At 59.9% G+C, this 56049-nt stretch carries 54 protein-coding genes and 2 tRNA genes (2 of these 56 cut by a window edge); 27 read left to right on the top strand and 29 right to left on the bottom strand.

Annotated elements, in window-relative coordinates; translation table 11 throughout:
• Positions 1–1000 carry the 5' portion of a 3-oxoadipate enol-lactonase gene (gene pcaD, locus A3OQ_RS24950; RefSeq protein ID WP_020177271.1) on the bottom strand. 305 nt of this gene lie to the left of the window's left edge, so only the first 1000 of its 1305 coding nucleotides appear in the window; its start codon is at positions 998–1000; its stop codon lies off the left edge, out of view.
• A gap of 212 nt (positions 1001–1212) precedes the next feature.
• Between pcaD and A3OQ_RS0120235 the strand changes: the two genes are divergently transcribed.
• From A3OQ_RS0120235 to A3OQ_RS0120220, 4 genes are all read left to right on the top strand, one after another.
• Entirely contained in the window at positions 1213–1536 is a 324-nt protein-coding gene (locus A3OQ_RS0120235; RefSeq protein ID WP_020177270.1) for an XdhC family protein, read from the top strand.
• On the top strand, positions 1536–2243 hold the full coding sequence (locus tag A3OQ_RS0120230) for an XdhC family protein (protein WP_020177269.1): 708 nt from the start codon (positions 1536–1538) through the stop codon (positions 2241–2243). Before A3OQ_RS0120235 ends, A3OQ_RS0120230 begins: the two co-directional genes overlap by 1 nt.
• 18 nt (positions 2244–2261) lie before the next feature.
• Positions 2262–2873, top strand: a complete 612-nt coding sequence (locus tag A3OQ_RS0120225; RefSeq protein WP_020177268.1) for a nucleotidyltransferase family protein — start codon at positions 2262–2264, stop codon at positions 2871–2873.
• A gap of 188 nt (positions 2874–3061) precedes the next feature.
• Positions 3062–3355 carry an usg protein gene (locus tag A3OQ_RS0120220; RefSeq protein ID WP_020177267.1) on the top strand — a complete coding sequence of 98 codons (294 nt, stop codon included), beginning with the start codon at positions 3062–3064 and terminating at the stop codon, positions 3353–3355.
• A gap of 62 nt (positions 3356–3417) precedes the next feature.
• Here the strand turns inward: A3OQ_RS0120220 and A3OQ_RS23160 are convergent, their stop codons facing one another.
• The 3 genes from A3OQ_RS23160 to map form a co-directional block, all read right to left on the bottom strand.
• Positions 3418–4974 (bottom strand): putative bifunctional diguanylate cyclase/phosphodiesterase, encoded by a 1557-nt coding sequence (locus tag A3OQ_RS23160; protein WP_020177266.1) that lies wholly within the window; start codon positions 4972–4974, stop codon positions 3418–3420.
• 390 nt (positions 4975–5364) lie between these two features.
• Positions 5365–6075 carry a RadC family protein gene (radC, locus tag A3OQ_RS0120210; protein WP_020177265.1) on the bottom strand — a complete coding sequence of 237 codons (711 nt, stop codon included), beginning with the start codon at positions 6073–6075 and terminating at the stop codon, positions 5365–5367.
• Entirely contained in the window at positions 6072–6914 is an 843-nt protein-coding gene (map, locus tag A3OQ_RS0120205) for a type I methionyl aminopeptidase (protein WP_026596059.1), read from the bottom strand. The genes radC and map overlap by 4 nt, the downstream gene beginning before the upstream one ends.
• A gap of 299 nt (positions 6915–7213) precedes the next feature.
• Between map and A3OQ_RS0120200 the strand changes: the two genes are divergently transcribed.
• The 4 genes from A3OQ_RS0120200 (at position 7214) to A3OQ_RS0120185 (ending at position 12480) form a co-directional block, all read left to right on the top strand.
• Complete coding sequence (locus A3OQ_RS0120200; RefSeq protein ID WP_020177263.1) at positions 7214–8056, top strand: FkbM family methyltransferase; 843 nt, start codon at positions 7214–7216, stop codon at positions 8054–8056.
• Between the two features lie 133 nt (positions 8057–8189).
• Positions 8190–8492: an FAD assembly factor SdhE gene (locus A3OQ_RS24180; protein WP_244427207.1), complete on the top strand. Its 303-nt coding sequence runs from the start codon at positions 8190–8192 to the stop codon at positions 8490–8492.
• Positions 8493–8525: 33 nt separating this feature from the next.
• Positions 8526–12047, top strand: coding sequence for a transcription-repair coupling factor (mfd, locus tag A3OQ_RS0120190; protein ID WP_020177261.1), 3522 nt, complete (start codon positions 8526–8528; stop codon positions 12045–12047).
• Between the two features lie 121 nt (positions 12048–12168).
• Positions 12169–12480 (top strand): hypothetical protein, encoded by a 312-nt coding sequence (locus A3OQ_RS0120185; RefSeq protein ID WP_020177260.1) that lies wholly within the window; start codon positions 12169–12171, stop codon positions 12478–12480.
• 12 nt (positions 12481–12492) lie between these two features.
• Here the strand turns inward: A3OQ_RS0120185 and A3OQ_RS23155 are convergent, their stop codons facing one another.
• The 6 genes from A3OQ_RS23155 to A3OQ_RS0120150 form a co-directional block, all read right to left on the bottom strand.
• Entirely contained in the window at positions 12493–13254 is a 762-nt protein-coding gene (locus tag A3OQ_RS23155; RefSeq protein WP_280109815.1) for a class I SAM-dependent methyltransferase, read from the bottom strand.
• Positions 13255–13289: 35 nt separating this feature from the next.
• Positions 13290–13940 carry a DsbA family oxidoreductase gene (locus A3OQ_RS0120170; RefSeq protein WP_020177257.1) on the bottom strand — a complete coding sequence of 217 codons (651 nt, stop codon included), beginning with the start codon at positions 13938–13940 and terminating at the stop codon, positions 13290–13292.
• A 90-nt stretch (positions 13941–14030) separates the two neighbouring features.
• A complete protein-coding gene (locus A3OQ_RS0120165) occupies positions 14031–14705 on the bottom strand; it encodes a DsbA family oxidoreductase (RefSeq protein WP_020177256.1) in 675 nt (224 codons plus the stop codon).
• A 151-nt stretch (positions 14706–14856) separates the two neighbouring features.
• Entirely contained in the window at positions 14857–15606 is a 750-nt protein-coding gene (locus tag A3OQ_RS0120160; RefSeq protein WP_020177255.1) for an SPFH domain-containing protein, read from the bottom strand.
• Between the two features lie 81 nt (positions 15607–15687).
• On the bottom strand, positions 15688–16875 hold the full coding sequence (locus A3OQ_RS0120155; protein ID WP_152428546.1) for an AMP-binding protein: 1188 nt from the start codon (positions 16873–16875) through the stop codon (positions 15688–15690).
• Positions 16872–18683: an ABC transporter substrate-binding protein gene (locus tag A3OQ_RS0120150; RefSeq protein ID WP_020177253.1), complete on the bottom strand. Its 1812-nt coding sequence runs from the start codon at positions 18681–18683 to the stop codon at positions 16872–16874. Before A3OQ_RS0120150 ends, A3OQ_RS0120155 begins: the two co-directional genes overlap by 4 nt.
• A 319-nt stretch (positions 18684–19002) precedes the next feature.
• On the opposite strand from A3OQ_RS0120150, the gene A3OQ_RS0120145 reads away from it, so the two are divergent.
• Entirely contained in the window at positions 19003–19770 is a 768-nt protein-coding gene (locus tag A3OQ_RS0120145) for an invasion associated locus B family protein (protein WP_020177252.1), read from the top strand.
• Positions 19771–19900: 130 nt separating this feature from the next.
• Here the strand turns inward: A3OQ_RS0120145 and hspQ are convergent, their stop codons facing one another.
• Entirely contained in the window at positions 19901–20230 is a 330-nt protein-coding gene (gene hspQ / locus A3OQ_RS0120140) for a heat shock protein HspQ (RefSeq protein ID WP_020177251.1), read from the bottom strand.
• A 286-nt stretch (positions 20231–20516) separates the two neighbouring features.
• Between hspQ and A3OQ_RS0120135 the strand changes: the two genes are divergently transcribed.
• The 3 genes from A3OQ_RS0120135 to A3OQ_RS0120125 all read left to right on the top strand — a co-directional run bounded on the left by A3OQ_RS0120135 (position 20517) and on the right by A3OQ_RS0120125 (position 24140).
• A complete protein-coding gene (locus A3OQ_RS0120135; protein WP_020177250.1) occupies positions 20517–22079 on the top strand; it encodes a bifunctional ADP-dependent NAD(P)H-hydrate dehydratase/NAD(P)H-hydrate epimerase in 1563 nt (520 codons plus the stop codon).
• Between the two features lie 145 nt (positions 22080–22224).
• Complete coding sequence (locus A3OQ_RS0120130; protein WP_020177249.1) at positions 22225–23346, top strand: OpgC family protein; 1122 nt, start codon at positions 22225–22227, stop codon at positions 23344–23346.
• Complete coding sequence (locus A3OQ_RS0120125; RefSeq protein ID WP_020177248.1) at positions 23280–24140, top strand: SGNH/GDSL hydrolase family protein; 861 nt, start codon at positions 23280–23282, stop codon at positions 24138–24140. Before A3OQ_RS0120130 ends, A3OQ_RS0120125 begins: the two co-directional genes overlap by 67 nt.
• A 9-nt stretch (positions 24141–24149) precedes the next feature.
• On the opposite strand, the gene A3OQ_RS23150 is transcribed toward A3OQ_RS0120125, so the two are convergent.
• Entirely contained in the window at positions 24150–24725 is a 576-nt protein-coding gene (locus A3OQ_RS23150) for an HXXEE domain-containing protein (RefSeq protein WP_040581584.1), read from the bottom strand.
• A 129-nt stretch (positions 24726–24854) separates the two neighbouring features.
• On the opposite strand from A3OQ_RS23150, the gene A3OQ_RS23145 reads away from it, so the two are divergent.
• A complete protein-coding gene (locus A3OQ_RS23145) occupies positions 24855–25688 on the top strand; it encodes a substrate-binding domain-containing protein (RefSeq protein WP_020177246.1) in 834 nt (277 codons plus the stop codon).
• Positions 25689–25708: 20 nt separating this feature from the next.
• Here the strand turns inward: A3OQ_RS23145 and arsH are convergent, their stop codons facing one another.
• The 8 genes from arsH to A3OQ_RS0120075 all read right to left on the bottom strand — a co-directional run bounded on the left by arsH (position 25709) and on the right by A3OQ_RS0120075 (position 30604).
• A complete protein-coding gene (gene arsH / locus A3OQ_RS0120110) occupies positions 25709–26413 on the bottom strand; it encodes an arsenical resistance protein ArsH (RefSeq protein ID WP_020177245.1) in 705 nt (234 codons plus the stop codon).
• Positions 26406–26894: a CoA-binding protein gene (locus tag A3OQ_RS0120105; protein ID WP_051116058.1), complete on the bottom strand. Its 489-nt coding sequence runs from the start codon at positions 26892–26894 to the stop codon at positions 26406–26408. Before A3OQ_RS0120105 ends, arsH begins: the two co-directional genes overlap by 8 nt.
• Complete coding sequence (gene arsB, locus A3OQ_RS0120100; protein ID WP_020177243.1) at positions 26839–27903, bottom strand: ACR3 family arsenite efflux transporter; 1065 nt, start codon at positions 27901–27903, stop codon at positions 26839–26841. Before arsB ends, A3OQ_RS0120105 begins: the two co-directional genes overlap by 56 nt.
• Before the next feature lie 10 nt (positions 27904–27913).
• Positions 27914–28339 (bottom strand): arsenate reductase (glutaredoxin), encoded by a 426-nt coding sequence (gene arsC, locus A3OQ_RS0120095; protein ID WP_020177242.1) that lies wholly within the window; start codon positions 28337–28339, stop codon positions 27914–27916.
• Complete coding sequence (locus A3OQ_RS0120090; RefSeq protein WP_020177241.1) at positions 28339–28866, bottom strand: arsenate reductase ArsC; 528 nt, start codon at positions 28864–28866, stop codon at positions 28339–28341. Before A3OQ_RS0120090 ends, arsC begins: the two co-directional genes overlap by 1 nt.
• Positions 28859–29218: an ArsR/SmtB family transcription factor gene (locus tag A3OQ_RS0120085; protein ID WP_020177240.1), complete on the bottom strand. Its 360-nt coding sequence runs from the start codon at positions 29216–29218 to the stop codon at positions 28859–28861. Before A3OQ_RS0120085 ends, A3OQ_RS0120090 begins: the two co-directional genes overlap by 8 nt.
• A 92-nt stretch (positions 29219–29310) precedes the next feature.
• Complete coding sequence (locus A3OQ_RS24945) at positions 29311–30225, bottom strand: SRPBCC domain-containing protein (RefSeq protein WP_020177239.1); 915 nt, start codon at positions 30223–30225, stop codon at positions 29311–29313.
• A complete protein-coding gene (locus A3OQ_RS0120075) occupies positions 30212–30604 on the bottom strand; it encodes an ArsR/SmtB family transcription factor (RefSeq protein ID WP_020177238.1) in 393 nt (130 codons plus the stop codon). The genes A3OQ_RS24945 and A3OQ_RS0120075 overlap by 14 nt, the downstream gene beginning before the upstream one ends.
• A gap of 139 nt (positions 30605–30743) precedes the next feature.
• Between A3OQ_RS0120075 and A3OQ_RS0120070 the strand changes: the two genes are divergently transcribed.
• A complete protein-coding gene (locus tag A3OQ_RS0120070) occupies positions 30744–32288 on the top strand; it encodes a globin-coupled sensor protein (protein ID WP_020177237.1) in 1545 nt (514 codons plus the stop codon).
• A 4-nt stretch (positions 32289–32292) separates the two neighbouring features.
• Here A3OQ_RS0120070 and A3OQ_RS0120065 read toward each other — a convergent pair whose 3' ends face one another.
• The gene (locus A3OQ_RS0120065) at positions 32293–32760 is read right to left on the bottom strand and encodes a chlorite dismutase family protein (RefSeq protein WP_020177236.1); all 468 of its coding nucleotides are present in this window, start codon (positions 32758–32760) and stop codon (positions 32293–32295) included.
• Positions 32761–33190: 430 nt separating this feature from the next.
• On the opposite strand from A3OQ_RS0120065, the gene A3OQ_RS0120060 reads away from it, so the two are divergent.
• Both A3OQ_RS0120060 and A3OQ_RS0120055 read left to right on the top strand, forming a co-directional pair.
• Complete coding sequence (locus A3OQ_RS0120060) at positions 33191–33940, top strand: response regulator transcription factor (protein WP_020177235.1); 750 nt, start codon at positions 33191–33193, stop codon at positions 33938–33940.
• Between the two features lie 422 nt (positions 33941–34362).
• Positions 34363–35826 carry a porin gene (locus tag A3OQ_RS0120055; protein WP_020177234.1) on the top strand — a complete coding sequence of 488 codons (1464 nt, stop codon included), beginning with the start codon at positions 34363–34365 and terminating at the stop codon, positions 35824–35826.
• Positions 35827–35948: 122 nt separating this feature from the next.
• On the opposite strand, the gene A3OQ_RS0120050 is transcribed toward A3OQ_RS0120055, so the two are convergent.
• On the bottom strand, positions 35949–37454 hold the full coding sequence (locus A3OQ_RS0120050; protein ID WP_020177233.1) for a multicopper oxidase family protein: 1506 nt from the start codon (positions 37452–37454) through the stop codon (positions 35949–35951).
• Positions 37455–37749: 295 nt separating this feature from the next.
• Between A3OQ_RS0120050 and A3OQ_RS0120040 the strand changes: the two genes are divergently transcribed.
• From A3OQ_RS0120040 to A3OQ_RS0119995, 10 genes are all read left to right on the top strand, one after another.
• Positions 37750–37834, top strand: a tRNA-Leu gene (locus A3OQ_RS0120040).
• A 106-nt stretch (positions 37835–37940) separates the two neighbouring features.
• Positions 37941–39323: a trigger factor gene (tig, locus tag A3OQ_RS0120035; protein WP_020177232.1), complete on the top strand. Its 1383-nt coding sequence runs from the start codon at positions 37941–37943 to the stop codon at positions 39321–39323.
• A gap of 128 nt (positions 39324–39451) precedes the next feature.
• Positions 39452–40111: an ATP-dependent Clp protease proteolytic subunit gene (locus A3OQ_RS0120030; protein ID WP_020177231.1), complete on the top strand. Its 660-nt coding sequence runs from the start codon at positions 39452–39454 to the stop codon at positions 40109–40111.
• Between the two features lie 394 nt (positions 40112–40505).
• Positions 40506–41771 (top strand): ATP-dependent Clp protease ATP-binding subunit ClpX, encoded by a 1266-nt coding sequence (gene clpX / locus A3OQ_RS0120025; RefSeq protein WP_020177230.1) that lies wholly within the window; start codon positions 40506–40508, stop codon positions 41769–41771.
• 297 nt (positions 41772–42068) lie between these two features.
• Positions 42069–44492, top strand: coding sequence for an endopeptidase La (gene lon / locus A3OQ_RS0120020; protein ID WP_026596055.1), 2424 nt, complete (start codon positions 42069–42071; stop codon positions 44490–44492).
• A 320-nt stretch (positions 44493–44812) separates the two neighbouring features.
• Positions 44813–45091 (top strand): HU family DNA-binding protein, encoded by a 279-nt coding sequence (locus tag A3OQ_RS0120015; protein ID WP_020177228.1) that lies wholly within the window; start codon positions 44813–44815, stop codon positions 45089–45091.
• 121 nt (positions 45092–45212) lie between these two features.
• Positions 45213–45288: transfer RNA gene (locus A3OQ_RS0120010), tRNA-Val, on the top strand.
• 141 nt (positions 45289–45429) lie between these two features.
• Positions 45430–46113 (top strand): COG3904 family protein, encoded by a 684-nt coding sequence (locus A3OQ_RS0120005; RefSeq protein WP_020177227.1) that lies wholly within the window; start codon positions 45430–45432, stop codon positions 46111–46113.
• Between the two features lie 63 nt (positions 46114–46176).
• Positions 46177–47055: a 3-deoxy-8-phosphooctulonate synthase gene (kdsA, locus tag A3OQ_RS0120000; protein WP_020177226.1), complete on the top strand. Its 879-nt coding sequence runs from the start codon at positions 46177–46179 to the stop codon at positions 47053–47055.
• Positions 47056–47113: 58 nt separating this feature from the next.
• On the top strand, positions 47114–48133 hold the full coding sequence (locus A3OQ_RS0119995) for a KpsF/GutQ family sugar-phosphate isomerase (RefSeq protein WP_020177225.1): 1020 nt from the start codon (positions 47114–47116) through the stop codon (positions 48131–48133).
• 128 nt (positions 48134–48261) lie between these two features.
• Here the strand turns inward: A3OQ_RS0119995 and ppk2 are convergent, their stop codons facing one another.
• Positions 48262–49059, bottom strand: coding sequence for a polyphosphate kinase 2 (gene ppk2 / locus A3OQ_RS0119990; protein WP_020177224.1), 798 nt, complete (start codon positions 49057–49059; stop codon positions 48262–48264).
• A gap of 31 nt (positions 49060–49090) precedes the next feature.
• The gene (locus A3OQ_RS0119985; RefSeq protein WP_051116057.1) at positions 49091–49654 is read right to left on the bottom strand and encodes a gamma-glutamylcyclotransferase; all 564 of its coding nucleotides are present in this window, start codon (positions 49652–49654) and stop codon (positions 49091–49093) included.
• A gap of 48 nt (positions 49655–49702) precedes the next feature.
• On the opposite strand from A3OQ_RS0119985, the gene A3OQ_RS0119980 reads away from it, so the two are divergent.
• Positions 49703–50788 carry a DUF2125 domain-containing protein gene (locus A3OQ_RS0119980; RefSeq protein WP_020177222.1) on the top strand — a complete coding sequence of 362 codons (1086 nt, stop codon included), beginning with the start codon at positions 49703–49705 and terminating at the stop codon, positions 50786–50788.
• Here the strand turns inward: A3OQ_RS0119980 and A3OQ_RS0119975 are convergent.
• From A3OQ_RS0119975 to odhB, 5 genes are all read right to left on the bottom strand, one after another.
• The gene (locus A3OQ_RS0119975) at positions 50785–51750 is read right to left on the bottom strand and encodes a prephenate/arogenate dehydrogenase family protein (RefSeq protein WP_020177221.1); all 966 of its coding nucleotides are present in this window, start codon (positions 51748–51750) and stop codon (positions 50785–50787) included. The two genes, A3OQ_RS0119980 and A3OQ_RS0119975, sit on opposite strands and share 4 nt — an antisense overlap.
• Positions 51743–52864, bottom strand: a complete 1122-nt coding sequence (hisC, locus tag A3OQ_RS0119970) for a histidinol-phosphate transaminase (RefSeq protein WP_020177220.1) — start codon at positions 52862–52864, stop codon at positions 51743–51745. Before hisC ends, A3OQ_RS0119975 begins: the two co-directional genes overlap by 8 nt.
• A 51-nt stretch (positions 52865–52915) precedes the next feature.
• A complete protein-coding gene (locus A3OQ_RS0119965) occupies positions 52916–53794 on the bottom strand; it encodes a chorismate mutase (RefSeq protein WP_020177219.1) in 879 nt (292 codons plus the stop codon).
• Between the two features lie 107 nt (positions 53795–53901).
• A complete protein-coding gene (gene lpdA / locus A3OQ_RS0119960) occupies positions 53902–55299 on the bottom strand; it encodes a dihydrolipoyl dehydrogenase (RefSeq protein ID WP_020177218.1) in 1398 nt (465 codons plus the stop codon).
• 202 nt (positions 55300–55501) lie between these two features.
• A protein-coding gene (odhB, locus tag A3OQ_RS0119955) for a 2-oxoglutarate dehydrogenase complex dihydrolipoyllysine-residue succinyltransferase (RefSeq protein WP_026596052.1) crosses the window boundary here: on the bottom strand, positions 55502–56049 show its final stretch. The gene runs 667 nt beyond the window's last position; only the last 548 of its 1215 coding nucleotides appear in the window; its start codon lies off the right edge, out of view; it ends in the stop codon at positions 55502–55504.

Here is a 56049-nt window from a genome sequence, read left to right as displayed (position 1 = left end):
TCTTGACGGCGGCCTTTTTGGGCACCGCTTTCTTGGCGGCTGCCTTTTTCACCGGAGCCTTTTTGGCCGCGGCTTTCTTCTTGGTGCGGGTCGTAACGGCGACCGGTTCAGGCGCGACCACAATCTCCACGTCCGGCGCTTTCTTCACGCGCGGCTTGCGCGGCTTTTTCGGAGCTGGAGCTTCGGAAACCTCTTCAAGCTCAAGCTCGATGACCGGCTCTTCCGCCAGAAGAAATTCGAGCGCTTTCTCAATGAATTGCTCTGCATCTTCGATATTCGAGAGATGCGCCGCTTCGAGCGTGACAAGCTTGGCCTTGGGGATCGTGCTGCTCAGCAGCGCCGCTATGCCCTGCGGCGTGACGGTGTCGTGACGGCCGACCATGACGAGAACCGGCGCCTGAATCGAACGGACCGCCTCGCGCAAATCGGCATCCCGGATCGCCGCGCAGGTGGCCGCATATCCTTCGGGGGGCGTTCTCAGAATCATATCCTCGATCTCGCCGACCTCGTCAGGATGTGAATCGCGAAAATCCTTGGTGAACCAATGTTCGATCAGGCTCGATGCGACCGCGCCCATGCCGTCTTGCAGGACTGTTTGAATCCGGCTGTTCCAGAGATCCGGCGAGGCGATCTGAGCTGCCGTATCGGAGAGAATGGCCTTGCCGATTCGCTTCGGCGCATGGGTCAAAAGCCATTGACCCACCATGCCGCCGAGCGAGAGGCCGAGGAAATCGACTTTTTCCAAACCCAATGTATCGAGGATCTCAAGTGCGTCGCGGCCGAGATCGGCGATTGAATAGGGGCCTTCCGAGACGACGCTGTTGCCATGCCCGCGCGCATCATAGCGCAGCACGCGATAGTGTTTGAGCAGGGCCGGAATTTGCGCGTCCCACATGTGCAGATTTGCGCCCATCGCATTGGACAACATCAAAACGGGCGCGTCTTCGTCGCCCTCGATCTCGACGTGGAACGCTTCGCCACCGATGCTCAATTCGGCCATGGGTCACCCTCGTTTCAAAAAATCCTCTGCCGGCAGAAGCCGGCCAATCCACTGCCTTTTAGCCCAACAAAAAGATTCGTGCAGCTTCATTCAAACCATTGAACGATGAATAGCGATGGCGGCACGCGCCGAGGCCCCTGAAAAACCTCGGCCGTAGGCTATATGTTATAGGCTGTATAAAGAGGCTCAGGGTAAACCGGAGTGGTCGGATCATGCTGACATCGGAAGATGATATTCTGCTCACCGCCCAGGCGTGGAAGCAGGCTGGCCGGCAGGTCGCGCTAGCGACCGTGGTGGAGACCTGGGGATCGGCGCCGCGTCCGGTCGGGAGCCATCTCTTGATCGACGAGACCGGCGGCTTTCTCGGCTCCGTCTCCGGCGGTTGCGTCGAGGGTGAAGTCGTGACCGAGGCGCAGGACGTGATCGAAGACGGCAAGCCGCGCATGCTCGAATTTGGCGTCGCCGACGAGACGGCCTGGCGCGCCGGTCTCTCCTGTGGCGGCAGGATCAAGGTCTATGTCGAAAGGGTCGATTGATGCGGCTCGACCTTCTCGCGGCCCTCAATGCCGAACGCGCCGCGCGGCGCGCCTGCGTGCTCGTGACGGATCTCGCCGCGGGCACGCAAAGGCTTGTGCGCGCAAATGAAATTGCCGCCGATCCGCTGGCCGGTGCGCTTCAAGACCAAGTCGGCCTCGGAAAAAGCGGCCTCGTCCATCATGACGGACGCGACTGGTTCCTGAGCGTCCAGATCCCGCCGTCGCGACTGATCGCGATCGGCGCCGTGCATATTTCGCAGGCGCTTGCCCCGATCGCCAAATTAATCGATCTCGACATTGTGATCGTCGATCCGCGCACGGCCTTCGCCAGCCTTGAGCGTTTCCCGGATGTGCCGCTCATCGCCGAATGGCCGGAGGTGGCGCTGCCGCCACTTGGGCTCGACCGGTTCACCGCTGTGGTCGCACTCTGCCATGATCCCAGGATCGACGATCCGGCTTTGGCAGCAGCCTTGAAGTCCGAGTGCTTTTATATCGGCGCCCTAGGCTCGCGGAAAACCCATGCCAAGCGGTTGGAGCGCCTGCGGGGTCTGGGCTTCGGCGAGGCCGAGCTTGGCAAGATTCACGCGCCGATCGGCCTCGATATCGGCGCCATCAGTCCTGCCGAAATCGCCGTTTCCATTATCGGCGAACTCGTCTCGGCCCGCCGCCAAAAGCCCCTGCGGGCGGCAGCGGAGGTGGCGGCGTGAGAGCCTGCGCCGGCAGTCATGCGTGAGGTCGCAGCGATTCTGCTGGCGGCCGGGCAGGCCACCCGTTTCGGCGGCGGTCCGCAGGAGACGAAGCTTGCCGCCGATCTCGATGGCAAGCCTTTGATCCGTTATGCGGCGGAGGCGGCGCTCGCCTCCAAAGCCGTTTGCGTCGTTCTTGTCACTGGCCATGCCGCCGAAAAAGTCCAAGACAGCGTGGCGGGATTGGATCTCTTCGTGGTCCATAATCCCGCCTATACAGAGGGGCTTTCCGCCTCCCTGAAGGCCGGTGTCGCCGCCCTGCCGGACATGGTCCGGGGCGCGATCATCCTCCTGGCCGATATGCCCTTTGTGACGGCCGAGGTGATCGACCGGTTGATCGCTCGGTTCGAGGATGCACCAATCGAACCCGATGCGGTCGTGCCTCTCCGGAACGGGCGGCAAGGCAATCCTGTTTTGATCGGCCGGAAACTCTTTCCCGAGGTCGCCATGCTCGTAGGCGACCGGGGCGCCAAGGCGCTTCTGGGGGGCCAAGACCGTCTTATTCTCGACTGTCCGATCGACGACTCAGCGATCGAAATCGATGTCGACACGCGCGAGATTTTGGCCGGATTGAAACGGCCGGTTTCATAAAGCTCCGGCATGTGGCTTGCTGTCACTAGTCACGCCTGTCACACACCCGTAACATTTGCTTAACCTTAAGCATGCGCAATATGGGCGTGACGGCAGGTTCTCCGAGTCTTCGCGGCGCGTGAACCAGAACAGGGCCTGAAGCAACAAATATCTGCGCGCAGGCGTTGTGGCCGGCACGGAGGTCGAAGATGTCGAAGCAAGCGCAAAATGGCAGGGTATCGGACGATTTCTTGAAGCAGCTTTCCGGCTATGGTCTGACGACGGCCGAAATCCTGTACCGGATGCCGGATCACCCCGGTCTGCTCCAAAGCTTCATCTGGCAGGACTATGATATAGCACCGGACTTCCCGACCCTGATCCGGTTTTTGACCTTCTGGCGGGAGAAACTCGACGGCGCCTTGCATAGCGTCAGGGTGGGGCATTCGAAGCTCATCAAACCGGCGGAAATCAAGGCGTTCGACGCCGAATTCCGGTTTAACTAGAGCATGATCCCGAAAGGTCGCAGAGCTTTTGGAGAGGGTGAAGCGAAAGCCGCCGCTTTTCTTCATCCGGCTCTGGCGACGGCAAGCGGCATGTTTGGCACGAGGCCATAGCCGCCCGCGGCCGTCGCCGCGAAAGCCGCGACGTCATCGGCCGCAAGCGATGCGGAAAAGAGAAAGCCCTGCAATTCATCGCAGCCGAGCGCACGCAGGAATTCGACCTGGTCCGGCGTTTCGATTCCTTCCGCATTGACGGTGAGACCGAGTGCGCGTCCGAGCTGGACGATCGATTGGACGATGATCGCGCTCTCTCCCGATGGCTCCATATATTGCAGGAACGACCGGTCGATCTTGATCTTGTCGAAGGCAAAGCGGCGCAGATAGATCAGGCTCGAATAGCCGGTGCCGAAATCGTCGAGCACCATTCTTATGCCGAGCGCGCGCAATTCGATGATCGAGTTTTCCGCCTGATCGGCATCTTCGATCACGACGCCTTCGGTCAGCTCGAGTTCGAGCCGTTGCGGCTCCATCCCGGTTTCCTGCAGAATTTTGACGACCGAGCTTACGAATTCCTTATGCCGGAATTGGATCGGCGAGACATTCACGGCGACGCGCAGCTCCGGCCACCTCCGCGCATCCAGACAGGCGCGCCGCAAGACCCATTCCCCGAGGGGAACGATCAGGCCGCGCTCTTCCGCGAGGCTGATGAAGCTTTCCGGCGGGAGATTGCCTTGGGTCGGGTGATTCCAGCGCACGAGCGCTTCGAGGCCGACCATTGTCTGTCCATCGCCGGACATGACGGGCTGATATTCGACGCCGAGCCCGTCATTGGCGATCGCTTGGCGTAATTCATCCTCGATGGCTTTGCGCAAACGCAAATGTTCACCCATGCGCGCTTCGAAGAAGGTGTAGCGATTGCGGCCTTCGTGCTTTGCCCGATAGAGCGCAAGATCGGCGAGGCACATCAAGCCGCTGCGGTCGGTCGCGTCCTGCGGGCAGAGGGCGATTCCGATGGAAATACCGGCAAAGACCTGCCGTTCGCCGAGGTCGAAGGGAACCGACAGGGCATCGAGAATGCGCTGTGCCAGGGCGGCGCTGTCGCGCGGATCTTTCACATCCGTCTGCAGAATACCGAATTCGTCGCCGCCAAGCCGCGCCAGACGATCGTTTTGGCGAAGCACCCGCGTGATGCGCGTGGTGATCGAGATGATCAGCTGGTCTCCGGCATCATGCCCGAACGTGTCGTTGATTTCTTTGAAACGATCGAGGTCGAGATAAAAAAGCGCAAACGAGCTTCTATTGCGGGCGCAGCGGCCGATTTCGGAATCGACGAGGTCGTTGAACAGAAAGCGGTTGGGTAGACCCGAGAGAATGTCATGGCCGGCGACCTGCTTGGCCTTGGCTTCGCTTTCGGTCAAACGCTGAACCGTCCGGCGCGATTGCCAAACCACATAAACCGAGAAGACAAGCGCGCTCGCGATGAAGAACGTATCGATGGCCTGCTGGGTCGCCACGAAAGCGACGAAGGTCGCCAGGGCGACAAGAGCGATGCCTGCAAGAATGGCTGAACCCTGGAGCGTTCCCTGCCGGAAGTCGCGCAAATTCATAAGGTCCATTTTCATTTGCTTTTTTCCGGCCCGACCCATGCGAATATTAATGCAGTGCGTCGAGTGCGACGCTAATTGAATAAATCTTGTTATCGATCGGTTGAAAATACCCGTTTTGAAGTCGCAAGCCGTCAGGATGAAACCGCCGGCCCAATCGCGCTTAGGTCGAGACTAGCATGGCTCAGTTAACGGTAAGTTCTTTTACGTATGTTTTCTCTAAACGATTCTGACGGTTGGGAAGGCTTGTGGAAAAGCCCGGAAACCATAGACGATCCAGCCAAATAAGCCGGTCTGGATATGCCTTGGCGCGGTGGGCGTTCATATCGAATCGGTCGGGTGCCTGTAAGTCTTTTAAATCGCATCGGATTGGTCCGAAAACCGCTTCGCACTTTTCGGTCCGATGCTCTAGATGAGCTGCAGCCCCTTGAAGCTTGCGTGCCCGTGCCGGCCGATGATCAGATGATCGTGAACAAGGACGTTCAGCGGTTTTCCGACAGCGATGATCTGATGCGTCAGATGAATGTCGGCGGTCGAGGGCGTCGGATCGCCCGAGGGATGATTGTGCACGAGAATGAGCGCCGTGGCATTGAGTTCGAGCGCGCGTCGCATGATTTCGCGTGGGTAGACCGGCGTATGGTCAACCGTGCCGGTGCCTTGGACTTCGTCGGCGATGAGCTGGTTTTTCTTGTCGAGGAAGAGAATGCGGAATTGTTCCCGGTCGTTGAAGGCCATGGCGGTCCGGCAATAATCGACGACGGCGCTGAAACTTCCCATTGAGGGGCGCTTTTCGATGGCCGATTTCGTCAGGCGGCGGGCAGCGGCCTCGATCAGTTTCAATTCGGTGATGCTGGCGTCGCCTAGATTCGGAATTTCGGCGAGCCGCTCGGGCCGCGCCGCGACGACCTCGGCGAAAGATCCGAACCGGGCGATGAGGGCTTTGGCGATGGGCTTCACGTCGCGCCGGGGCATGGCGCGAAAAAGCACAAGTTCGAGCAATTCGTAATCGGCGAGCGCGGCGTCTCCGGCCTTGCGGAAACGCTCGCGCAACCTCTCGCGATGGCCGAGATAATGCGGCGCGCCGTCATCTTCTAGGGGAGAGGACGGCGCCTTGCTCATACGGCCGGGGCAGTGCCGGCATTATAGGGCGGGTGATGCAGGCCTTTCGGCGAGAGCGTAAAAATCTCGTACCCGGTTTCGGTGACGCCGATCGTATGTTCGAACTGCGCCGACATGGAACGGTCGCGGGTGACGGCGGTCCAGCCGTCGGCCAGGATTTTCACATGCGGACGGCCGAGGTTGATCATCGGTTCGATCGTGAAGAACATGCCGGGCTTCAGAGCGACGCCTTCGCCGCGCCGGCCATAGTGCAGTATGTTGGGCTCGTCGTGAAAGAGCCGGCCGAGTCCATGGCCGCAGAAATCCCGCACCACGGAGCAGCGCTCGCTTTCCGCGTAATCCTGAATGGCGGCGCCGATATCGCCCGTCGTCGCGCCGGGCTTGACGATCGCTATGCCGCGCATCATGGCCTCATAGGTGACCTCGACAAGCCGTTGCGCCCGCCGCGGAACTTCACCGACGAGATACATCCGGCTCGAATCGCCATGCCAGCCGTCGACGATCAAGGTGATGTCGCAATTGACGATATCGCCATCCTTGAGGGCCTTCCGATCCGGTATGCCGTGGCAGACGACATGATTGATCGAGGTGCAAATCGATTTCCGGTAGCCGCGATAATCGAGCGGTGCAGGATAGGCGCCATTCGCGAGGGCGAAATCGAAGACGAGGTCGTCGAGAAATTCGGTCGTGACGCCCGGCTTTACATGTTCGGTCAAAAGGTCGAGCGCTTCGGCCGTCAGGCGGCCGGCCTCGCGCATGGCTGCGAAGGCCTCCGGACCATGCAATTTGATATGACCGCTCTTGCGGCCCGTCACTTCCAAGGCGTCAACGAAGGTCATCTGGCTTCTGCTCTCTTGGCGCGGCGGGCCCGGTTCAATCGCCGCCATGTTTCAAATCGGCTTTAACGCATGATCTTGCCCGAAAAGTCGAGCCGGCATTTCCAAGATCATGCCCCGGCTCACCATGAATTTATGCTTTTGGCGGCGCGGCGCAAGATCGCCGGGGCTTCGAGGCTATTTCTTCGAGTCCCGCCCCTATGGTAGGACACCGCGCGGATAAAGATCAATTCTTGGCCGAGGCGATCGGACAAGTCCGATCAGCCAAATCCGATCGGCAAAGTCCCCAATCAGCGGCGCGAATGGCAAAAACGCTCACCAATGATCTTTCCGCCTTCGGCCGCTACACGCCGCAAGGCGCCATTGCGCGGCTTTTGGATCTGACGCGGGGCGCTTCGGAGAGCTGGGCCGGCAAGCGCCGGGCGTTTTTCCTGCGCGCCATGGCGATGAAAGCCATGAAGGGCCAGCCCCTCGATGTCGAGGCGCTCGGCGCGCGCATGCGGCTCTATCCTTACAATAACGTCTGCGAAAAGCGCATATTGTTCACGCCGCAATATTTCGACCTGCCGGAGCGCGAGTTCATGCAGGCGCGGATGACGCCGGATTTCACCTTTATCGATATAGGCGCCAATGTCGGCGGCTATAGTCTTTTCGCCGCGGCGGAGGCCGGACCACGCGCAAGGATCCTGGCGATCGAGCCGCAGCCCGAGATCTTCGAACGGCTGACCTATAATATCGGCCAGAATCCCTTTGCGACGATCAAGGCGATCGCTTGCGCGATAGCCGATCGCGATGGCGAGATCACGCTTTTCATCGATGCCGACAATCGCGGCGAAAGCTCCATGCGGATCATCAATTCGGATGCCGTCGGCGAAAGCGTCAAGGTGCCCGCCAAGGCTTTGATCAGCATCGTCACCGAGGAAGGCTTCGAGCGGATCGATGCCATGAAGCTCGATGTCGAAGGCGCCGAGGATCTGATCCTCGAACCTTTCTTCCGCGATGCGCCGCGAGCGCTTTGGCCGCGTCTTTTGTTTTTAGAATTTGTGCCGGAGCGCTGGTCGATCGACCTGGCCGCGCTGCTGATCGAAAACGGCTACGCCGAGGTGCTGCGCACGCCGCGCAAGGCTGCTTTCGAGCTCAAATGAGTGTTGCGGGGACGCCTGCGCCGCCCCATCTTTCTCATTTCATTGCCTGCTGACAGCAAGGCGGGGCAGGTCTATAGAACGAAGACCTTCAACCTGAGCGCGCCCTGACAAGCGCCCTTTGGACGTATTCCTATTGGACCAGCCCCTAAAAACTCCCTCTCGGGCGGATCTTGACCTTCGCCGCCGTCGCATCCTGTTTCGCTCCTGGCATCGCGGGATGCGGGAGATGGATCTGATTCTGGGCGGCTTCGCCGAGGCCAAAGTCGCCGATCTGAGCGATGCGGAGCTTGACGATTTCGAGATCCTCCTCGATGCCACCGACAGGGATGTGTTCGGCTGGGTGACGGGGGAGTTCGAAACGCCGGCCAACTTCGACACTGGGCTGTTTCGGAAAATATGTGCCTTCCATACCCACGAAAAGCCGCTTCATAGCTGAGCTTTTGCCGCGAAAAAGGGCCGCGATCTTCTCGTGATTGATCTCAAACGTGCCGTCGCATCGCTCGAAAAGGACCGGCAGCTCACGCTTGCTTCGGTCCCCGACGGGTTCGATGCCTTTTGCATCGCCGACCTCACGCGAGCCTTGGCGCGCGCGGCCGAACGCCGCGCCGTCGTGCTCGTGCATGTTGCCCGCGACGAGCAACGCGCCCGCGGCTTCAACGAGGCGATGAGTTTTGCCGCACCCGAAATCGAGGTCATGGATTTCCCCGCCTGGGATTGTCAGCCCTATGATCGGGTCTCGCCCAATGCCGCGGTGACCGCGGCACGGATGACCGTTTTGTCGCGTCTCGCTTTGTCGCGCACGGCGCTTGAACGCCCGCGCATCTTGTCGACCTCGGTCAACGCCGTCCTGCAACGCGTGCCGCCATTGCAGCAGGTTGGGCAGGAGAGCTTTTCGGCCGCGCCCGGCAATGCGGTCGATACGGAAGCCCTGGTGCAATGGCTTCAAGCGAATGGTTACGGCCGAGCTTCGACGGTTCGCGACACCGGCGATTATGCGGTGCGCGGCGGCATTATCGATTTGTTTCCGCCGGGCATGGCGCAGCCGGTGCGGCTCGATTTCTTCGGCGATACTTTGGAATCGATCCGCACCTTCGATCCGGAAACGCAACGGACCGTCGGCCAGATGAGAAGCCTCGATCTCGTGCCGATGAGCGAGGTTCAGATCAAGACCGACACGATGCGCCACTTCCGCCAGGCCTATGTCGCGCGCTTCGGCGCGCAGACGCGCGGCGATGCGCTTTACGAGGCGATCAGCGAGGGGCGCCGTCACGCTGGGTTCGAGCATTGGCTGCCGCTGTTCTATGACAGGCTCGACACCGTCTTCGATTATGTAGGTGACGCGCCCTTCGTCCTCGACGCGCTCGCTGAAGATGCCGCCAATGAGCGCCTGACGCAGATCAAGGATTATTACGATGCGCGCAAAAGCGCGCATGATGCCGATCCGGCGCATTCCAATTATAAGCCGCTCGAACCCGATGCGCTTTATCTCTCGCCCGCGGAATGGCGCAAGGACCTCGACACAGCCGCGACTGTGCATGTGACGCCTTTCGCCGTGCCCGGATCGAGCAAAGGCCTCGTCATTGATGGCGGAGCGCGGCCGGGACGCAGCTTCGCGCCCGAACGCAATGATGAAAACGCCAATGTCTTTCAGGCGGCGGCCGATCATGCGCGTACCTTGCTCTATGCCGGCAAACGCGTGATCGTCGCCGGCTGGTCGGATGGATCGCGCGAGCGTCTCGCCCATGTGCTCGGCGATCACGGGCTTAAAAATCTCGAACCCGTTTCGTCGCTCGTCCAGGCTCAGGCACTGAAAAAAGGCGTCGTCGCGCTCGCCGTCGTCGGTCTGGAACAAGGGTTCGAGACCGAGGATCTCGCCGTCATCGGCGAGCAGGATATTCTGGGCGACAGGCTGGTGCGCAGCCGTAAGAAGTCGCGCCGCGCGCAAGACTTCCTGAGCGATGTTACGACGCTCACGATCGGCGATATCGTCGTCCATGTCGATCATGGTATCGGGCGTTTCGCCGGGCTGCAGGCGATCGAGGCGGCGGGTCTGCCGCATGATTGCCTTGAGCTGCATTATGCCGAGGGCGCCAAGCTCTTTCTGCCGGTCGAAAATCTCGAACTTCTGTCGCGCTATGGCTCGGAAGACACCGAGGTCCAGCTCGATCGTCTGGGCGGCGGCGCCTGGCAGAAGCGCAAAGCGAAAATGCGCAAGCGCATTCTCGAAATGGCAGCGGGGCTCATCAAAATCGCCGCCGCGCGCGAGCTGCATGAGGCGCCGAAGCTCGTCCCGCCGGAAGGGCTTTACGACGAATTTTGCGCCGGCTTTCCCTATGACGAGACGGAAGACCAACTCGCGGCCATCGATGCGGTGCTTGACGATCTTGCGTCAGGCAAGCCGATGGACCGGCTCATTTGCGGCGATGTCGGCTTCGGCAAGACCGAGGTTGCCTTGCGCGCCGCCTTCGATGCTGCTGTCAATGGCAAGCAGGTCGCGGTCGTTGTGCCGACGACCTTGCTCGCGCGCCAGCACTACAAGAATTTCGCGGCGCGTTTCGCGCATCTGCCGATCAAGGTCGCGCAAATGTCGCGCATGGTCTCTGCGGCCGATCTCAAGGCCGCGAAGGCCGGCGCGGCGGACGGATCGATCGATATTGTCGTCGGCACCCATGCCGTGCTTGGCAAGACCGTGTCGTTCAAGGATCTGGGTCTCGTCGTGATCGACGAGGAGCAGCATTTCGGCGTACAGCATAAGGAGCGGCTCAAGGAATTGCGCGCCGAGGTCCATGTGCTCACATTGTCGGCGACGCCGATCCCGCGCACCTTGCAGCTCGCGATGACGGGCGTGCGCGAATTGTCGATCATCGCGACGCCGCCGGTCGATCGCCTCGCCGTGCGCACATTCGTCTCTCCCTTCGACGAATTGCTGGTGCGCGAGGCTTTGCTGCGCGAACGGTATCGCGGCGGCCAGAGCTTTTTCGTCTGTCCGCGCATCGAGGATTTGGACGAGGCCGCCGCCTTCTTGCGCCAGAACGTGCCGGAGGCGAAATATGTCATCGCGCATGGGCAGATGGCGGCGACCGAGCTCGAAGATAAGATGGCCGCCTTCTACGACGGCCAATATGACATCCTTCTGGCGACGGCGATCGTCGAATCGGGCCTCGATATTCCAACCGCCAATACGCTTATCGTCTGGCGCGCCGATATGTTCGGCCTGGCGCAGCTCTATCAATTGCGCGGACGCGTCGGACGCTCAAAAGTGCGCGCCTATGCGCTTTTCACGCTGCCGACAAACCGCGCCTTGACGGTTCAGGCCGAGCGCCGCTTGAAAGTGCTCGATTCGCTCGACACGCTGGGCGCGGGCTTCCAGCTCGCCTCGCACGATCTCGACATCCGCGGCGCCGGCAATCTGCTGGGCGATCAGCAGTCGGGCCATATCAAGGAAGTCGGCTTCGAACTCTATCAGGATATGCTGGAAGAGGCCGTCACCGCGCTGAAGGCCGGCATCGAAGAGCCCGTCGAAGAAGCGTGGTCGCCCTCGATCACGATCGGGACGGCGGTCACGATTCCGGAAGATTATGTGGCCGATATGCAATTGCGCATCGGCCTCTACCGGCGTCTTGCCACGCTCGAAACCGACGAGGAGATCGAAGGCTTCGCCGCCGAGATGATCGACCGTTTCGGGCCCTTGCCGGAAGAGGTTCAGCATTTGATGAAGCTCGCAGCGATCAAGGCGCTCTGCCGTCACGCGCATGTCGAGAAGGTCGAAGCGGGGCCGAAGGGCGTCATCGTCGCCTTCCGCGACAATGCCTTTGCCAATCCGCAAGGGCTCGTGCGTTATGTCTCCGAACAAGGCTCCGACGCGAAGGTGCGGCCGGATATGAAGATCGTCTTCATCCGCGATTTCGCGAATGCCAAGGCGCGGCTCGAAGGCACGATCCAGATCATGCGCACCTTGGTCGGCCTCGCGACGAAGAAGAAGGCGGCCTAGCATGACCCCAAAAAGTTGCAGACTTTTTGGATCAGATCATGCGTTGACCAAGGGCATGACCCCAAAAAGTTGCAGACTTTTTGGATCAGGTCATGCGTCAAATAAGAGGCGTGATTGACTCATGGGCCGCTATGTTCTCGAAGACGAACGGCTTTTTGCAAGGCTTTATGAGCTCGATAGAGCCGTTGCCTCGCTGAACGAATTGAAGACCGTTGCGCCATTCGAAACGATCATCCGCGTCTCCGCCGATTTCGGTATGATGGTCGAAGCGGCCTTGACGCCGCGCCAAGCGGAATTGATGCGCGCCGGCGTCCCGATCCTGACGACGGATGCGTCAGGCAAACGCGTCCGCCAGCTCAAACTTTTCGACGGCCGTTTCACCCTTGAATGGCTTTTCGTCAAACATGTGCCGGAGCGCGGCGCGGGGATCTGATCTGATCGCTTTTTACGCGGCAGCAATCGCGACGTTCGAAGCCATTTTGCCGATGAGCGCGACGCCTTTCACAAGCGGCCGCGCTTCGTCGCGTAGCCGCTGATGAAACGCCTGACGGGTTGCATCGGACAGCGTCGCCAGGATCGGTGCGATGGGCATGGCGACGAGCGCTGCGATGGCTTGTTCGAGTCCGTTCTCGAAGGTCAGCGTACCGTCCATGCGAGAAAGGCGCACGTTCGGAAAACCCGCCGCTTCGACCGCTCGTTTCAGCTCTTCGCCATTCGGCCAGCGAAACGGCGCTTGGATCACGGCGGCGGCTTCCGCACCGAGCGTCGCGCGCAGCGCTTTTTGAATAGCGGTAAACCATTCATTGTCGGCGATGTCCGTCCAGACAGCGACGGCGAGCTGGCCGCCCGGTCGCAAGGCGCGTTTCATCTCGCGCAAAGCCGCGAGCCGGTCCGGAAAAAATTGCAGGCTCTGCTGGCACGTGACGAGATCGAAGGTATTGCTCTCGACCCGAAGCGGCGCGGCGGCCGATTGAACATAGGCGATGGGCGCGCCGCCTTCGACCGGCGGTTTTCCGCGCGCGACGTCCAGCATGGGTGCCGCGATATCCGTCGCGGTTACATGTCCTGTGAGGCCTATGCGCCGCGCTGCGCAACGTGCGACCGGACCCGAACCCGTCGCCACATCGAGCACGCGCATGCCGGGCGCGAGCACCACATGATCGAGAAGGACCTCGGCCCAAGGTGCAAAGATCCGTGGGACGAGCAGATCGTCATAGGCCTGCGGGATCGAGACCAGCCCGATTAGCCTTCTTCGATCGAATTGAAGAGCGCGTCGGCGAATGTGTCGGCTGGTTGCAGCCCGACAATGTCCTGCTTGCCGGCGAAGGTGAAACGCGGCACTTCATCGACGCCCGCGCCGCGGATCGCCGCGAGTTCCTGGATCAGCGGCTCGACATCTTGACCCGCATTGAAAATCGCTTCGACCGCGCCGACATCCATGCGCGCTTTGGCGGCGATGCCGAGCAGCACGCCGCGATCGCCGATATCCTGGCCCTGCAGGAAGAAAGCCTGGAACAGGCGTTCGGCGATTTGCGGCTGCAAGCCGGTGCCATAGGCCATGCGGATCAGGCGATGCGCATCGAGCGTATTCGGCTGGCGCTGGATTCGGTCGAGCGCCAGCGCAAGGCCGAATTCTTCCGCCGCCGAAGCCATTTTGGCCAAGGTTTCTTCGACCTTGTCGGCGCCGAATTTCTTGACGAGATACTCCTGGCGATCCATGCCGCCTGCCGGAATGTCTTGGTCGATCTGATAGGGAAACCAGCGGATATCGACGGCGAGGCCGGGCACGGAGGTAACCACCGCGTTGACGAGCCGGAGGCCCATAAAGCAATAGGGGCAGACCACATCGCCGACGATGTCGATTGGGATCGTGCCTGGATCTTCTTCAGCCATCAGAGGCTCCTCGGTGGAAATCGGTTGGTTTCTGCCGCTCTATAGAGCATTTTGTGGGCCAATTTGCCTGCCAAGTGGATTGGCCTGTTTTCAGGCCTGCGGCGTTCCTGGCCCGATCTGCTCCTGCGCCCGGAAGAGGGCCGCGGCGAAGACATCCGAGGAGGCGGCGCCCGGAACCACGATTTCATCGGCAAAGACAAAGCAGGGCACTTTCGGCAGGCCGAGGCGCCGCGTGATCGCCAGTTCCTCTTCGATCGTCAGAATATCGTCCTGCTGGGCGAAGAGATTTTCAACCGCGTAACGGTCGATCCCGCTCTCTTCGGCGAGTTCGATCAGAAGGCCGCGGTCGCCAATATCCGCGCCCTCGCAGAAATAGGCCTTGAACAGCCGCTCGACGATTTTCGTCTGGGCGCCGTAAAGCAGCGCATGACGGATCAGCCGATGCGCGTCGCGCGTGTTCGGCATGCGTTCGATCTTGTCCCATGAAAAGGCAAGGCCGAGTTCTTGGCCTGCTTGCGAGGCCAGCATCTGATTGATGTCGGCCTCGGCGTCGTTTCGCTTCTTCGCCGTATAGGCGCGCAGGTCGAGCCCGTCTTCCGGAATGTTCGGATCGAGCTGGAACGGCCGCCAATGAAGATCGACGTCGAGGCCCGCATAGGATGCTATGGCGGCTTCGAGCCTATGTTTGCCGATGTAGCACCAGGGGCAGGTGATATCGGAAATGATGTCGATCCTGATCGATGCTGTGGGCGAGGAGTCGTTCATGACGGTTTAATAGCATGAAGCGGGGTTTGAGCCCAATTGCTCGGTGCGCACCCCTTCTCCCGACCAAACTCGGGCTCGCCCGAGTTTGGCATTTTTAAAACGCAAGTCGGGCAGGCCCGACTTGCAAGCGGGAGAAGGGTGCCCCGACATCTTAGCCCTTTTTGCCTATGGCCCGCGCCATGTCGACGAATTCCGAGGGCATCATGATGATCGTCATGGTGTTCTGCTCGGCGCCGACCTCCGTGATCATCTGCATGCGCCGCAATTCGAGGCCGGCCGGATTTTGCATGATGGTCTCGGCCGCCTGCCGCAACAGATGCGCCGCGTCGACTTCCGCCTCCGCCTTGATCTGACGGGCGCGTTTCTCGCGCAGCGCTTCAGCTTCCTGCGCCATGGCACGCTGCATCGATTCCGGAATTTCGACATTTTTCATCTGCACGCGCTCGACCTTGACGCCCCAGGGTTCGGTCACCCGGTCGATCGAAGCCTGCAGGGATTCGCTGATGGCATCCTGCGCCTTCAGCACATCGTCGAGCGAGTGCTGACCGATCACGCTGCGCAAAGCCGTCACCGCGACTTGCACGACCGCATTGCCGACATCGCGCACTTCGATGACGGACCGTTTTGGATCGACGATGCGCCGCCAGATCACCGCGTTGATCTTGATCGGGACATTGTCGAGCGTGATCGTTTCCTGCTGCTCGACGGCCGTGGTCGTCGTGCGCAGATCGATCTTCCATTGCCATTCGATGAGCGGAATCTTGAAATAGAGTCCTGGTCCCGCCGTGCGGTCGTATTTGCCGAGGCGGAAGATCACCGCGCGTTCATATTGGTTCGCGACGCGAACGCTTGAGATCACAAGAAGAAAAACAAGAATGAGAAAGATGATTGGGGCTTGCATAGCCAACTCTCCTTAAGAAGGATGCGCGAGGACATCCGACTTGGGGTTAGTCGATCACATCAGCCCAAAGGTTCATACACATTATGTGGCGGCCGCGTGTGACGCCAAAGCGACAGCTTCCGTCACGGCCGCGCCCGAAAGGCCAATCCCGCCGGAGGCGGCGATCTGCCCTTTGACGGCCAGGATTTTCGTATTTTCAAAGCCGATGTGATGAGCGCCCTGCGCCGGCTCTTGTGCCATGCTGCCGAGACGTTGCTCGGGGACGGCTGCGATCTCGTCGAAAGCATAAAGATCGACCAGAGCGCATTCGGCGGCGAGAGCAGCGGGCAGGGCGAGCGGTCCAGCCACCCGCATTTGTGAGACGAGCGTGAGGCTGGCGAGATTTCTTGTGACGCCGGCTTGAGCGAAATCCGCTCCGAAAAGCGCCGGTGCGATGAGATGGGCGCGTCCGGCGCGTTCGCAGGCTTTGAGAAAAGCCTTCGCCTCGAAAGGTCCATCGAAATGCAAAGCCGCGCCCGAAAGCAAAGCCGCGACGGGGCCGGCGACCAGCGACGCGAAACGCACCGGCGGCAACGTCGAGAAGATCGGCGTGTCGCGTCCGATTTTCGCATGGGCGACGAAATCGAAGCCGGCGGCGATCAGGGTGCTCTGCTTATGCATGACCGGCGTGAATTTCTCGCCACGCCGTAGCGTGAAGATTTTCGCCGATGCCGTCGTCGACGGCTTGCCGCGTTCATATCCGGTATAAAAAGCCGAAGCGCTATGGCGTTTGATGGCGTCGGAGCCGAAATTCACGGCTCCGTCCATTTCGTCCGGGCCGAGCGTTGCGACCAGCCGGATGCTGGCCGTCTCCGCGGCCGCCATAAAATAAAGATCGCCGGCATTGAAAGCGCCGTAGCGCGTCGTCCCGATCAAGGCCACGGCATTGACGGCGCGGGCATAGGCGCCGAGGTCCTGGGCGGAAAGATCGATGGGTGCGAGTGCCGGTTCGAGCCCGGCGCGGATCGCCGCGATCAAAGCTATGACGAGCGCATTGCTGGCGCCGCCAATGAGCATCACGCGTTCGCGTGGCTTTAATCCATGTTCCGCAAAAAGATGGCCGAGCGCCGTCGCCCGGCTCGCGAAACCTGCGTAAGTCAAAGTCTCGTCGCGATCGGCAAGCGCTATGCTCTCCGGCCGGAGTCGTGCTGCGCCGGATAGGAGCGTATCGAGCCCGAATTGCGCAAAGGGATCGGCGTTCCTTGCATCATCGCGGGCTTCAAGCGTCATGGCATCGATCTCCACCAGGTGTCTAGTGTCGCTGAAACGGGAGGCCCATCGTGCGGGAGCCGGTGCGGACGCGCAAGCGATGCGGATGCTGCGATCCACTGGTCGGATGAATAAAACAGCGGAACGATATAGAAGCCGGACAGAAGCACCCGGTCATAGGCGCGCACGGCGGTCACGAAGTCTTCCTGCGTCGTCGCCGCGAGCAAGGCCGTGATCATGGCATCGACGGCGGCCGATTTGACGCCGGCGAGATTGAAGGAGGCTTCCTGATCGGCGCTGGCCGAACCCCAGCGTGAGCGCTGTTCATTGCCGGGCGAGGCAGAGGCGATCCAGCTGCCGATCATCACATCGAACTCGAATTTTTGGCGCCGCCGCTGATACTGCACTTCGTCGACCAGCTTCACCCGCGCATCGACGCCGATGCGCCGCAGCGAGTCGGCGTAGTTCAAGGCGAGGCGTTCCTGATTGCGGTCCTTCACCATGATCTCGAAGGCGAGCGGCACGCCGTCTTTCGTCAGCCTTCCGTCTTCGAGCGTAAATCCGGCCTCTGCCAATTCGGCGAGCGCGCGTTTCGGCAAGATCCTGTCATGGCCGGACCCGTCGCTCTTTGCCGGCTGCCAAGTGCCGTCGAGAATATCTTGCCGCACGGCACCCGGGAAAGGCGCGAGAAGAGCGCGTTCGGCAGGCGATGCCGGACGTCCCGTTGAGGCGAGTTCGGAAGCGTCGAAATAGCTTTTCGAGCGCGTATAGACGCCGTCGTAAAGGTTGGCGTTGATCCATTCGAAATCGAAGACAAGGCCCAGAGCCTCGCGAACCCGGACATCGTCGAAAACGGGATGCCGCAAATTGAACACGAAACCTTCGATGCCCTTCGGGCCGCCGATCGGCAGGGAGTCGCGATACATACGATGATCCCGCATGGCGGGAAAATCATAGCCGCTCGTCCAGCGCTGCGGGTTTGTCTCATCACGAAAATCGATGAGGCCGGCGCGGAACGCTTCGAACTGGCTATTGGCGTCGCGGTAATAATTGATTTCGATCTCGTCGAAATTGAACAGCCCACGGCGGATCGGCAGATCCTTGGCCCAATAATCGGGATTGCGGCTGAGCAGAAGCCGTTCGCCGGGTTTCACCTCGGTGACGCGATAAGGCCCGGAGCCGATCGGAATGGCGAGGCTCGTGTCTTCGAAGGCCGCCGGATCGACTGCGTGGCGCGGCAAGACCGGCATCAGGGCCAGAATCAGCGGCATTTCACGATCGCCAAGACCTTGAAGATCATAACGGATCGTCAGCGCATCGGGCGTTTCGACGCCGCGCACCTGAGAATAGGCGGCGCGCTGCTGCGGCCGTCCCTTGCGCTTCAGAAGATCGAAAGTGAAGGCGACATCATCCGATGTGATCGGCGTGCCGTCGGAAAAGCGGGCGCGCGGATCGAGTCTAAAGGTCGCGTAGGACCGCTCTGCATCGGTTTCGATCGACTGCGCGATCAGGCCATAAAGGCTGAAAGGCTCATCCGACGAGCGGGCCATCAAGGTCTCGAAAACATTTCCGTTCAGGCCTTGCGCCGTGGAACCGGCTTTCAGATTGAAAGGGTTCAGACTGTCGAACGTGCCTTGAAACGCGAGTTTGAGACGGCCGCCCTTTGCCGCGGCGGGATCGGCATAAGGTAAATGGTCGAAATCGGCGGCAAGCACCGGATCGCCATGCATGGCAATTCCGTGACGAGCGAGATTTGAACGGTCCGGATTGACCGGATGGTCGGCCAGCGCCGGGGCAAGCGCGAAGAAAACGGCGCAGCCAGCCGCCAAGCCGTGCGTCCAACACGTCTTTCCCCGAGCCGCCTTTTCCCAAGACGCCTTCAAAAACAAAGCACTCGCCAGCCGAATCGCTCGTTGCAACATAGATCTGCTTTTACTGCATCGCGCCGTGATTCGCATGGTTGCAACTGGGCTGCGCATGGTTTTTAAGGGTATCGAACACGTCAATTTGTCGCCGCATTCGATGGCGAAGAGCTAGGAAGCTGGGTTGACGGCGGCTCGCGATCCGTTTTTTTGAGCTGCGGTCGTTTGCGTTCACTTTATTCTTGCTGCGGCCCGCTCAGAAGGCTGATTACCGGAAGGAAACCTGATGCCGTTCTCCACTAAGCGTCTCTGGGCCGCCATTTTGGCCGGCTCCATCTGTTTGCCAGGCGCCGCTTTCGCCCAGGCGAAGAAGCCGGCTGCGCCGCCGGCCCATGCCCCGGCTGCTCAGGCTCCGGCCGCGGCGCCTGCCGCCCCGGCGGCTCAACCGGAGGCGGGCGCCGGACAGCAACCGGCCGGACCCGTCAAAGCCGATCTCGTGCCGACGCAAGCCAATTGGACTAAGGTTTGCGGCAGAGATCAGGCGGCGGGCAAGGATATTTGCTATACGACGCGTGATTTTGGCGTCCAGGCGGATCAGCAGCCGATTCTCGCGCTGGCGGTTTATGACATCAAGGGCGACGACACCCGTATTGTGCGTCTGCTTTTGCCGATCGGCCTCATGCTGAAGCCGGGTTTCCGTCTCACCATCGACAAGGGCGCACCGGTCGAAGGCACTTTCGAGATATGTTTCCCGAACGGATGTTTCGCCGAAGCGAAGGTCAAGAGCCCGATCATTGACTCGTTGAAAAAGGCGGCAGGCCTTGTCGTTCAGGTGAAAAACCAAGTCGGCAACGAAGTCGATTTCAATATCCCCGTGAACGGGTTCGGGGAGGCTTTCGACGGTCCCGCAGTCGATCCGAAGGTGCTCGAAGAACAGCAAAAGAAGCTGCAGGAAGAATTGCAGAAACGCGCCGAAGAGGAGCGTAAGAAGCTCGAAGCGGCGCAGCCCGCAGGTGGCGCTGCGGCGCCGGCCGCTCCCGCGGCCCCGAAGTAAGCCTTCGCTCTGGAGCCGTTGGGTTTCAACCGGCGGCTCCGGTGTTGGGTATGAAAAAGCGCCGCGACGGCATCCAGTCCGGCGTTGCGCGTCATGATCGACTTGGAAAATAGATCAGGCGGTCAATCGGTCAGTTGAGCCGGACGGTCTTGACCAGATAGGCGCCGTCCGGATCACGCTCGAACATTTCTTCGACTTGCGGGTGGCGCACCGGATCGCCCGACGTGTCCGGCAGCAGGTTCTGCTCGGAAACATAGGCGACATATTCGGTTTCGGCGTTTTCCGCGAAGAGATGATAGAAGGGCTGGTCCTTGCGCGGCCGGACTTCTTCCGGGATCGCCTGCCACCATTCTTCCGTGTTGGCGAATTCCGGATCGACATCATAAATGATGCCCCGGAACGGATATTTCCGGTGCTTGACAATCTCACCAATCGCGAATTTCGCAAAGAGCGGCTTCATGACGTGGACTGTGTCGCCTTGTGACGGAACGCGATGCGAGGTGGCGCGGCTCCCGCAGCAGACCTTGCCTAAACGTACCCCATGCGACTGTCAACCAGCCGGCCCCACCGTTATGCCGGTACCCCCAGTGCGGATTGATCGATCACAACTTGGCCTCAATGAATCCGCGAGCTTGACCATAGAATCTTTCCAAAGTGCTGGCGCGGCAAACGGATTTGCGCAAGAAAACCCGCGGCGTATTTTTACGCCGCAATCTTTTGCAAAAGGCTTGGTATAAGGCTTGCCGATGATTGCATTGACGAGCCATCCCGAACTTCTGACAAATGAAGAAATGGCATCCGCCGATCGCTTGACGATCGCCGCGGGGACACCCGGCATCGTTTTGATGGAGCGGGCAGGAGGCGCCATAGCGCGCGAGGCCTTGCGGCTTCTGGTGCAACCAATGCCGGTACGGGCGCGGGTTTTGGTCGTCTGCGGGCCCGGCAATAATGGCGGCGACGGCTTTGTCGCCGCGCGGCTACTTGCCGAACACGGCATCGAGATTTCGCTCGGTCTTTTGGGCTCGCGGGACGCTTTGAAGGGCGATGCCGCGCAAGCCGCTGCCGCCTGGCGCGGCGATACCCATTCCCTCATGGGAGTTCTGTCCGAAGCCAAACTCGCCGAAGCCGACCTTGTCATCGATGCCCTGTTCGGCGCAGGCCTCGCGCGCGATCTCGAGGGCGACGCACGCACCGCCGTCTTGCGTCTCAATGAATGGACGCAGCGCACGGGGCGGCCGATCCTCGCCGTCGATGTGCCTTCGGGCCTTGATGGTTCGACCGGAGCCGTGCGGGGCGTTGCCATAGAAGCGCGCCGGACGGTGACGAATTTTCGCATGAAGCCCGGACATCTGCTTTTGCCCGGGCGGCTTTTATGCGGCGAGACGAATATCGCGGACATTGGGACCGACTCTAATGTGCTGGCATCGATCCAGCCGACATGTTTCGCCAATAGCCCGACGGTCTGGGGGCGTGATTTTCCGATCCCGCGCATCGCGGGCCATAAATATTCGCGCGGTCATGCGCTCGTGATGTCCGGCTCGCTTGGTCATACAGGGGCGGCGCGTCTTGCCGCGCGCGGCGCTTTACGCGGCGGTGCTGGGCTGGTTTCGATCGTGACGCCGAGCGATGCGCTTGCCAGTCATGCGACGGCCTTGACCGCGATCATGACGCGGGTCTGCGATACGCCGGAGGATCTCGCATCCCTGCTGCAGGACCAGCGCTTGAGCGTGCTTGTCATGGGCCCCGCGCTCGGTGTTGGCGAGAGAACCCGGCAACTCGTTCTGACCGCTCTTTCGGGTCCGCAACCGGCGGCCGGTAAGCACCGCGCCTTCGTCCTCGATGCCGATGCCTTGACGAGTTTCGCCGATTGCTTGGAAACTTTAGCCGAGGCCATCAAATCCTCCGGATCGCCGGTTGTCCTCACGCCGCATGACGGCGAATTCGAAAAACTATTCGGCGCCCATGTGCCGGCGGGCTCGAAGCTCGAACGTGCGCGCGCGGCGGCCGCGCTTTCGGGCGCGGTGGTTCTTTCGAAAGGACCGGACAGCACGGTCGCCGCACCGGGAGGACGCGCCACCATTGCCTATGACCTGCCGCCGTGGCTTGCGACGGCGGGCTCGGGCGATGTTTTGGCAGGCATCATCGGCGGACTTTTGGCCCAGAAGATGCCCGCCTTCGAAGCCGTCTCCGCCGCCGTCTGGCTGCATGGCGCGGCAGCGAGTCATTTCGGTCCGGGTCTGATCTCGGAAGATATTCCCGAACATCTGCCGCCGGTATTGAGGCGGCTGATCGAAAATGGAATCGGATAGAGCATGATGGTTGAAATCATCATGCTCTATCTTTCCTTCAACGCATGACCTTGATCCGAAAAGTCTCCAACGTTTCGGGGTCACGCTAGTCCAAATTTCGTTGGGTTGAGCGGGCAATCTCCGTGATCGAAAAGTCGGATCGCTGATGCGTACACCAAACGAAATCGATTTCTGGCGCGGCTTTGCGCTGATCACGATCTATATCAATCATATTCCCGGCATTTATTTCGAACGTTTCACCTATCGTTCTCTCTCGCTCTCCGATTCAGCCGAACTTTTCGTGTTTCTGGCAGGCTGGTCGATGCGGCTCTCGATTGCCGGCAAAGATAGGCCTATCTCACCCGGCCGGCTCGTCCTGCGTCTGGGTGGCCGCGCGGTTACGCTTTATATCGCGCAGATGGTGATCACCGAGATTGCCATCGCCATGCTGGCATCCGCTTCGCTTCTTCTCGACGCGCCGTTTCTGCTCGACTGGCACAATGCCTCGGCGGTTTTTCGCGAGCCGATCGAAGCCAATATAGGGCTCGTGCTGCTCACCCATCAGCTCGGCTATTTCAATATTTTGCCGCTCTATGTCGTGCTCATGGCCGCGGCGCCCCTGATTGCCTTGATCGATCGCTATGCGAAACCGTTGCTCCTGCCAGTCTCTGCCAGTCTCTATCTCTATGTGCTGGCACGCGGCATTAACCTTCACACCTGGCCGGTCGACGGCGTGTGGTTTCTAAATCCCTTGTCCTGGCAGCTTATCTACGTGCTGGGGTTCGTCATCGCCGACAAAGACGGGATCGGCGCTTTTGCGAGAAAGCATCTCTTTTGGTTAAAGCTTGCGGCTCTGCCGATCGTCCTGCTTGGTGCCTTGGCGGCATTCACGCATTTTTCGCCAAGTCCGATCGATGTTCCAGAGCCGAAGCTCTTTTTCATGTTCGATAAAACCTTTCTTTCACCGGCCAGGCTCATTCATGTGCTGGCTTTGGTGGTTTTGTTTGCCGGCAGCTATAAAGTGATCACGCCGTGGATTCCCTATTCGGCGCGCTTTTTGTCGATGCTCGGCCGCAATTCGCTGAATGTCTTCTGCGTCGGGTCGGTTTTGAGCCTCGCCGGGCAGATCTTTCGCTTTGCGATCGGAGGGGACATTGCAAGCGATGCATTCCTGGTTATTTTGGGCCTCTCGATCATGGGACTTGCGGCATGGGTATCGGAATGGCGCGACCGGCTGCGCGAAGCGCCCGCTTCGCCTGTATCTGCCTCGCTCTCGGCCTCGTCCTGACGCCAGCGGCGCGGGCGGATAGCACGCCCGCTGTACCTGAGGCGGCGGTTACACCGACGACGCCGCCCGCGCCCGAGGCGACGGCGACACCCGAGGCGCCCCCGCTCAGCCCGCCCTGCGACGTCCCCGCTACAGACATCGCATCGCCGGTTCCTCTGCCGAATGTTGCAGAGGCCTTGAAAAGCGGAAACGTCGTTAAGATCCTCGCGATCGGATCTTCATCGACTTTGGGGGTCGGCGCCTCGTCAGGCATACAGAGCTATCCGGCCCAGCTCACCCTCATCCTCGAAGCGGCCTTGAAAGGCGTCGATGTCGAGATATTGAATCGTGGCGTCGCGGGCGAGACCGCGGCCATCACAGCCGAGCGAATTCGCAGCGAAGTCGCGCAGTCGAAGCCGGATCTGGTGCTTTGGCAATTGGGAACGAACGACGCTTTGGCGCGCGTACCGCTCGACGAGTTCGAGCAGACGGTGAAGTCCACCGTGGAGTGGTTGAAGGACAATAAGATCGACGTGGTGCTTGTCGGCCTGCAATATACGTCGCGCTTCGCCAAGGATAAGAATTATTTCGCCGTCCGCGATCTTTTGTTCAAAATCGCGGCCGAGGAAAACATCCTTTATATAAGACGCTATGATGCGATGCAGTTCATTGCCAAGACACGCGCCAATCTGCCGATGATGTCACGCGATAATTTTCATCTGAACGATCTCGGCTATCATTGCATGGCCGAGCATGTCGCCCATGCGGTGATCGTCAGTCTGTTTCTCAAACGGCTGCGGCCAAAGGTGCCGTGAAAGCTTCAATCAAGCCTTTTGGAGTTGGGCCCGCCGCAAATAGGCGGCGCGTGTGATTGCGCCTCCGGCAATCGTGGCATGGATCGCGATCGATATGCCGAGGCCCAACAGATGCTGGCCCAGCGATGCCGGAACCATGTAAAGGGTGACGAGACCGAGCGGAAAAAACACTATGAGGGCTGTGACCAAGCCCGGATTATAGCCATGCGTGCGCTTGACCGTCCCGAGATGGGCGACGGCATTCACAATCATGAGATAGGGGGCGGCCAGGGCATAGCCCGGTTCCAGGAACACGGCGGCGTAAAGCGCAGCCAGATTGATGCCCCAGACTCCTGGCAGGTTGATCCATAAGACGCCGACGGTTGTCAGCGCCTCGACGCCGCCGAAAAGCCGCTGGTTTATGAATGTCCGGAACCGGTCGCCAGTATGCTCTTCGACCTGATGCACCATATAGCCTGGCGAATGCAGATAGATGAGCAATATTTGCGGCCACCATGCCTTAAATATCAAGGGCACAAGTGCCAGCAAGGCCACGGCCATGAAAAGTGCGCCTTGGACCCAGTATTTTGAGAGCCAATGTGTCATGTCCTCATCACTAAGGCGATAAATCTCGCCGGTCTTGCTTGTGTCGTTGGAATCCACAGGTCTTTTAATGCGCGCATGTCCGGTTCGGCCGATGGTCTTCGGGCAGCACCGAAGGAGAAATGAAGCTTCATGACGTTCCATTTTCCTCCTCTCTTGCGTCTTGTTGTTCTGGCGGTCCTTGTTGCATGTCCGATCGGCTTCGCTTTGGCGGACCCCTTCCAGCTTTATGCGGCAGGCAGTTTGAGAGAGGCCATGCAAGCGCTTGTCAAAGAGTCGGGACTGCCCGAAGGCAGCTTCGCAAAGCCGGTCTTCGGTCCAGCCGGCAGCTTGCGCGAACGCCTGGAAAAGGGTGAGCAGGCTGATCTCTTTGCTTCGGCCGATATGGCGCAGCCCGAAAAATTGAAGCGCGAAAAGCCGGATGTGCTTGTCGTTCCCTTTGCGCGCAACCGCATGTGCGCCATCGCGAAATCGTCGCTCGGATTGACGCCGGAAAATCTGGTCGACAGGTGGCTTTCCTCGGATGTGCGGATTGCGACCTCCATGCCCGGCGCCGATCCCGGCGGGGATTATGCGATGGCCGTGTTCGACCGGGCAGAGGCCCTGCATCCGGGCGCGGCGGCGCTTTTGAAGGCCAAAGCGCTGCATCCTTTCGGTCCGCAGGGGATCAAGCCGCTCCTGGGACATGGCCCGGCGGAGAGTCTTTTCCTCGGCGACCATGCTGATGCCTTGATCTCTTATTGCAGCGGAACGCCGGCTTTGCTTGCGGGCGTTCCGGGCCTGGTGTCGATCCCGCTGCCGGAAAGTTTGGAAGTGCACCCGGTCTATGGTTTTGCGGTCTTGTCGCGCGATCCGGCGGCGGAGCGCTTTGCGCTTTTCGTTCTATCGGATGCGGGGCAGGCGATTTTGCAAAAGCATGGCTTTCTGCCTTTGGACGGCGCAGGGCCGAAAACAGAAAACCCCTGACGGGCGCTTCGACTCCGCGATCAAATGGCTTTGGTGTCGGCGAGAACCGCTTTCTCCGTCGCCGCTTTGCGTTCGCTATAACGGTTGGTGAGATAGGGCGAGATGCCACGCGTCAGCAGGGTGAATTTGACGAGTTCTTCCATCACGTCGACGACGCGGTCGTAATAGGCCGACGGCTTCATGCGGCCTGCATCGTCGAATTCCTGATAGGCTTTCGCGACCGACGATTGGTTCGGGATCGTTATCATCCGCATCCAGCGGCCGAGGATGCGGAGCTGATTGACCGCATTGAATGACTGTGAGCCGCCGCTCACTTGCATCAGGGCGAGCGTCTTGCCCTGTGTCGGCCTCATGGCGCCCATTTCGAGGGGTATCCAGTCGATTTGCGCTTTCATGATGCCGGTCATCGCGCCATGGCGTTCGGGACTGCACCAAACCTGTCCCTCCGACCACATGGACAGGTCGCGCAACTCCTGCACCTTGGGATGATCGGCCGGGTGATCGTCCGGCAGCGGCAGACCGCTCGGGTTGAAGATGCGGGTTTCGGCGCCGAAGGTTTCAAGCAGGCGCGCGGCTTCCAGTGTCAGGAAGCGGCTGTAGGACCGCTCACGCAACGAACCATAGAGCAAGAGGATGCGCGGCTTGTGCGCAAGCGGGGCGGCCTGCAGACTGGTGACGTCAGGTGTCTGCAATACGCTTTGTACCACGTTCGGCAGATCATCCATTATGCTGGCCTCCAAAGAGCCGCGGTATTTCGATCGCCGGGCAGCGGTTCATGATGACCGCTATTTCTGCCGCTTCCGCTTTCCGCGCGGCTTCGTCATCTCGAACGCCAAGCTGCATCCAGAGGAATTTCGGATGTTGGAGCAGGGCCACAACCTCGTCGACCAGGCCTGGCACCGCCGCGTTGTTTCGAAACACATCCACCATGTCGATTGGGTCCGGCACGTCGGCGAGCGTGGCATAGACGGGCGCTCCGGCGATCTCCTGTCCGGCGAGCTTCGGATTGACCGCGCTGACGCGGTAACCGCGCCCCAGCAAAAAGCGCAGGACCCGATTGGAGTCCCGCCCCGGATTATCGGAAGCCCCCACTATAGCGATCGACTTTGTCTTGATGAGGATGTCACGCAGATAGGCGTCCGTGTAATTGTCATGATCGGCCAATGCGCACCTCGCTCGCACCGTTTTTCGGAGAGCCGCTTTCATACCAGCCTTGCGACGCTTTCACGATCCAGACGACGGAGAGCATCACCGGCACTTCGATCAAGACGCCGACGACGGTGGCAAGGGCTGCGCCGGAGTTGAAGCCGAAGAGGCTGATCGCCGCGGCGACGGCAAGTTCGAAGAAATTGCTCGCGCCGATCAAGGCCGATGGCCCAGCTACGCAATGCTTTTCGCCCGCGAGCCGGTTTAAAAGATAGGCCAGCCCCGCATTGAAATAAACCTGGATCAATATAGGCACGGCCAGCAAGCCGATGATGAGAGGCTGCGCGATAATCTGCTCGCCCTGAAAGCCGAAAAGCAGAACCAGTGTCGCCAGCAACGCCATCAACGAGAGCGGCTGGAGCCACGCGAGCAACCGGTCGAGCGCCGCCTCGCCACCCGAGGCGAGCACGGCGCGTCTTAGAAGCTGCGCCCCGATCACAGGAATGACGATATAGAGCGCGACCGAGAGGGCGAGCGTATCCCATGGCACGGTGATCGCGGAGAGGCCGAGCAGGAGCGCGACCAGCGGCGCGTAGGCAAAGACCATGATCGTGTCGTTCAGGGCGACTTGCGACAAAGTGAAATGCGGCTCGCCCCGGCTCAGATTCGACCAGACGAAAACCATGGCCGTGCAAGGGGCCGCGGCGAGCAGGATCAGCCCGGCGACATAGGAGTCGATCTGCCCCGGCGGCAGATAGGGCCGGAAGACATGACCGATGAACAGCCAGCCGAGAAGGGCCATCGAGAAGGGTTTCACCGCCCAATTGATGAAAAGCGTGACGCCGATCCCGCGCCAATGCGCCCGCACTTGGCCGAGCGCGGCGAAGTCGATCTTGATGAGCATCGGAACGATCATCAGCCAGATCAGGGCGGCGACCGGCAGATTGACCTTGGCGATTTCGAGAGCGCCGATCACATGGAAAAGGCCCGGCGCAAGCTGACCGAAAGCAATGCCGGCGACGATGCAAAGCGCGACCCAAATCGTGAGATAGCGTTCGAAAAAGGACATGATGGAATCTCTATGCTGTCGCCACACGCCGGCCGTGCTCGTCGATCACGCGCTCGCCGTTCTCCTTGATGAATGGTCCGTGTTGCGGCGGGAGGAGATCAAGAACGAGTTCCGAGGGCCGGCACAGGCGCACCCCTTGCGGCGTCACCACGATCGGGCGATTGATGAGGATAGGGTGCGCGCCGATCGCGTCGAGCAGGGCATCGTCCGAAAGCGATAGATCGTTGAGGCCAAGATCCTGAAAGGGAGTGCCTTTCTCGCGCAAGACCTGCCGCACGGTCAGACCTGCACGCTTGAGCAACTGCGCCAGCAGCAGCCGTGTCGGCGGGCATTTCAGGTATTCTATGATGTGTGGCTCGATGCCTGCGTTACGGATCATCGCAAGCGTGTTGCGTGAGGTTTCGCAGGCGGGATTGTGATAGATGATCGCATCCATCATGCGACCTCCGGGCGGGGCTTCGTCGCTCCATCCTGCTGGCCGATCTCGCGCAGTTTGGTTGTGAGCGATAGCTTGTCGAGGCTCTTCAGCGGCAGATTTGAGAAAGCTGAAATCCGGTTCTTGATATACCGGGCGGCGAGCACGAAGGCGGCTTCCTTTTGCAGGTCTGTTCCTTCGACCGCCGCGGGATCTTCAATGCCCCAATGGGCCGTCATCGGCTGGCCTGGCCAAACCGGGCAGGCTTCGCCCGCGGCGTTGTCGCAGACCGTGAAGACGAAATCCATGACCGGGGCTCCCGGCGCGGAAAACTCTTCCCAGCTTTTCGAGCGCAGATTCTCCGTCGGAAGATTGAGGCTTGCGAGCACTTTGATCGCGAATGGATTGACCTCGCCCTTTGGATGGCTGCCGGCGGAAAAGGCATTGAACCGCCCCGTCCCCTCCTTACGCAGAATGGATTCCGCCAGGATCGAGCGCGCGCTGTTACCGGTGCAGAGAAACAGGACGTTGTAGAGGCGATCAGGCATGGGCCTTCCCTTTTTTCGGCGGACAGCAAGGGGTGAGATCGGCGATGAGCGGGGCGCAGAGCTCCGGGCGGCCGCCGCAGCAATCCTTGACGAGAAAAAGCATCGTCTCGCGCAACTGTGAGAGATCGGCGCGATAGATGATCGAGCGGCTTTGCCGCTCGCCGACCACGAGGCCTGCGCGGCCCAGCACGGCGAGGTGAGCGGACAAGGTATTTTGCGGCACCTCCAGCAAACGGGCGAGTTCGCCCGCCGGAAGGCCTTCCGGCTCGTGTTTCACGAGCAGCCGGAAGGCTTCGAGACGGGTCGGCTGCGCGAGTGCGGCCAAAGCGAGGATTGTGCTTAATTCATCCATATATCCAGAATAATGGATATATTGAGTTCATGCAAGCTCGTGTTTCAAAGCCGCGCGTCCTAAGCGCGCGGCTTTGTCTATTCGTCACATCGTCAGTGCGCCGAAAGCAGATGTGCAAGGCGCTCGATGCTTTGCGTCCAGCCAGCCTCCATGCCTCCGATCATCGGCACCGCCTGCGGCACGAGCGCGGTCGCGCGCGTGTGCAGCACCATTTCCGTCTTTCCGTCGCGTTCCGTGAAAGTGACGGTCGTCAATCCGTCGATGATCGGATTGTCCTTGTCGTCCACGGCGAAGTTGGCAAAGACGATCCGCTCGGGCTCCACAATCTCTTGGAATATGCCGCGCATCGGATACTCGGTTCCGTCCGGCGCACGCATGACGATCAGGATTGCGCCGCCGGGCCTGACATCGATCTTGCAGACCGGATTGGTGAAGCCTTGCGGTCCCCACCAGGCGGCGAGATGCACGGGATCGGTCCAGGCCCTCCAGACGAGTGCACGCGGCGCATCGAATGTGCGCGTGATCGTCAGCTCGCGCGTGTTTCCCTGCATGATGGAAAGCTGATTGGCGAGTTTGTCGAAAGCCTGCTTATTGACTGGAACCGCGATGGGCTTGATGCCGTCGCAAGCGGCGGCCTCTTCGAAGAGCTGGCGGAACGTGAGCTTGGTTTTTCCATCGAGTTCTTCGAAGGTCGCTGTGACGCGGAATTTTGGCGCGAACACATGATCCAAGACGATTAGCGAGGGCGGGACGATCTCAACAAAGACCCACTCGTTCGGATAGTCGGTTCCATCCGGGCCATGCATTGTGAGGCGCCAAAGGCCGCCTTGTTTGAACTCGAATGTCTCGAACGTATTGCGAAAGTCTTTCGGTCCCCACCAATGCCGCAAATGCTGCGGCTCGCTCCAAGCCTGCCAGACGAGATCGCGCGGCGCCTCGAAAATGCGGGTGGTGACGATTTCGCGGTCTTCTTCGCGATCCTGCATGCTTTTCTCACTTGCCGGCATTGGTCTTTCCTCCCTTGCCACGTGTTTTCTTGGGCTCTTTTACCTCTGCCTGTGTCCCTGCTTGCAAGTCACGCAGATAATCGTCGAGGCGATCGAAGCTGTCGGTCCAGAAACGCCGATAATGCTCGATCCAATCGGCGGCTTCCTTCAGCGGCTTTGCTTCGAGCTTACAGGGCCGCGTCTGCGCCGCGCGGCTGCGCGAGATGAGCCCAGCACGTTCCAGCACCTGGATATGTTTCGAGATCGCGGGCTGGCTGAGAGCGAAGGGCTCCATCAGCTCTTTCACGGAGGCCTCGCCCGAAGCGAGACGTGCGAGAATGGCGCGCCGCGTCGGATCGGCGAGGGCTGCGAATGTGTCGTTGAGATGCTCGGGAGACATTGCATCGCCTATTAGTTATATAACTAATTAGTGATGTATGTGCCGCCGCCTGTCAAGCGGCTATTCTCACTTGATCTGCATCAAAGCCTGAGCTCGTCCTTAAGTCTGATTCTCCCCCTCTGATTCGGGGGACAACTTCATGGCGCGGCCCATACGCAACCAAACTTTTCTAAAGGAACGTCTCGATTTCATCGGGATGGACCAGCAAGCGCGGGCGGTCCTGAGCAAGGTGCAACCGCTTATCATGCGGTCCATCGGGCCGGCTCTCGCCGTCTTTTACGACAAGGTGAGCGCAACGCCGGACATGCGCAAATTTTTCCGCGACGACAAACATATGGCGGGCGCCAAGACCACCCAAGAAACACATTGGGGCATGATAGCCGCGGCCAATTACAATGAGGATTATGTCGGCGCGGTTCGAAAAATAGGCCAGACGCATGCGCGGATCGGCCTTGAGCCAAGATGGTATATCGGCGGCTATGCCCTGATCATCGAACAGCTCATTCACGCCGTCGTCAAAGAGCAGTGGCCGCATCTTCTGCAAATGGCGAAGGCTCGTCCGGAAGGCATGGCCGAGGCTCTTTCCTGTCTCGTCAAAGCGGCCATGCTCGACATGGATTTCGCGATTTCGATCTATCTTGAAACCTTGGACGAGCAGCGCCGCCGCGCCGAGGAAGCGCAGGAGGACGCAAAGCAGGAAGCGGTGATGGCCGTCGGTGCGATCGGTATCGGCCTCGCCAGACTGGCGGCGAAGGACCTCACCTATCGCATGCCGGCGGATATGCCTCCGGCCTATCGCGGCTTGCAGACCGATTTCAATGCGGCGATCGAACAGCTCGAAGCGGCGATGCAGGGTGTCGCCGGCAGCACAGGTGCGATCCGCTCGGGCACGCGGGAAATATCGATCGCATCCGATGATCTGTCGCGCCGGACGGAACAACAGGCGGCAAACCTCGAAGAGACCGCCGCGGCGCTCGACGAGATTACCGTGACGGTAAAGAAATCGGCGCAGAGCACGAGCCATTTGCGCCAGGTAGTCGCGGCCGCGAACGAAGACGCGCAAAAAAGCGCTGCCGTCGTCGGCGAGGCTGTCGATGCGATGGATGCCATCGCAACTTCGGCGCGCCAGATCAGCCAGATCATCGGCGTCATCGACGAAATCGCCTTCCAGACCAACCTGCTGGCTTTGAATGCCGGCGTCGAAGCGGCGCGGGCGGGAGATGCCGGCCGGGGCTTCGCCGTCGTCGCATTGGAAGTGCGTGCGCTCGCGCAGCGCACGGCCGAGGCGGCCAAGGAAATCAAAAGTCTGATTTCAGCCTCGACCACGCAGGTCGATCACGGCGTCAAGCTCGTCTCCGAAACCGGAAAGGCGCTGCAGCGGATCATGACCCAGGTTGCCGAGATCAACGGCGTTGCCGACGACATAGCGAGCGGCGCGCGGGAGCAGGCGACGGGGCTGAACGAGGTCAACGTCGCGATCAACCAGATGGACCAGGTGACGCAGCAGAATGCCGCGATGGTCGAGCAATCGACGGCGGCGAGCCATTCGCTGTCGGAGGAGACGACGCAGCTTTCGGGCCTTGTCGGGCAGTTCAAGCTCGGCCGGATCAATGAAAGCGATGTCCATGAAAGCAAAGTCATACGCAGCGAACTCAAGCGGGTTGTGCCGCACGCCTTCCGTTAGACAGTCAAAGACCGTCACGGCTTAAGCGGATATCGACCTCGCGATCGACGTAGCGCCATTCCTTCGTACCGCGCAGGCGTCGCACGAGCTCTTCAAAACGCTCGCTATGTTCGGGCGCGTATTCGAACCAGGTGAGAAAATCGAAGGGCTCACCAAGTTCACGGCTGTGATGGAGCCGCCTGGCGATCGCGGGGAGATAGTCGAGACCAATGCCTATATGCCGGGAGTCTTCTTCGAAAATGGCTCTCCGCTCATCCTGAGCCAAGGCCCACCAGGCCTCGGTCTTGCGGATGGGAATGAGCGCGGCGCGCGTTGCCTGCGGCCGAAGCAACCCTTCCTGACTCGCGGTCAGCGCGTCCGTTTCGGCCCGGTTGGTGTAGCGCGTGTTGCTTGTCACGCCGCGCAAATTCCAATCGCATTTTTGCGCGGCGAGCACTTCCGGGCCTTCGAGCACCGTCAATCTCTCGGCCATTGGTAATGTCTCGCCGATGACAGGGCTGATCTCGCTAATGCGCCATGTGCCCGACGAGTTTGCGACGAAGGTGACAGAGAGCGGCACAGGCGCATTCCTTGATATTGGGGGGACGTCCCCAGTCGCGTCTTGGCGCGAAAACATGCTGTCGAATAGAGCTAGATCCCTCGTTAATTACGGGGCGGCATCCGTCTTCGTTACGTTCACGTCGCCTCGGCGTAACAAAACGCCTCCGACGCTCGAATAAGGCAGAACAGCTGGTAGCTATCAATGCGCGAGCGCGCGAGCGGTATTGCAAACGATGCGTAATCAAATCTCTGGCGCATTTGTATGGCCTCGGTCCTATCCCTCCCGCATCGGTGATTGCTAGCGAGATGCGGGCCCATCCTGACAGCACGGCGTTCTGTGTTTCGTACCAGGAGCGTGCATCATGACCTGTAAGGTTCTGATCATCGAAGATCAGCGCGAGATCGCTGACCTCGTCAAGCTGCATCTTGGCGACATCGATTGCGACACCAAATTCCTCTTCGATGGCATCGTCGGTTTGGTTGAGGCCGAAGCGAACAAGTACGATCTCATCATTCTTGACCTGAGGCTGCCGGGCGAGGGCGGTCTCGATATTTGCCGCCGCCTGCGCTCGTGCATTGACTCTACGCCTGTTCTGACTCTCACTTCACGCGCTTCCGAGCTCGACCGTATTTTGAGCCTTGAGATTGGCGCTGACGATTATCTTACAAAGCCGTTCAGCGTCCTCGAATTGCGGGCAAAAGTGGAAGCGATTTTCCGCCATGTGGAAGCGATTGCGAACGCCGGCATCAACCCAAATGCGATCATCCGAGCGGGCGATATGGTCATCGATACCGATCAGCGCTCGGTCACCTTGTGCGGGCAGGAGATCAATTTGACGCCTAAGGAGTTCGATCTTCTTTTGCATCTCGCCCAAAACCCCGGCCGCGTCTACACGCGCGAGCAGCTTCTCGATTTCGTCTGGGGCTTCAATTATGCGGGCTATCGGCATACGGTCAATTCGCACATCAACAGGCTCCGCAGCAAAATCGAAACCGACCCGGCCAATCCGACCTATGTGCTGACGGTTTGGGGCGTCGGTTATAAATTTTCTGAGACCGCTGGAAACAGTGCTCGGTTAAGCGCTGCGCAAAAACGCTCGCCGCTCCCCTGACCTTGGAGCCCAGCGCGAACGCATGTTTCATGCAGACACGCACGTTCGAATTCTAATCGCTTGGCATGCGACGCAGGCGCGCAACCAAGTTGGCGTTGCACAGCGGCCTAGAGCGGATGCCAAAAAGTGGATCCCGATTTTTCGCTGAAATCATGAACGCAATCTAGCATGTAATTATCACGCCGTTATCACGACGGAGTATTGTGTTCGCCAGTCGCACGTAATTTTACGGCATTGATCTGCGCAGACATTTTTTAATGTCACACCCGTTTCAAAAACACGGATCCGTGAGAAACAAAATCAACACGCCTCTCGAACCAGAAAAGTCCGGAAAAAATTACATCCGGTCCGACATGGCAAGGGGGGATATGAAGATGCGAATTCAAAAGTCACGAAAAAATCACGCATTGGTCCAAACGTTGATGTTGAGCGGCCTCGCTACTTTCGCGGCAAGCCAGGTGAAGGCAGACGTTACAGATGAATTGCTGGATCAATTGAAAGCCAAAGGCATCCTGACTTCCGCTGAATATGCAAAACTGAAACAACGCCACGCGGCCGAATTGAAACCGCACCATGCCGTCGAAACGGCTGCTGCACCGCCGCCAGGAAAGCGCATCGTCACCAAGGATGATGTCACTATTGTTTCCGATGATCGCTATGTGACCCGCCTCGACAAAGGCATTGGTCTTCATGTCGGCCAGGTCGATGTGCAAGTCTCCGGTATTCTTTCGTTCTTTTCCGAGGAGAACTTCAAGACGCGGGCGAGCGGATCTGCTCTCATTGGCGGGGTCAACGGCAATGTCGTCGGTTTGAACAGCACGGTCAACGCCTCGAACTCTATTCGCTCGGGCCTTCTGCCGAGCGAGATCGCGGTCAAGTTGTCGACGAACCAGGAAGGCCTCGATTTGAGCGCGACTTTCGGGGTCTATGTCAGTGGCAATAATGGCGCGGCGCCGAATGGTCCGGGTAATCCGGTGGCGTTGGGTTCGAGCGGCATCGACTTCCGCCAAATTTTCGGCACGGTGGGCACGCCGACCTTTGGGACCGTCAAGATCGGCCGCGATCTCGGCCTCTTCGGCGGCGACGCCATCTTGAACGATGCCACGCTTTTTGGAGCCGGTTCCGCGCTTCTCAATGCGGCGCCGACCAACACGTCGCTTGGGCGCATCGGCGTCGGTTATGTATATGCCGATTGGATTCCGCAGCTCACATATACTTCGCCAGATTGGAACGGTTTCACTGCGTCGGCGGGCATCTTCACGCCTTATGATGCGACAAATATTTTCACGACAGCGGCGACGACCGGGACTCTCAGCGGCCACGACCAGCCACAGATTCAAGCCCAATTGCATTATAAAAGCGAGATCGCTCCTGGTGCCAAGCTCTTCCTCTGGACTGACGCCGTGACCCAACAATTTCGCGCTAATGTCGGCGATAACACCTTGCTGGTCCCCGGCGCCTCCGCGCGAGCCTGGGGGTTTGATGGCGGCGGCAAGCTCGATGTCGGCCCCGCCAGTGTGCTCGCCTATGGTTATTATGGCCAAGGCCTCGGAACCACCGGTCTCTTTGCCGAAAACAACAGCTTGGATGGCGAAATGCGCAAATCCTACGGGGGTTATGCGCAAGGGACTTGGAATCTAACCAATCGCTTCATCGTCGGTGCAAGCTGGGGTATCAGCGAACTTCAATCCACGAGTTTCGATCTTCTGTCTGCCTATAATCCGTTCCTGCTTCGCTCGAACGCATCCTATATCGGGTTTGTTCGTTACAAGCTGACGGATTGGATGAACATCCAGGCCGAATACATCCACAATATCGCGAAGAATCAGTCCGGCGGGGCTCTTCAATCCGATGAACTCGCGGTCGGTACTGCCTGGTTCTTCTGATTTTCGAGGGCGGGAGGATTCCTGGTTCATCGTAACCGTGAAAAAGCGAAGATGAGCCAGAAATCCGGACCCGAGAATTTCTCGTCAGCGCCTAATCGTATTCTTGTCTCACGTCACTTCTCTCACGTCACCTCGAACCATGTCGCGAGGCCGCTCGCGGCGCGGTCGGTGATCGAGGATTCGATCGCCCATTTGCCGGGATTGTCGGCGACGAAGGCTGCGTGTTTCGTGCGTCCTTCGGGGATGAGCACGGCGTCGCGCCAATAAGGCTCCCATCCGTCGTCGAGATCGTGCAGGAGCCGCAGCACATGGCCATGCACATGGATCTGCTGAAAGAACCCGGTCTTATTGGTAAAGCCGAGCGTTACGGCGGTGCCGCGTTTCACCGAAAACAGAGGCTTCTGCCCATGCCCGTCGGAAGCGACGCCATTCACCGTCCAAAGATGTGTGGGGTCGGAGGCTGAAACCGGCGCGGGAGCAGGCTGCGCGGCTTTCGCGCCGCCAACGGATTTTTTTGGCGCGACCGCAATGGCTGGCTTTGAGACCGCGCCTTCCTTCGGCGGCATGCCGCCTTCGATGGTGAGTTCGACCTTTGTCGATTTTTCGAGATGGATTTCCGCCGGGAGGAGCGGGTTCGACATAAGCACAGGCAGAGGCCCAAGATCGGCGCGCCTGTCGCCCTTGGTCCGAAAGGTCAGCAGCGTCTGATCCGGCATGCCGTCGCCGCGCAGAATGAGATTTGATTCGGTCGAGGCTTCGTCAGGCAGATCGAAGATGACATCGAAACGCGCGCCGGGCCCGGTCGGAAGCGTGCGGCGTACCGGCTCGAATGCTTCGCAGGGCTGACCGTCCATGCCGATCACTTGCGGCCTGACGCCGACGAAGCTTAAGATGATGAGCCGCGCTGTCACGGCGCTCAGGATTCTCAGGCGCAGCCGCGAGCCCGGTACAAAGGTTTGCTCGATGGGGGCAGGGGCCGAATTCACGGTCAGCAGCGAACCGGTGCGGCCCGCGCCCGCGGCCTCGTTGAAATTTTGGAAATCGGCGGCGATCGATCCTTTGTCGTCGAGCTTCCAATCGTCAAGCACGACGAGCATGTCGGCATCGACTTTGGGCGGTTCCGGCTCGTCGACGATGAGCACGCCATAGAGGCCGCGATCCAGCTCTTCGCCGGTCAGAGGCTGAATATCCGGATGATACCAGTAGAACCCGCTATCCGGCGGCGTGAAGCGGTAGTCGAAGCTCGCGCCGGGCGCGACTGGTTCCTGCGTCAGATTGGCGACGCCATCCATCGCATTGGTGATTCGCACGCCATGCCAGTGAATGGTGGTTGGCTGGTCAAGCTTGTTGGCGAGCCGGATCTTGACCTCTTCGCCTTTCTTATAGCGCAGCAACGGACCGGGAACGGTGCCGTCATAGCCCCAGATGCCAGTTTCGGCGGCGGGGTCCGGCTTCAGCCGCAAAGCGCCTTTGCGGGCTTCCAACAGCCGGAAGCCGTCTGTCCCGGCTGCCGGCTTGGAGGATGCGGTGGCGGCGGCCTCCGGCGGCTGCGCGCCTTCCGAGTGAGCCGGGAGCGAAATGAGGCTGGCCCCAAGCGAGCCAAGAAAAAGGCGGCGGCTGAAAAACATTAAAAATCCGGCGTGAGGGGACCGCGCGTCATGGTCAGGCTTGTCCCGGCCATCCAGCGGTTCAATTTAACTCCATCGAAAACGGTTTCTTCTTCATCACGAGACTTAAGTCCAGGTCCATGTGGGCGGAATTCGACCTTCGAAGCCTGTCCCGGATTGGGATGGCCGGTACAAAACGGGCTACGATGGACGGAAAAACCATGCGTCGCTTTTTTTGCTGCATCCTGCGAGCGCGGTTGCTATAGAGCGCGATCCCAGGCGGTGAGATGACGAGCGCCCTCTCGCGCGTCCGGTCGCGGGCGTGGCGGAACTGGTAGACGCGCCGGATTTAGGTTCCGGTGATGAAAATCGTGGGGGTTCGACTCCCTCCGCCCGCACCAGACCCTGTCTTTTCGCCTCAAACGCCAAACCTGCCGCGGTGGCCGCGACACGACTTTGGCGCCATCATGATCTGGGTGACAGAGTTTTGAAAGAAGGCTGATTGCGATGCAAGTGACCGAAACCCTCTCCGAGGGCCTGAAGCGCGAATATAAGATTGTGCTGCCCGCGGGCGATCTCGCAGCCAGGCTCAACGGCCAGCTCACCGAGATGAAGAGCAAGGCGCGCATCAATGGCTTTCGCCCCGGCAAAGTCCCGCTTTCGCATTTGAAACGCCTCTATGGCCGCTCGGTCATGCTCGATGTCGTGCAGGACGCCGTCTACGAGGCCAATCAGAAGATCGTCGAAGAGAATAAATTGAAGATCGCCGGCCAGCCGCGCTTCGACCTGCCGACCGAGCAGGCGGAAGTGGAAAAGGCCTTCGAGTCCTCCGGCGATTTTTCCTTCGGGGTCACTTACGAGCTTCTCCCGAAATTCGAGCTCGGCAGCTTTGACGACATCGAGATCGAGCGGCTCGTCGCGGAAGTGACCGAGGACGAAATCGATCAGATCGTCGGCCGGCTCGCCGATCAAAACCGCAATTTCGTGCCGAAGGAGGCCGAAGGCGCCACGGCCGAGAAGGGCGACAAGGCGACGGTCGACTTCATCGGCAAGCTCGACGGCGTCGCCTTCGATGGCGGCGCTGGAACCGACGTCGATGTCGTGATCGGCTCGCAAAGCTTCATTCCGGGCTTCGAGGACCAGATCACCGGGATGAAGGCCGGCGAAGCCAAGACAATCTCCTGCACTTTCCCGGAGAATTATTCGGCGGCCCAGCTCGCCGGCAAGGACGCGACCTTCGACGTGACGATGAAGTCGATCGCGGCGCCGGGCGAGCTCAAGATCGACGATGATTTTGCCAAAAGCTTCGGTTTCGAGGATCTCGCCGGATTGCGGACCTCAGTCCGCGACCGGATCAATGAGGAAAATGCGAACGCCGCCCGCTCGAAATGGAAGCGGGCGCTTCTCGACGCATTGGACAAAAAATATGCATTCGATCTCCCGCCGGGCATGCTCGAACGGGAATTCGCGACCATTTGGCAGCAGGCCGAGACCGAACGCCAGCAAGCCGGCCGCAGCTTCGAAGACGAGAAAACGACTGAGGAAGAAGCCCGGGCCGATTACATGCGAATCGCGGCGCGCCGGGTTCGCCTCGGTCTCGTCCTGGCGGAGATCGGCGAAAAGGCCGGCGTCACCGTCTCCGAGGAGGAGGTGTCGCGTGCGCTTCTCGAGCGCACCCGCAATTATCCGGGTCAGGAGAAGGCCATCTGGGACTTCTACCGGAAAAATCCCGGCGCCTTGAACGAGATCCGCGCGCCCTTGTTCGAGGAAAAGGTTGTGGATTACCTGATGACCCAGGTGAAGGTCGCTGACAAGAAAGTGACCCGCGACGATCTCGTCAAAATGGCCGCCGAAGAGCCTGAAGATGCGGCGGAAACACCGGCCAGCTGAGCCTTCGCTGTAAATTAAGCCTGCGAGAAGGAAGATTGGCCCGCCCTTTGCGGGACGGGTGGAGAGATATTATCTTGGGTCAGGAGCCTTCTCCGCCCGCCGAATGCTCACACGAGAAAGAAAACACCATGACTATCCGCGACCGCGATCCGATCGAGACCTACAATAGTTATCTGATCCCCCAGGTCATTGAGAACACGAGCCGTGGCGAGCGCGGTTTCGACATTTATTCGCGGCTCCTGCGCGAACGCATCATCTTCCTGACCGGCCAGGTTGAGGATCACATGGCCTCGGTCATCATTGCGCAGCTTCTCTTCCTCGAGGCGGAAAACCCGAAGAAAGAGATCTCGATGTACATTAATTCGCCGGGTGGCGTCGTGACCGCGGGCCTCGCGATCTATGACACGATGCAATTCATCCGCCCCAAGGTCACGACGCTCTGCGTCGGCCAGGCGGCTTCGATGGGCTCGCTGCTTCTCTGCGCCGGCGAAGCCGACGCGCGCTACGCGCTTCCGAATGCGCGTATCATGGTGCATCAGCCTTCCGGCGGATTCTCCGGGCAGGCTTCAGATATCGTTCGCCATGCCGAAGACATCATGAAGGTTAAAAAGCGCCTGAACGATATCTATGTTCAGCATACGGGCCGTGATTACGATACGATCGAAAAGACTCTCGACCGCGATCACTTCATGTCTGCTGAAGAGGCGAAAGAATTCGGCATTGTCGATCACGTGATCGTCAAGCGGCCGGAGAATGCGACTGAAACTAAACAGGCAACCGCAGCCTGATTTACTTTTAGACGACCGACGCGAGAGCGCCTGCTGGGGGCATGGTATAAGTATTGCTTGCTATACCCCTGGCACAGTCCGGCCCGTATACGGCCGTGCTTAACGGTTTCGATGCAAATACGCGACATCCTACGATGGAAATGCTGCGGCCATGTGACGCGAAAGCGGATATGTCCGGTTTTGGGGCCTTCGGGCCACTTGATCCCGGGATTCATGCGTGCTGCATTTTGAAAATGGAGGTTGTATCTTAAGAGGTTGAAACTTTTGAGGTCGATCGAAAATTGATGTGCGCTGACGTTGAGTTGTGACGGAGGACACATTGTCGGCGGCTTTCCTAGGCGCCTATAACTTTAGCAAGACCGAAGCACAGCTTCGGCCGGTATGGAGATAAGCCATGACCAAGGTCGGCGGCAGCGACTCGAAAAATACGCTCTATTGCTCGTTCTGCGGCAAGAGCCAACACGAGGTCCGTAAGCTCATTGCCGGTCCTACGGTCTTTATCTGCGACGAATGCGTCGAGCTCTGCATGGACATCATCCGCGAGGAAAACAAATCCTCGCTGGTCAAGAGCCGCGACGGCATCCCGACGCCGAAGGAAATCTGCAAGGTTCTCGACGATTACGTGATCGGCCAGTTCCAGGCCAAGCGCGTCCTCTCGGTCGCGGTCCACAATCATTACAAGCGCCTGAACCACGCCTCGAAGCACAATGACGTCGAGCTGGCGAAGTCGAACATCCTGCTGATCGGTCCGACCGGCTCTGGCAAGACGCTTCTGGCGCAGACGCTGGCGCGCATCCTTGATGTGCCCTTCACCATGGCCGACGCCACGACGTTGACCGAAGCGGGCTATGTCGGCGAGGACGTCGAAAACATCATCCTGAAGCTGCTCCAGGCCTCCGACTATAATGTCGAGCGGGCGCAGCGCGGCATCGTCTATATCGACGAAATCGACAAGATCTCGCGCAAATCCGACAATCCGTCGATCACCCGCGACGTGTCGGGCGAAGGCGTGCAGCAGGCTTTGCTGAAGATCATGGAAGGCACGGTTGCGTCGGTTCCGCCGCAAGGCGGCCGCAAGCACCCGCAGCAGGAATTCCTGCAGGTGGATACGACCAATATCCTGTTCATCTGCGGCGGCGCTTTTGCCGGCCTCGAAAAGATCATCTCGACCAGAGGCAAGACCACGTCGATCGGCTTCGGCGCGACGGTGCAATCGCCGGACGACCGGCGCACGGGCGAAATCCTGCGCAAGGTTGAGCCGGAGGATTTGCTGAAATTCGGTTTGATCCCCGAATTCGTCGGCCGCCTGCCGGTGATCGCGACGCTCGAAGATCTCGACGAAGAGGCGCTGAAGAAAATCCTCACCGAGCCGAAGAATGCTCTGGTGAAGCAATATCAGCGTCTGTTCGAGATGGAGAACACCGAACTCACCTTCCAGGACGAAGCGCTCAACGTCGTCGCCAAGAAGGCGATCGACCGGCGCACCGGCGCGCGGGGCTTGCGTTCGATCATGGAGAGCATTCTGCTCGATACGATGTTCGATCTTCCCGGCCTCGACAGCGTCGAGCAGGTGGTCATCGGACCCGATGTCGTCGAGGGCAAATCGCGACCGCTCTACATTCATGCCGAACGCACTGAAAAGAGCGGTACAAGCGCTTGAGCGCGGTCTGCACTCATGACGTTCTGATGCGCGGCAGCAGCGCACACCACTTGCAATTCCCGGCCGAGCTTCTCACTGCTCGGCCACGGGACCTGCGACGAAATGCAATCTCAGTTGGCCTCATACATGCTACTGAAGGGCTACGCGCGTCGATGCGTCGTGCCTTGAAAAGAGGCAAATCGTTGCCATCTCGCTTTAAGAGAGGTGGTGCTTCGCCCGAGGCACCTTCAACCTGATTTCCACGTCACAAGATCTTGCGACCAACCATCCAAGGGACTGACGAGATAGGACGGTAAAATGACAAGTCAAAAACGTGACCCGGTGCCTGCAGGCTCGATCGAAAGCTATCCCGTCCTGCCGCTGCGCGACATCGTCGTTTTCCCCCACATGATCGTGCCGCTGTTCGTCGGCCGAGAAAAATCGATCCGTGCGCTCGAAGAGGTCATGAAGGCCGACAAGCTCATCCTGCTTGCGACTCAGATCAATGCGGCCGACGACGATCCGGCGACCGATGCGATCTTCAAGACCGGTACGCTCGCTTCCGTGCTGCAGCTCCTCAAGCTGCCCGACGGCACCGTCAAGGTGCTCGTCGAAGGTCAGGTGCGCGCCAAGGTGCATACCTACACCCGCACCGACGACTTCTATGAGGCCGACGCCGAGGCGCTGGCCGAGGAAGCTGTCGATAAGGTCGAAGTCGAGGCCTTGGCCCGTTCCGTCGTGTCGGAATTCGAAGGCTATGTGAAGCTCAACAAGAAGGTTTCGCCGGAAGTTGTCGCGGCCGTTACGCAGATTGACGATTACGCCAAGCTCGCCGACACGGTTGCCTCGCATCTTGCCGTCAAGATCACCGACAAGCAGGCGGTGTTAGAGACGACTTCGGTCGCCAAGCGCCTGGAGAAGTGCCTGTCGCTGATGGAAAGCGAGATTTCGGTTCTGCAGGTCGAGAAGCGTATCCGCACGCGCGTCAAGCGCCAGATGGAGAAGACGCAGCGCGAATATTATCTCAACGAGCAGATGAAGGCGATCCAGAAGGAACTCGGCGACGAAGACGGCAAGGACGATCTCGCCGAGATCGAGGAGCGCATCAAGACCACCAAGCTCTCCAAGGAAGCCCGCGACAAGGCGACGGCCGAATTGAAGAAGCTGCGGCAGATGTCGCCGATGTCGGCCGAGGCCACCGTCGTGCGCAACTATCTCGATTGGTTGCTGTCGATCCCGTGGAACAAGCGTTCGAAGATCAAGAAGGACCTCGTCATCGCCGAGGAAATTCTCGACAGCGAGCATTTCGGTCTCGACAAGGTCAAAGAGCGCATCATCGAATATCTGGCGGTGCAGAGCCGCGCCAATAAGCTGACGGGACCGATCCTGTGCCTCGTCGGTCCGCCCGGCGTCGGCAAGACCTCGCTCGGCAAGTCGATCGCGAAGGCGACCGGCCGCGAATTCGTGCGCATGTCGCTTGGCGGCGTGCGCGACGAAGCGGAAATCCGCGGCCATCGCCGGACTTATATCGGCTCCATGCCCGGCAAGCTGATTCAGTCGATGCGCAAGGCAAAGACGTCCAATCCGCTCTTCCTGCTCGACGAGATCGACAAGATGGGCCAGGACTTCCGCGGCGATCCGTCATCGGCTCTGCTCGAAGTGCTCGATCCGGAGCAGAATCATTCGTTCAACGATCATTATCTCGAAGTGGATTATGATCTCTCGAACGTCATGTTCGTGACGACGGCGAATACGCTGAATATCCCGGCGCCCTTGATGGACCGCATGGAGATCATCCGCATCGCCGGCTACACCGAAGATGAGAAGGTCGAGATCGCCAAGCGCCATCTCATTCCGGCGGCCATGAAGAAACATGGTCTGGCACCGGAAGAATGGTCGATCGACGATAGCGCCTTGATCATGCTGGTTCGCCGCTACACCCGCGAAGCCGGTGTTCGTAATCTCGAACGCGAGATCTCGAATCTGGCCCGCAAGGCGGTGAAGAAGATCCTGATGGAGAAGGTGAAGCAGGTTGCCGTTACGGCCGAGAACGTCCCGGATTTCCTGGGCGTGCCGCGGTTCCGTTATGGCGAGGCCGAAACCGAAGATCAGGTCGGCGTGGTGACGGGTCTTGCCTGGACCGAAGTCGGCGGCGAGCTGCTGACGATCGAAGCCGTGATGATGCCCGGCAAGGGCCGCATGACGGTGACGGGCAATCTGCGCGACGTGATGAAGGAGTCGATCTCGGCGGCCGCATCCTATGTGCGGTCTCGCGCGGTGGATTTCGGCATCGAGCCGCCGCTCTTCGATCGCCGCGATATCCACGTGCATGTGCCGGAAGGCGCAACCCCGAAGGACGGTCCGTCGGCCGGCGTCGCCATGGCGACGACGATCACCTCCGTCATGACGGGTATTCCGATCCGGCGTGACATTGCCATGACGGGCGAAATCACCTTGCGTGGTCGCGTCCTGCCGATCGGCGGTCTTAAGGAGAAGCTGCTTGCCGCTCTGCGCGGCGGGTTGAAAAAAGTCCTCATCCCGGAGGAAAACGCCAAGGATCTCGCCGATATCCCCGATACGGTGAAGAACCAGCTTGAGATCGTGCCGGTCTCGCGCATGGAAGAAGTTCTGGCCCATGCGTTGATCCGCAAGCCCGAGCCGATCATCTGGGAAGAGGAGAAAGCGGTGACCGCCGCTCCGCTCCCGACCGACGACGAAGCGTCGGGCGTCGTGGCCCACTGACGACGCGGCGAAGCCTCATTGAGGGCTTCGCAGCGCTTCCTGCCTTAATCTCGAGGCCGCATTCTTTTAAGGATGCGGCCTTTTTGCTGTCCGGCGGGTTCTGTGAGGATAAAATGACACATTGAAACAATAGGATAACACATGTCTGCGGCATCGCGGCCGGGACGTTTGGCTTGCTTTTTATCGGCCGCAAGACCACGACGAAACCGCCGTTTCGCGGCGATTCGTAAACACGCAGCCCGCCATATCGAACAAGGGAAATAACCCTCGAAAGAGGGGCTGCGGCTTTGGCACTTAAGCCAAAATGGGGAAAGCAGCTAATGAACAAGATGGAACTCGTTGAACATATCGTGGCGGAAACGGAACTCTCGAAAACCGCCGCGGCGGCCGTCATCGATGCGATTGTCGGCGGGATCACCAAGGCTTTGAAAAAAGGCGATGACGTGCGTCTTGTTGGATTCGGGACATTTTCCGTGAAAAAGCGCGCGGCCGGAAAGGGCCGTAATCCTGCGACGGGCGCCTCGATCAAAATCCCGGCGTCGAAGAACGCGCGCTTCAAGGCCGGAACCGCGCTGAAGGCGGCCCTCAATAAAAAATAAGGCCCTGGTGCCGCGCCTTGAACCTACGACCAGGAGGCCGCCGGGGGCAGCTTATCTTCCAAAAAAGGATGATATAGTGTCGTCGGCGCCTGCTCTGATCCGGGCGCGAGGCTGAATGAAGGGGCGGTTAGCTCAGTTGGTAGAGCATCTCGTTTACACCGAGAGGGTCGGCGGTTCGAGCCCGTCACCGCCCACCATTTGACTTAATGCCGGTGTTGATCACGATCCTTACGGGCCAAGACCTTGGATAGGTCATTATAAAAAGAGCCCTATGCTAAAATGTGTCCGCATCGCAGAGGAGGCGTTGGCGACACACACGTTTTGGAGGAACGCCGATCATGATATCGAAGCAATGGCTTCAAACCGTCTCGTCCGACCTCCGTCTGACGCTTGTGGGCTTTTTGTCGAGCCTCGCTGCTTTTTCGATCCTCGCCGCGGCGCCGGCTTTTGCCGACGAGGAGATGTCATTTCATATCGTAAGCCTCGGCAGCACGGGGCAGCAGGTGATCGCTGCCGAAGGGCAGATCACCGACGCGACGCCGCAGGTTTTTCGCGCCTTTGTCCGCGAGCATTACGAACGCCCCAGTTTGCACTCGATCGTTTTGATCGATTCCTACGGCGGCAAGGTCCTGGCTTCGATGGAGCTTGGCAGAATCTTCAGGCAGATCGGCGCGGCCGTTATCGTCGCCCAGCCAGCGTCCGGCACCTTGGCGGGCGGCCGCTGCTTCTCGGCTTGCGTCTATGCTTTGATCGGCGGCAAAAAGCGGGTGATCCCGCCGCAAAGCCAAGCCGGCATCCACCGCATGGTCGCTTACGGTGGCGGCTATGATTCGCAGTTTGGCAGCACCGCCACCATGCGGCTCGACAACGGGACGGTCGCAGGCACGCTGTCGCGTTATACATCGTCGATGGGGGTCAATCCGGCGATCATCAGCTTGGCCGAACATATACCGCCAGGTGCGCTTCACGTCTTATCGCGCGGCGAAATCGCGCGTTGGAATCTCGCGGCGTCGCGACTTTAGATGTTGGTCCATAAAGGCGCATCGCGTTTCAAAGGGACATGCTCCGGCGGCTTATTTTGACGCATGACTAACTCTGCGCATCACATCAAGATCGGTGCGCCGGCCGGCGCCGTGACGTCGAATACTTTGACGCTCGGCAATGACCTGCCCTTGGTGTTGATCGCCGGACCCTGCCAGATGGAATCGCGCGAGCATGCGCTCGAATGCGCCGCGGCTTTGGCCGAGGCCGCCAAGGCTCAGAACATCGGCCTCATTTTCAAGACCTCCTTCGACAAGGCGAACCGCACCTCGGTTGATGGCGCGCGCGGCCTTGGGCTCGAAAAGGCCTTGCCGGTCTTCGCCGAGATCCGCGCGCAATTCGGCATCCCGGTGCTGACCGACGTTCATAGCGAAGCGCAATGCGCCATCTTGGCTGAGGCTGTCGATATTCTGCAGATTCCAGCTTTCCTGTCGCGGCAGACCGATCTGCTTGTGGCGGCGGGAAAAACCGGTGCCGCGGTGAATATCAAGAAGGGACCCTTCCTGGCACCATGGGATATGGCGCATGCCGCCGCGAAGGTTGCAAGCACCGGCAACACCCGCATTCTCCTGACCGAGCGCGGCACAAGCTTCGGCTATAATATGCTCGTCTCCGATATGCGCGGACTGCCGATCATGGCCGCGACGGGCTATCCGGTGATCTTCGATGCGACACATTCGGTGCAGGAGCCAGCCGGTCAAGGTGCGTCGTCCGGTGGCGACCGGCGGATGATCCCGGTTCTGGCGCGCGCTGCGGTCGCCGTCGGTATAGCCGGCATTTTTATCGAGACGCATCCCGATCCCGATCATGCGCCGTCCGACGGACGAAGCATGCTGCCTTTGAAAGCGATGCCGGAACTCATCGAAACGCTGCTGGCTTTCGATCGCATCGCCAAAGCAAGGCCGCTCCCGCCTCTGGCATAGGCTCATTTGCAAAAAGCCCGTTTGTGGGGTTCGATAGGCTCGAACGGTCCAAAGGCCCATGGTCAGCAACATCATCAAGGCCCTGAACACACCGCAGACGCCGGCGGAAACGTGCGCGCAAGATGTGCAAAATGCGCTTCGCGTCACCGCGATCGAACTCGACGGCCTCGCGGCGCTTCGCTTGGCGCTCGAGGGCGAGCTTGGTCTTCGTCTGAGTCAGGTCGTCGATCTTCTCTATCGCTCGTCCGGGCGCCTCATCATCACCGGCATGGGCAAATCGGGACATATAGGCCGCAAGCTGGCGGCCACCTTCGCCTCGACCGGCATGCCCGCGCATTTCGTCCATCCGGCCGATGCGAGCCATGGCGATCTCGGCATCATCCGCGCAGAGGATGTCGTGATGGCCCTGTCCTGGTCGGGCGAATCGGCTGAGCTGTCGGATATCGTTGCCTATACCCGCCGCTATCATGTGCCGCTGATTGCAATCACATCGCAGGCGGACAGTGCGCTTGGCCGCGCCGCTGATTTGGCACTTGTGCTGCCGGAAATGCCCGAAGCCTGCCCGCACGGCCTGGCGCCGACGACATCGACGACGGCCGAACTCGTTCTTGGTGACGCGCTGGCGATCTGCCTTTTGTCGCGCCGCAATTTCAGCTCGCACGATTTCCGGCAATTGCATCCGGGCGGGACGTTGGGCGTGAAGTTGCGGCAAGTGCGCGACTTGATGCATGCAGGCGAGGATGTGCCGCTGGTGCCGCGAGACAGCCTGTTGACTGCGGCGATTTTCGAAATGACGTCGAAGCGGTTCGGCGTCACTGGCATTGTCGATGAGGCAGGCGCTCTGATCGGCGTGTTGAGCGACGGCGATTTGCGTCGCGCATTCGAGGCGGGCTTCTATGATCGCCCCGCGGCCGAAGTCATGAGCCGCGACCCGAAGACGATCGCGCCCGAGGCCTTGGCGGAGCAGGCCTTGGGGCGTCTCAATGCCCTGCGCATCACCTGTCTTTTCGTGATCGAAGACGGCAAACCCGCGGGCATCATCACCGTGCATGATCTGCTGCAAGCGGGCGTGACGTGATGAATCTAGAGATTTTAGGGTAACGGCCTTTCAGTTGCGTCATGGCCGGGCTTGACCCGGCCATCCAGGCAACACGGATAGGAGTCGTGCCTGGATGCGCGGATCAAGTCCGCGCATGACGCTCACACTCACGGCGCGATGCGGCCATCCCTGAGCGCGTCAGGCGTATAAGAAAACACAATGGCCGGATCGGGCGCTTCGGCCTTATTGGGTTTGTCCTTATATTCGAGGTTGAACAAGAGATCGCGGATCACATTAAGACGCGCCTTGTGCTTATCGTCGGCGCGGACGATATGCCAAGGCGCAGTGGGCGTGCTGGTTCGCGCCAGCATGATATTGCGTGCCTCGCTATAATCGTCCCATTCTTTCTGCGCCGCCTGATCGATCGGGCTGATCTTCCATTGCGTCAGCGGATTTTGAGTCCGATCCTTAAGCCGCTTCTTCTGCTCGTCTTTCGAAATATCGAGATAATATTTGAGGAGCTTGATCCCTGCGTGAATCAGAAGGCTCTCAAAGATTGGCGCGTCTTCTAGAAAGGCTTCGGTTTCGGCTTTCGTGCAAAAGCCCATCACGCGTTCGACCCCGGCGCGATTGTACCAGCTTCGGTTGAAGAGGGTCATTTCCTGCGCCGCGGGCAGATAGCGGGCGTAGCGCTGAAAATACCAGGACGTGACCTCGCGGTCGGAGGGCTTGCCCAAAGCGATGACACGCACTTCGCGCGGCGACAGATGTTCGATGATGCGCTTGATGGTTCCGTCCTTGCCGGCGGCGTCGCGGCCTTCGAACAGGACGACGATCTTTTCATTGTTCTGGATGATGTGTTTTTGCAGCTTCACGAGCTCGACTTGCAGCTCGTAGAGTTCGGACTCATAGTTGTGCTTGTCGAGGTGGTCCGGCGTGTCCGCGGTCTTTTGTTTCTGACCCATTTCGCCCTCTCTTTGCCGGACTTAGTCCCGCTCAGCTAACATATGATTGATCCAATCGATCCATCAACCATTCGAGCGTCGCGTCGCGGATGCCAAGCTCGCGCAAGTGAGCTTGCGTGTTACGAACATAGTCCGGATTGGCACCGGACACGCCTACGCCTTGGGCCACGAGGCGCATCAGCTCCGCGCGCTCGAGTGCGCCCGCATATTGCTCGTGCCTGGGGTCGGCGATATAGCAGACGGCCTTGACGCTGCGCTTATCCGCAAGCGTCGCGGGAAGCGTACATTCGAGATAGACATCGGTCACTTGCTCGCGTGATCGCAGATAGGCAAGCGTTTCTTCCGCCGCCCCGGCGGCGACGCGAAAGGCGATGCCTTTGCACGATCCGCCGCGCTTCAATCCAAGGACGAGCCCGGGCCGGTCGGGCGTGCCGCGATGGACGTGAGAATAGACGCAAAGCGCCCGATGATAGCCACGCAAAAGCGCGACTTGGCTCTCAATGAAGGCAAAATCCGGCCGCCACATCAGCGAGCCATAGCCGAATATCCAGAGATCTTCCGCCACCAGCACTTTCGTTTCCCGATTCCTTCGCATTATAAACGCCATAATAGGGATAGAAAGATCCCCGCCGGAGACAAGATCATGCAGGCGAATGGCCAAATCATTCTCAAAGGGCGCCGGGCTTCTAGATTTTCAATATCCGTTTCAATCGCTATTGTAGCGATTATTTTCGCTTTGCTCATCGGCGCTTGGTCTTTCTTCTGGTTCCTCGCGGCGCAACAGACCGAGTCCCTGCTTGAGGCCTGGACGAAACGCGAAAAATCCGTCGATCGCATTTGGACGTGCCCCAATCGGCAGATCGGCGGCTATCCGTTCCAAATCGAAATCGTCTGCGAGAAGCCCGGCTTTTCCGGAGAGGTCTTGGGGCGGCAATTGACGGGCGGCGTGAGTGAGTTCCACGCGACGGCCTCCCTGTTCCATCCCGACCAGGTCGAAGTGCTGGCCGCGCCGCCGTTCGAATTGCGCAGCACGGACGGAGACGGCGAAGTCAATCTGCAATGGAATTTGATGCGCGTGCGGCTCGACGGTTTGCCGCAAGATGTCGATTCCGTCTCGGTCGAGGGGTCGGACGTCTCCTTGCGCGGCGGCCTCAAAGGTTTCGGTGCTTTGGCTGGCCGTGCGGGAACGGTCAGCAGCGTGGTCTCCATTGTGCCGGAACGCCGCGCCGACGATGTCTATACGTTCCGTCTCGCGCTCGGCAATGCCTCCATTCCGGTGCTCGATGCGCTGCTCGGTTCGACGCCGCCCGATCAGATCAAGTTCGACGGCACTGTGACGAAAGCCAATTTCGGTGCCGCTGGAACATTGGCCGAGCGGCTCGAACATTGGCGGCTCGCCGGCGGCCGTCTCGATTTCGACGAAGCCAGCATTACGCGCGGCGCGACGCGGCTTGCGGCGCGGGGTGCGCTTCAGATCGATAATGAGCATCGGCCGCAAGGCCGGTTCGATGCGGAATTCGCAGGCGCGGAGCCCCTCTTGAAGCGCTATGGCGTCAATCCGTCGCTCGTCACCGCGGGCTCGCTTTTGACGGCGCTTCTCGGCGGAAAACCGAGTGGCGGGGCTTCGGCGAATGGGCCGCCGGCCTTGCGGCTGCCGGTGACATTGCAATCGGGTCTGGTCACGATCGGCCCGGTCAAGACCTCTATCGCCGTGCCGCCCCTGTATTAGGTTTTCGCATCGGGATGCGGACGGCCGAAATCCGGTGTCGGCGTTTCCTGGCCTTCGGCGATGATGCTGCGCCTTATCGCCCGCGTGCGGGTGAAGAGATCGAAGAGCCCTTGTCCGTCCGCGTTGCGGATCATGCGCTGCAAGGCCGTGAGATCTTCGCTGAAACGCCCGAGCATTTCGAGCACGGCCTCTTTGTTATTGAGAAAGACGTCGCGCCACATGGTCGGATCGGAGGCGGCGATGCGGGTGAAATCGCGAAAGCCCCCGGCCGAGAATTTGATGACTTCGGATTGCGTGACGGTTTCGAGATCGGCGGCCGTGCCGACGATATTATAGGCGATCAGATGCGGCACGTGGCTCGTGATCGCAAGGACGAGATCGTGATGCGCCGCGCCCATGATCTCGACATTGGCACCGGCCGCTTTCCAGAAAGCGGTGAGCTTTGCTACGGCGTCGGGATCTGAGCCCTCAGGCGGCGTCAAGATGCACCAGCGATCGAGAAACAAAGTCGCAAAGCCTGCGTCGGGTCCGGATTGCTCGGTGCCCGCGACGGGATGTGCGGGTACAAGATGAACGGATTTTTGGATATGCGGCGCCAGGGCCGCGATGACCGCGCTTTTGACCGAGCCGACATCCGAGAGGATCGCACCGGATGGCAGATGCGGGCCGATAGCCGCGGCGACGGTCCCCATCGCGCCGACCGGCACGCAGAGAATGACGAGATCGGCGCCGGTGACGGCGGCCTCGGCGCTTTCGGCGACAATATCGGCGAGCTTCAACTCTTTCGCTCTCGCCCGCACGTCAGGCGACAAATCGCTCGCGACGATCAGGCGTGCGAGGCCTTTGCGGCGGCTGACATGCGCGAGCGAAGAGCCGATGAGCCCAAGCCCGATGATGGCGATGCGTTCGAACAAGGGCTCTTGGAGCGGCGCTCCAAGTTCGCCCGCAAGACCGTCAGGCACTGTGATGACCTTCGGTCTTCAGGAACGCCGCGAGCGTATCGACGACCAGGCGATTGGCTTCCTCGAGACCGACCGTCAGCCGCAGACATTGCGGCAGGCCATAGGCCGAGACCTCGCGCAGAATGAGTCCATGGCTCGTCAGATAAGCATCGGCGGCCCGCGCCTGCGCCTCGTTCTCGAAATGAATGAGCAGAAAATTGCCGGCGCTCGGCGTGACAGGCAGACCAAGGTCGATGATTTCCCGCTCAAGCCAGGTGAGCCAGGCTTCGTTATGCGCTACGGCCTGATCGACATGATCCGTATCGGCCAAGGCGGCTATGCCGACCTCTTGCGCGACGCTGCTGACATTGAATGGACCACGGATGCGGTTGATCGCATCGCAGACGTGCAAAGGCGCATAGCACCAGCCAAGCCGCAGTCCGGCGAGGCCGTAGATCTTCGAGAATGTGCGCGTCATGACGACATTCTCGCTGGCCAGCGCGATTTCCAGGCCGGGCGAATAATCATTGTGGGTCACATATTCCGCATAGGCGGCGTCGACTATCAGCAGGACGTGGCGCGGCAGCGCGGCAGCAAGCCGCTTAAGTTCGGAGAAGGGCAGGTAGGTGCCGGTCGGATTGTTGGGATTTGCCAGGAAGACGATTTTTGTCTTCGGCGTCACTTCGGCGAGAATTTCATCGACATCGGCCGTGAAGCTTTTTTCCTGCGCGACGACGGGGACGCCGCCCGCCGCGAGGATCGCGATGCGATAGATCAGAAATCCGTGCCGCGTAAAAATGCCCTCGTCGCCCGGCTCGATGAAGGCGGAGGTGATCAGCGAAATCAATTCGTCCGATCCGGCGCCGCAGACGATGCGGGCGGGGTTCAGGCCATAGCGCGCGGCCAGCGCTTCACGCAGTGCCGTCGCCTGACCGTCGGGATAGATCTCGAGACGGTCCACCTGTTTGCGGTAAGCCTCTTTGGCAAGCGGAGACGGGCCGAAGGGCGTTTCGTTGGAGGAGAGCTTGAAAGCCTTTCCCGCGCCCGGTGCGGCGCTTTTACCGGGCTGATAGGGATCGATCGCGGTAACGCCCGCGTGCGGGCGCGGACGGGTGGGGCTCTCCGATGATTTCATTTCGTCAAACTCCGAACGTGCAACAATTGTCTACAATAAACAAAAAAGCTTTCATTGCGCGGCCTCGCAGCGCCGCAAAGCGAGATCGAACCGCGCCGCATGGCTGCCAATTTCCGTACTCTGCGCATCGATGCCGCGATCGTGAAGCACTTTGCGTAGGCGTTCGTCGATCGTATCGTTTTGAGCGGCCACGCCATCCGGGCGTGAGGCTGCAAGCATCAAAGAGACCTTGCCGCCTGCCTCGCTCTTGTCGAGAATTTCAATATTCTGTTCTGCAAGACGCGCCGGCAGATCCTCTTGCCATCGGTCGATCGTGACACTGAGGATGACGACATCCCGCGCGGTGGCTTCGGCTGGCGGCGTGGCAACGACGAAGAGCGGCAAGCCGGCCGGATGATCCGGGCGTTCGACGAAGGGCAGCCGCGCGATGATCTTCGGCGCGTCGGGCGCCGCGAGCTCCGTCCACCAGGGCCCGGCCGCCGGCCCCGCTTCGATGCGCACGAGGCCGAGGTCGCCTTTCGACGCCTTCACGGCCGAGATGACCGAAGCGACGTCAGGATGCGGATTGAAAGGCACGGTGAAGCCGAAATGAAAACGGCAGCAATCGCGCATCACGGCATCGCCGCCCGAAATATCGGCATGGACGGCGTAATTCGACTGAACAAAGGTGAAGGTCGAAATGATGATGCGCCAGATGGTTTCGACCGTGTCGAGCGGCAACAACCCCTGGTGGCGTTCGACGAGTCTGCGCATCATGTCGGCTTCGCGGCTTGGCCGGAAGGCCGAACCATTGCCTTGCTTGGCTTTGACATGGATGAGGCGATCGATGATCTCGCCGCGCTCCATCAGGAGGCGGTGCATCGCCTGGTCGATACGGTCGATCTCCTCGCGAAGATCGGCCAGAGTCTCACCGGTCGAGGGCTTGAGCATGACGGCCTGTTTCGAGTTGCATCATGCGCCGAGTTTTAGCGGGGCCTTCTCAACAAGGCAAAGAAAACCCGGAATTTAGGGTAATTCGCCGCGCCAGGACGAGCCAATCACATATGGATGGCCCGTTTATCGACGGAAAGTGCGGCTTCGCGTACCGCTTCGGACATGGTTGGATGCGCATGGCAGGTCCGGGCCAAGTCTTCCGCCGAGCCGCCGAATTCCATCAAAACCACTGCTTCGGCGATCAATTCTCCGGCACTCGCGCCGAGGATGTGGACGCCAAGCACCCGGTCGCTTGCGGCGTCCGCCAGGATTTTCACGAAACCTTCGGTCTGTCGCATGGCCCGCGCGCGGCCATTGGCCGTAAACGGGAACTTTCCGACGCGATAGGCGATGCCTTGCTCTTTGAGCTGCTCTTCGGTGGCGCCGACAGTGGCGACTTCCGGCATCGTGTAGACGACGGAGGGAATCGCTTCATAATTCACATGGCCATGCTGGCCCGCGATGATCTCGGCGACGGCTATGCCTTCATCCTCGGCCTTATGCGCGAGCATGGGCCCCGCGACGGCATCGCCGATGGCGTAGATCTGCGCCACATTGGTGCGGAATTGCGGATCGGTAACGACCCGGCCGCGCTCCATTGCGATCCCAAGCGCCTCAAGCCCGAGACCTTCCGTGAAAGGCCGGCGTCCGATCGCGACAAGCACCACATCCGCGTCGAGGCTCGCCGCCTCGCCGCCCGCTGTCGGTTCGATCGTGACGCTGGCTCCGGTCTTGGTGCGTTCGACCTTCGTTACCTTATGGCCGAGGCGGAAAGCGAAGCCCTGTTTTTCCAAAATGCGCTGGAAGCTTTTGGCGACCTCGCCATCCATCCCGGGCACGATGCGGTCCAGAAACTCGACGACGGTGACTTCGGCACCGAGCCTTTTCCAGACAGAGCCGAGTTCGAGCCCGATGACGCCGGCGCCGATGATCAGAAGCTTGCCCGGCACCTTGTCGAAGGAGAGCGCGCCGGTCGAGGTGACGATGATCTTCTCGTCGATCTCGGCGCCGGGCAGAGGCGCCGCCTCGGAGCCCGTCGCGATGACGATAGCTTTGGTCTCGACCCCGCTCTTGGTTCCATCCTCGGCCGTGACTTCGACAAGCTGCGGCGTCTTGATCGTGCCTAACCCATGAAACGCGTCGATCTTGTTCTTCTTGAACAGAAAGGCGACGCCATTCACATTGGCTGCGACCGTCTCGTCCTTATGCTTCATGAAAGCGGGAAGATCGAGCTTGGGCGGGCTTGTGAGCACACCGAAGGATGCAAGATCATGCTCCGCCTCGGCGAATTTGTCCGAGGCATGAAGAATGGCTTTCGATGGAATGCAGCCGATGTTGAGGCATGTGCCGCCGAAGGTCTTGCGCTTTTCGACGACGGCGACTTTCAGACCGAGCTGAGCGGCGCGGATCGCGCAGACATAGCCGCCGGGTCCGGTACCGATGACGACAAGATCATAGGACATGGGAAGTGCTTTCAAATTGGGGCAATGAGTTAAAAGGGTTTCTGTGGTGTGCGAACCTTCTCCCTGTGGGAGAAGGTGCCGAGCGAATGCGAGGCGGATGAGGGGTTACTATCTCTCCGATTTAAGATCGTAACCCCTCACCCGGCTTGCTCCGCAAGCCACCCTCTCCCACAGGGAGAGGGTTTGTGCGTCGTCGTTTCCGCTACAAATCCAACACCAACCGCGCCGGTTCCTCCAAAGCCTCTTTGACGCGCACAAGGAACGTCACGGCCTCTTTGCCGTCGACGATCCGGTGATCGTAAGACAAGGCGAGATACATCATCGGCCGGATCTCGATCTTGCCGCCGATCGCAACCGGCCGCTCTTGAATCTTGTGCATGCCCAAAATACCCGACTGCGGCGCATTGAGAATCGGCGTCGACATCAGCGAACCGTAAATGCCGCCATTGGTGATGGTGAACGTGCCGCCCTGCATCTCGTCGATACGGAGCTGCCCGTCGCGCGCGCGTTTGCCGAGCGCGGCGATGCCCTTCTCGATGCCAGCGAGGCCGAGACGATCGCAATCGCGCACGACCGGCACGACGAGGCCCTTGTCGGTGCCGACGGCTATGCCGAGGTGATAGTAATTCTTGTAGATCAGATCATTGCCGTCGATCTCGGCATTGACGGCGGGGATTTCCTTCAGCGCCGACACGCAGGCCTTCACGAAAAAGCCCATGAAGCCGAGCTTCACGCCGTGGCGCTTCTCGA

This window comes from Methyloferula stellata AR4 (assembly GCF_000385335.1).
Classification (GTDB): Bacteria; Pseudomonadota; Alphaproteobacteria; order Rhizobiales; family Beijerinckiaceae; genus Methyloferula; species Methyloferula stellata.
This window is presented reverse-complemented; position numbering and strand designations above follow the sequence as displayed.

Excerpts from the sequence above, each read along its gene's own strand:
- A3OQ_RS0120235 (WP_020177270.1), top strand. The coding sequence starts at position 1,213 with ATGCTGACATCGGAAGATGATATTCTGCTCACCGCCCAGGCGTGGAAG.
- A3OQ_RS0120230 (WP_020177269.1), top strand. The coding sequence starts at position 1,536 with ATGCGGCTCGACCTTCTCGCGGCCCTCAATGCCGAACGCGCCGCGCGG.
- A3OQ_RS0120225 (WP_020177268.1), top strand. The coding sequence starts at position 2,262 with ATGCGTGAGGTCGCAGCGATTCTGCTGGCGGCCGGGCAGGCCACCCGT.
- A3OQ_RS0120220 (WP_020177267.1), top strand. The coding sequence starts at position 3,062 with ATGTCGAAGCAAGCGCAAAATGGCAGGGTATCGGACGATTTCTTGAAG.
- A3OQ_RS23160 (WP_020177266.1), bottom strand. The coding sequence starts at position 4,974 with ATGAAAATGGACCTTATGAATTTGCGCGACTTCCGGCAGGGAACGCTC.
- radC (WP_020177265.1), bottom strand. The coding sequence starts at position 6,075 with ATGAGCAAGGCGCCGTCCTCTCCCCTAGAAGATGACGGCGCGCCGCAT.
- map (WP_026596059.1), bottom strand. The coding sequence starts at position 6,914 with ATGACCTTCGTTGACGCCTTGGAAGTGACGGGCCGCAAGAGCGGTCAT.
- A3OQ_RS0120200 (WP_020177263.1), top strand. The coding sequence starts at position 7,214 with ATGGCAAAAACGCTCACCAATGATCTTTCCGCCTTCGGCCGCTACACG.
- A3OQ_RS0120185 (WP_020177260.1), top strand. The coding sequence starts at position 12,169 with ATGGGCCGCTATGTTCTCGAAGACGAACGGCTTTTTGCAAGGCTTTAT.
- A3OQ_RS0120170 (WP_020177257.1), bottom strand. The coding sequence starts at position 13,940 with ATGGCTGAAGAAGATCCAGGCACGATCCCAATCGACATCGTCGGCGAT.
- A3OQ_RS0120165 (WP_020177256.1), bottom strand. The coding sequence starts at position 14,705 with ATGAACGACTCCTCGCCCACAGCATCGATCAGGATCGACATCATTTCC.
- A3OQ_RS0120160 (WP_020177255.1), bottom strand. The coding sequence starts at position 15,606 with ATGCAAGCCCCAATCATCTTTCTCATTCTTGTTTTTCTTCTTGTGATC.
- A3OQ_RS0120155 (WP_152428546.1), bottom strand. The coding sequence starts at position 16,875 with ATGACGCTTGAAGCCCGCGATGATGCAAGGAACGCCGATCCCTTTGCG.
- A3OQ_RS0120145 (WP_020177252.1), top strand. The coding sequence starts at position 19,003 with ATGCCGTTCTCCACTAAGCGTCTCTGGGCCGCCATTTTGGCCGGCTCC.
- hspQ (WP_020177251.1), bottom strand. The coding sequence starts at position 20,230 with ATGAAGCCGCTCTTTGCGAAATTCGCGATTGGTGAGATTGTCAAGCAC.
- A3OQ_RS0120135 (WP_020177250.1), top strand. The coding sequence starts at position 20,517 with ATGATTGCATTGACGAGCCATCCCGAACTTCTGACAAATGAAGAAATG.
- A3OQ_RS0120130 (WP_020177249.1), top strand. The coding sequence starts at position 22,225 with ATGCGTACACCAAACGAAATCGATTTCTGGCGCGGCTTTGCGCTGATC.
- A3OQ_RS0120125 (WP_020177248.1), top strand. The coding sequence starts at position 23,280 with ATGGCGCGACCGGCTGCGCGAAGCGCCCGCTTCGCCTGTATCTGCCTC.
- A3OQ_RS23150 (WP_040581584.1), bottom strand. The coding sequence starts at position 24,725 with ATGACACATTGGCTCTCAAAATACTGGGTCCAAGGCGCACTTTTCATG.
- A3OQ_RS23145 (WP_020177246.1), top strand. The coding sequence starts at position 24,855 with ATGACGTTCCATTTTCCTCCTCTCTTGCGTCTTGTTGTTCTGGCGGTC.
- arsH (WP_020177245.1), bottom strand. The coding sequence starts at position 26,413 with ATGGATGATCTGCCGAACGTGGTACAAAGCGTATTGCAGACACCTGAC.
- A3OQ_RS0120105 (WP_051116058.1), bottom strand. The coding sequence starts at position 26,894 with ATGAAAGCGGCTCTCCGAAAAACGGTGCGAGCGAGGTGCGCATTGGCC.
- arsB (WP_020177243.1), bottom strand. The coding sequence starts at position 27,903 with ATGTCCTTTTTCGAACGCTATCTCACGATTTGGGTCGCGCTTTGCATC.
- arsC (WP_020177242.1), bottom strand. The coding sequence starts at position 28,339 with ATGGATGCGATCATCTATCACAATCCCGCCTGCGAAACCTCACGCAAC.
- A3OQ_RS0120090 (WP_020177241.1), bottom strand. The coding sequence starts at position 28,866 with ATGCCTGATCGCCTCTACAACGTCCTGTTTCTCTGCACCGGTAACAGC.
- A3OQ_RS0120085 (WP_020177240.1), bottom strand. The coding sequence starts at position 29,218 with ATGGATGAATTAAGCACAATCCTCGCTTTGGCCGCACTCGCGCAGCCG.
- A3OQ_RS24945 (WP_020177239.1), bottom strand. The coding sequence starts at position 30,225 with ATGCCGGCAAGTGAGAAAAGCATGCAGGATCGCGAAGAAGACCGCGAA.
- A3OQ_RS0120075 (WP_020177238.1), bottom strand. The coding sequence starts at position 30,604 with ATGTCTCCCGAGCATCTCAACGACACATTCGCAGCCCTCGCCGATCCG.
- A3OQ_RS0120070 (WP_020177237.1), top strand. The coding sequence starts at position 30,744 with ATGGCGCGGCCCATACGCAACCAAACTTTTCTAAAGGAACGTCTCGAT.
- A3OQ_RS0120065 (WP_020177236.1), bottom strand. The coding sequence starts at position 32,760 with ATGGCCGAGAGATTGACGGTGCTCGAAGGCCCGGAAGTGCTCGCCGCG.
- A3OQ_RS0120060 (WP_020177235.1), top strand. The coding sequence starts at position 33,191 with ATGACCTGTAAGGTTCTGATCATCGAAGATCAGCGCGAGATCGCTGAC.
- A3OQ_RS0120055 (WP_020177234.1), top strand. The coding sequence starts at position 34,363 with ATGTTGAGCGGCCTCGCTACTTTCGCGGCAAGCCAGGTGAAGGCAGAC.
- A3OQ_RS0120050 (WP_020177233.1), bottom strand. The coding sequence starts at position 37,454 with ATGTTTTTCAGCCGCCGCCTTTTTCTTGGCTCGCTTGGGGCCAGCCTC.
- tig (WP_020177232.1), top strand. The coding sequence starts at position 37,941 with ATGCAAGTGACCGAAACCCTCTCCGAGGGCCTGAAGCGCGAATATAAG.
- A3OQ_RS0120030 (WP_020177231.1), top strand. The coding sequence starts at position 39,452 with ATGACTATCCGCGACCGCGATCCGATCGAGACCTACAATAGTTATCTG.
- clpX (WP_020177230.1), top strand. The coding sequence starts at position 40,506 with ATGACCAAGGTCGGCGGCAGCGACTCGAAAAATACGCTCTATTGCTCG.
- lon (WP_026596055.1), top strand. The coding sequence starts at position 42,069 with ATGACAAGTCAAAAACGTGACCCGGTGCCTGCAGGCTCGATCGAAAGC.
- A3OQ_RS0120015 (WP_020177228.1), top strand. The coding sequence starts at position 44,813 with ATGAACAAGATGGAACTCGTTGAACATATCGTGGCGGAAACGGAACTC.
- A3OQ_RS0120005 (WP_020177227.1), top strand. The coding sequence starts at position 45,430 with ATGATATCGAAGCAATGGCTTCAAACCGTCTCGTCCGACCTCCGTCTG.
- kdsA (WP_020177226.1), top strand. The coding sequence starts at position 46,177 with ATGACTAACTCTGCGCATCACATCAAGATCGGTGCGCCGGCCGGCGCC.
- A3OQ_RS0119995 (WP_020177225.1), top strand. The coding sequence starts at position 47,114 with ATGGTCAGCAACATCATCAAGGCCCTGAACACACCGCAGACGCCGGCG.
- ppk2 (WP_020177224.1), bottom strand. The coding sequence starts at position 49,059 with ATGGGTCAGAAACAAAAGACCGCGGACACGCCGGACCACCTCGACAAG.
- A3OQ_RS0119985 (WP_051116057.1), bottom strand. The coding sequence starts at position 49,654 with ATGCGAAGGAATCGGGAAACGAAAGTGCTGGTGGCGGAAGATCTCTGG.
- A3OQ_RS0119980 (WP_020177222.1), top strand. The coding sequence starts at position 49,703 with ATGCAGGCGAATGGCCAAATCATTCTCAAAGGGCGCCGGGCTTCTAGA.
- hisC (WP_020177220.1), bottom strand. The coding sequence starts at position 52,864 with ATGAAATCATCGGAGAGCCCCACCCGTCCGCGCCCGCACGCGGGCGTT.
- A3OQ_RS0119965 (WP_020177219.1), bottom strand. The coding sequence starts at position 53,794 with ATGCTCAAGCCCTCGACCGGTGAGACTCTGGCCGATCTTCGCGAGGAG.
- lpdA (WP_020177218.1), bottom strand. The coding sequence starts at position 55,299 with ATGTCCTATGATCTTGTCGTCATCGGTACCGGACCCGGCGGCTATGTC.